Source organism: Flavobacterium collinsii, assembly GCF_902804485.1.
In the GTDB taxonomy this organism is placed as follows: Bacteria; Bacteroidota; Bacteroidia; order Flavobacteriales; family Flavobacteriaceae; genus Flavobacterium; species Flavobacterium collinsii.
In genome coordinates this window covers 1-57,671 of the sequence record NZ_CADCST010000061.1, presented here as the reverse complement: position 1 = coordinate 57,671, position 57,671 = coordinate 1, and the positions used below count along the sequence as shown (strand labels likewise).

General features: G+C 36.0%; 44 protein-coding genes and 1 tRNA gene (1 of these 45 running past the window's edge). 20 read left to right on the top strand and 25 right to left on the bottom strand.

Features of this window, described 5'->3' with window-relative positions; genetic code table 11:
* Positions 1-284 carry the beginning of a SusC/RagA family TonB-linked outer membrane protein gene (locus tag FLA105534_RS03650; RefSeq protein ID WP_173964692.1) on the bottom strand. Its footprint begins 2,821 nt before the window's first position, so 284 of the gene's 3,105 nt are visible here — the first part of the coding sequence; its start codon is at positions 282-284; its stop codon lies beyond the left edge, outside the window.
* 389 nt (positions 285-673) lie between these two features.
* On the opposite strand from FLA105534_RS03650, the gene FLA105534_RS03645 reads away from it, so the two are divergent.
* Both FLA105534_RS03645 and FLA105534_RS03640 read left to right on the top strand, forming a co-directional pair.
* The gene (locus tag FLA105534_RS03645; protein ID WP_173964691.1) at positions 674-1,330 is read left to right on the top strand and encodes a ribonuclease HII; all 657 of its coding nucleotides are present in this window, start codon (positions 674-676) and stop codon (positions 1,328-1,330) included.
* A 202-nt stretch (positions 1,331-1,532) separates the two neighbouring features.
* Complete coding sequence (locus FLA105534_RS03640; protein ID WP_173964690.1) at positions 1,533-2,543, top strand: OmpA family protein; 1,011 nt, start codon at positions 1,533-1,535, stop codon at positions 2,541-2,543.
* 87 nt (positions 2,544-2,630) lie between these two features.
* On the opposite strand, the gene FLA105534_RS03635 is transcribed toward FLA105534_RS03640, so the two are convergent.
* The 6 genes from FLA105534_RS03635 to FLA105534_RS03610 all read right to left on the bottom strand — a co-directional run bounded on the left by FLA105534_RS03635 (position 2,631) and on the right by FLA105534_RS03610 (position 8,723).
* Positions 2,631-5,006 (bottom strand): TonB-dependent receptor, encoded by a 2,376-nt coding sequence (locus FLA105534_RS03635; protein ID WP_173964689.1) that lies wholly within the window; start codon positions 5,004-5,006, stop codon positions 2,631-2,633.
* A 67-nt stretch (positions 5,007-5,073) separates the two neighbouring features.
* A complete protein-coding gene (locus FLA105534_RS03630) occupies positions 5,074-5,655 on the bottom strand; it encodes a Crp/Fnr family transcriptional regulator (RefSeq protein WP_173964688.1) in 582 nt (193 codons plus the stop codon).
* A 92-nt stretch (positions 5,656-5,747) separates the two neighbouring features.
* Positions 5,748-6,338 (bottom strand): NAD(P)H-dependent oxidoreductase, encoded by a 591-nt coding sequence (locus tag FLA105534_RS03625; RefSeq protein WP_173964687.1) that lies wholly within the window; start codon positions 6,336-6,338, stop codon positions 5,748-5,750.
* 78 nt (positions 6,339-6,416) lie between these two features.
* A complete protein-coding gene (locus FLA105534_RS03620; RefSeq protein WP_173964686.1) occupies positions 6,417-7,238 on the bottom strand; it encodes a helix-turn-helix domain-containing protein in 822 nt (273 codons plus the stop codon).
* 25 nt (positions 7,239-7,263) lie between these two features.
* Positions 7,264-7,962 (bottom strand): lipoyl(octanoyl) transferase LipB, encoded by a 699-nt coding sequence (gene lipB / locus FLA105534_RS03615; protein WP_173964685.1) that lies wholly within the window; start codon positions 7,960-7,962, stop codon positions 7,264-7,266.
* A gap of 5 nt (positions 7,963-7,967) precedes the next feature.
* Positions 7,968-8,723, bottom strand: coding sequence for a hypothetical protein (locus FLA105534_RS03610; RefSeq protein ID WP_173964684.1), 756 nt, complete (start codon positions 8,721-8,723; stop codon positions 7,968-7,970).
* Between the two features lie 412 nt (positions 8,724-9,135).
* Here FLA105534_RS03610 and lysS point away from each other — a divergent pair, with 412 nt between their 5' ends.
* On the top strand, positions 9,136-10,836 hold the full coding sequence (lysS, locus tag FLA105534_RS03605; protein ID WP_173964683.1) for a lysine--tRNA ligase: 1,701 nt from the start codon (positions 9,136-9,138) through the stop codon (positions 10,834-10,836).
* A gap of 113 nt (positions 10,837-10,949) precedes the next feature.
* On the opposite strand, the gene FLA105534_RS03600 is transcribed toward lysS, so the two are convergent.
* The 3 genes from FLA105534_RS03600 to FLA105534_RS03590 all read right to left on the bottom strand — a co-directional run bounded on the left by FLA105534_RS03600 (position 10,950) and on the right by FLA105534_RS03590 (position 13,677).
* Positions 10,950-11,552, bottom strand: coding sequence for a hypothetical protein (locus FLA105534_RS03600; RefSeq protein ID WP_173964682.1), 603 nt, complete (start codon positions 11,550-11,552; stop codon positions 10,950-10,952).
* Positions 11,553-11,631: 79 nt separating this feature from the next.
* Positions 11,632-12,657, bottom strand: coding sequence for a 2-hydroxyacid dehydrogenase (locus FLA105534_RS03595; protein ID WP_173964681.1), 1,026 nt, complete (start codon positions 12,655-12,657; stop codon positions 11,632-11,634).
* Between the two features lie 96 nt (positions 12,658-12,753).
* The gene (locus FLA105534_RS03590) at positions 12,754-13,677 is read right to left on the bottom strand and encodes a DUF4274 domain-containing protein (RefSeq protein WP_173964680.1); all 924 of its coding nucleotides are present in this window, start codon (positions 13,675-13,677) and stop codon (positions 12,754-12,756) included.
* A 245-nt stretch (positions 13,678-13,922) separates the two neighbouring features.
* Here FLA105534_RS03590 and FLA105534_RS03585 point away from each other — a divergent pair, with 245 nt between their 5' ends.
* On the top strand, positions 13,923-14,366 hold the full coding sequence (locus FLA105534_RS03585) for a hypothetical protein (RefSeq protein ID WP_173964679.1): 444 nt from the start codon (positions 13,923-13,925) through the stop codon (positions 14,364-14,366).
* A 53-nt stretch (positions 14,367-14,419) separates the two neighbouring features.
* Here the strand turns inward: FLA105534_RS03585 and FLA105534_RS03580 are convergent, their stop codons facing one another.
* The 5 genes from FLA105534_RS03580 to FLA105534_RS03560 all read right to left on the bottom strand — a co-directional run bounded on the left by FLA105534_RS03580 (position 14,420) and on the right by FLA105534_RS03560 (position 20,717).
* Complete coding sequence (locus tag FLA105534_RS03580) at positions 14,420-16,894, bottom strand: zinc-dependent metalloprotease (RefSeq protein WP_173964678.1); 2,475 nt, start codon at positions 16,892-16,894, stop codon at positions 14,420-14,422.
* A gap of 327 nt (positions 16,895-17,221) precedes the next feature.
* A complete protein-coding gene (gene hemL, locus FLA105534_RS03575) occupies positions 17,222-18,508 on the bottom strand; it encodes a glutamate-1-semialdehyde 2,1-aminomutase (RefSeq protein ID WP_173964677.1) in 1,287 nt (428 codons plus the stop codon).
* A gap of 81 nt (positions 18,509-18,589) precedes the next feature.
* On the bottom strand, positions 18,590-19,483 hold the full coding sequence (locus FLA105534_RS03570; RefSeq protein WP_173964676.1) for a glucosaminidase domain-containing protein: 894 nt from the start codon (positions 19,481-19,483) through the stop codon (positions 18,590-18,592).
* Positions 19,476-20,372: a 1-aminocyclopropane-1-carboxylate deaminase/D-cysteine desulfhydrase gene (locus FLA105534_RS03565; RefSeq protein WP_173964675.1), complete on the bottom strand. Its 897-nt coding sequence runs from the start codon at positions 20,370-20,372 to the stop codon at positions 19,476-19,478. Before FLA105534_RS03565 ends, FLA105534_RS03570 begins: the two co-directional genes overlap by 8 nt.
* Before the next feature lie 3 nt (positions 20,373-20,375).
* A complete protein-coding gene (locus FLA105534_RS03560; protein ID WP_173964674.1) occupies positions 20,376-20,717 on the bottom strand; it encodes a hypothetical protein in 342 nt (113 codons plus the stop codon).
* A 113-nt stretch (positions 20,718-20,830) separates the two neighbouring features.
* On the opposite strand from FLA105534_RS03560, the gene FLA105534_RS03555 reads away from it, so the two are divergent.
* The 7 genes from FLA105534_RS03555 to FLA105534_RS03525 all read left to right on the top strand — a co-directional run bounded on the left by FLA105534_RS03555 (position 20,831) and on the right by FLA105534_RS03525 (position 28,482).
* Entirely contained in the window at positions 20,831-21,016 is a 186-nt protein-coding gene (locus FLA105534_RS03555; protein ID WP_071636586.1) for a DUF5522 domain-containing protein, read from the top strand.
* A gap of 317 nt (positions 21,017-21,333) precedes the next feature.
* On the top strand, positions 21,334-23,310 hold the full coding sequence (locus FLA105534_RS03550) for a urocanate hydratase (RefSeq protein WP_173964673.1): 1,977 nt from the start codon (positions 21,334-21,336) through the stop codon (positions 23,308-23,310).
* An 85-nt stretch (positions 23,311-23,395) separates the two neighbouring features.
* Positions 23,396-23,935, top strand: a complete 540-nt coding sequence (locus FLA105534_RS03545; RefSeq protein ID WP_173964672.1) for a DUF4136 domain-containing protein — start codon at positions 23,396-23,398, stop codon at positions 23,933-23,935.
* Positions 23,936-24,198: 263 nt separating this feature from the next.
* A complete protein-coding gene (gene ilvA, locus FLA105534_RS03540) occupies positions 24,199-25,443 on the top strand; it encodes a threonine ammonia-lyase IlvA (protein ID WP_173964671.1) in 1,245 nt (414 codons plus the stop codon).
* A gap of 225 nt (positions 25,444-25,668) precedes the next feature.
* Positions 25,669-26,055, top strand: coding sequence for a group III truncated hemoglobin (locus FLA105534_RS03535; protein ID WP_173964670.1), 387 nt, complete (start codon positions 25,669-25,671; stop codon positions 26,053-26,055).
* An 86-nt stretch (positions 26,056-26,141) separates the two neighbouring features.
* Positions 26,142-26,582 (top strand): hypothetical protein, encoded by a 441-nt coding sequence (locus FLA105534_RS03530; RefSeq protein WP_173964669.1) that lies wholly within the window; start codon positions 26,142-26,144, stop codon positions 26,580-26,582.
* A 142-nt stretch (positions 26,583-26,724) separates the two neighbouring features.
* Positions 26,725-28,482: an aromatic amino acid hydroxylase gene (locus tag FLA105534_RS03525; protein ID WP_173964668.1), complete on the top strand. Its 1,758-nt coding sequence runs from the start codon at positions 26,725-26,727 to the stop codon at positions 28,480-28,482.
* A 152-nt stretch (positions 28,483-28,634) separates the two neighbouring features.
* On the opposite strand, the gene FLA105534_RS03520 is transcribed toward FLA105534_RS03525, so the two are convergent.
* The 6 genes from FLA105534_RS03520 to FLA105534_RS03500 form a co-directional block, all read right to left on the bottom strand.
* On the bottom strand, positions 28,635-29,264 hold the full coding sequence (locus tag FLA105534_RS03520) for a DUF4230 domain-containing protein (protein ID WP_173964667.1): 630 nt from the start codon (positions 29,262-29,264) through the stop codon (positions 28,635-28,637).
* 115 nt (positions 29,265-29,379) lie between these two features.
* Positions 29,380-31,698: a translocation and assembly module lipoprotein TamL gene (gene tamL, locus FLA105534_RS03515; RefSeq protein ID WP_173964666.1), complete on the bottom strand. Its 2,319-nt coding sequence runs from the start codon at positions 31,696-31,698 to the stop codon at positions 29,380-29,382.
* Positions 31,682-36,772 (bottom strand): translocation/assembly module TamB domain-containing protein, encoded by a 5,091-nt coding sequence (locus FLA105534_RS03510; RefSeq protein WP_173964665.1) that lies wholly within the window; start codon positions 36,770-36,772, stop codon positions 31,682-31,684. Before FLA105534_RS03510 ends, tamL begins: the two co-directional genes overlap by 17 nt.
* Positions 36,773-37,002: 230 nt before the next feature.
* Positions 37,003-37,959: a GSCFA domain-containing protein gene (locus FLA105534_RS03505; RefSeq protein WP_173964664.1), complete on the bottom strand. Its 957-nt coding sequence runs from the start codon at positions 37,957-37,959 to the stop codon at positions 37,003-37,005.
* A 122-nt stretch (positions 37,960-38,081) separates the two neighbouring features.
* Entirely contained in the window at positions 38,082-38,213 is a 132-nt protein-coding gene (locus FLA105534_RS23905; RefSeq protein ID WP_262888432.1) for a hypothetical protein, read from the bottom strand.
* A gap of 370 nt (positions 38,214-38,583) precedes the next feature.
* Positions 38,584-39,342 carry a hypothetical protein gene (locus FLA105534_RS03500; RefSeq protein ID WP_173964663.1) on the bottom strand — a complete coding sequence of 253 codons (759 nt, stop codon included), beginning with the start codon at positions 39,340-39,342 and terminating at the stop codon, positions 38,584-38,586.
* A gap of 379 nt (positions 39,343-39,721) precedes the next feature.
* On the opposite strand from FLA105534_RS03500, the gene FLA105534_RS03495 reads away from it, so the two are divergent.
* A complete protein-coding gene (locus FLA105534_RS03495; RefSeq protein ID WP_173964662.1) occupies positions 39,722-41,467 on the top strand; it encodes an ABC transporter ATP-binding protein in 1,746 nt (581 codons plus the stop codon).
* A gap of 357 nt (positions 41,468-41,824) precedes the next feature.
* Here the strand turns inward: FLA105534_RS03495 and alaS are convergent, their stop codons facing one another.
* Positions 41,825-44,455, bottom strand: coding sequence for an alanine--tRNA ligase (alaS, locus tag FLA105534_RS03490; protein ID WP_173964661.1), 2,631 nt, complete (start codon positions 44,453-44,455; stop codon positions 41,825-41,827).
* 266 nt (positions 44,456-44,721) lie between these two features.
* Between alaS and FLA105534_RS03485 the strand changes: the two genes are divergently transcribed.
* The 7 genes from FLA105534_RS03485 to FLA105534_RS03455 all read left to right on the top strand — a co-directional run bounded on the left by FLA105534_RS03485 (position 44,722) and on the right by FLA105534_RS03455 (position 51,401).
* On the top strand, positions 44,722-45,699 hold the full coding sequence (locus tag FLA105534_RS03485; protein WP_173964660.1) for a M23 family metallopeptidase: 978 nt from the start codon (positions 44,722-44,724) through the stop codon (positions 45,697-45,699).
* A 47-nt stretch (positions 45,700-45,746) separates the two neighbouring features.
* Positions 45,747-46,079: a MerR family transcriptional regulator gene (locus tag FLA105534_RS03480; protein ID WP_173964659.1), complete on the top strand. Its 333-nt coding sequence runs from the start codon at positions 45,747-45,749 to the stop codon at positions 46,077-46,079.
* Between the two features lie 41 nt (positions 46,080-46,120).
* Complete coding sequence (locus FLA105534_RS03475) at positions 46,121-46,705, top strand: LemA family protein (RefSeq protein WP_173964658.1); 585 nt, start codon at positions 46,121-46,123, stop codon at positions 46,703-46,705.
* A 91-nt stretch (positions 46,706-46,796) separates the two neighbouring features.
* Positions 46,797-47,234 carry a TPM domain-containing protein gene (locus tag FLA105534_RS03470; protein WP_173964657.1) on the top strand — a complete coding sequence of 146 codons (438 nt, stop codon included), beginning with the start codon at positions 46,797-46,799 and terminating at the stop codon, positions 47,232-47,234.
* A 3-nt stretch (positions 47,235-47,237) separates the two neighbouring features.
* Positions 47,238-48,062 (top strand): TPM domain-containing protein, encoded by an 825-nt coding sequence (locus tag FLA105534_RS03465; protein ID WP_173964656.1) that lies wholly within the window; start codon positions 47,238-47,240, stop codon positions 48,060-48,062.
* A gap of 128 nt (positions 48,063-48,190) precedes the next feature.
* Entirely contained in the window at positions 48,191-48,604 is a 414-nt protein-coding gene (locus tag FLA105534_RS03460) for an RrF2 family transcriptional regulator (RefSeq protein ID WP_173964655.1), read from the top strand.
* A 250-nt stretch (positions 48,605-48,854) separates the two neighbouring features.
* Positions 48,855-51,401: a TonB-dependent receptor gene (locus FLA105534_RS03455; RefSeq protein ID WP_173964654.1), complete on the top strand. Its 2,547-nt coding sequence runs from the start codon at positions 48,855-48,857 to the stop codon at positions 51,399-51,401.
* A gap of 477 nt (positions 51,402-51,878) precedes the next feature.
* On the opposite strand, the gene FLA105534_RS03450 is transcribed toward FLA105534_RS03455, so the two are convergent.
* From FLA105534_RS03450 to era, 3 genes are all read right to left on the bottom strand, one after another.
* Positions 51,879-54,620 carry an outer membrane beta-barrel protein gene (locus FLA105534_RS03450; protein ID WP_173964653.1) on the bottom strand — a complete coding sequence of 914 codons (2,742 nt, stop codon included), beginning with the start codon at positions 54,618-54,620 and terminating at the stop codon, positions 51,879-51,881.
* A 357-nt stretch (positions 54,621-54,977) separates the two neighbouring features.
* Positions 54,978-56,285, bottom strand: a complete 1,308-nt coding sequence (der, locus tag FLA105534_RS03445; protein ID WP_017498805.1) for a ribosome biogenesis GTPase Der — start codon at positions 56,283-56,285, stop codon at positions 54,978-54,980.
* 310 nt (positions 56,286-56,595) lie between these two features.
* Positions 56,596-57,477, bottom strand: a complete 882-nt coding sequence (gene era / locus FLA105534_RS03440; RefSeq protein WP_041517423.1) for a GTPase Era — start codon at positions 57,475-57,477, stop codon at positions 56,596-56,598.
* Positions 57,478-57,593: 116 nt separating this feature from the next.
* On the opposite strand from era, the gene FLA105534_RS03435 reads away from it, so the two are divergent.
* Positions 57,594-57,666: transfer RNA gene (locus FLA105534_RS03435), tRNA-Met, on the top strand.
* Positions 57,667-57,671: the final 5 nt, after the last annotated feature.

Here is a 57,671-nt window from a genome sequence, read left to right as displayed (position 1 = left end):
TCCAATACAACATTAACTGAATTTGAAGAACCAACAGTTGCTTGTTTGTTATTCATACCTACATATGAAAAAACTAACACATCACCTGTCTTTGCTTTTATGGAATAACTTCCGTCAAAATCAGTTTGAGTGCTTACTTTAGATCCTTTCACAAGAACATTTACTCCCGGAATAACCCCTGTTTTATCAGAGACCTTTCCAGTCACAGTTCTCTCCTGAGCAAAAGAAAACTGCATAGATAACGCCACAACCAGCGTAAAAATCCATTTAAATTTTAATTTCATTTTAATTTATTTTGAATTAGTATGGCGCAAACATCTTAATTATTTCTTAAAACTCCAAAATTTTTTAACTTAATTTTAGTCTAAATTCCTAAACATCTATCAACATCCATCATAATTCGTTTAGATTCCATTCTTTTTAGTAGCAATATTCCTTATTTTTTTACTAAAAACATAAATTTATGTAATTTTAACACTTAACACCCTTTTAACACTTAATCCTCATAAAAAGCAAACCTGTTAAAAAAATAAGATCTGCTTTTGCGAACATCTTTTAAATTACATCTTTTTTTCTTTTTTTTCGCAAATCCAGGCTATTATTAAAGAAGAGATTTTAAACGCTATTAAAAAAAATTACAATATTTTTGACTTTGAATATAAAAAAACAGAAAATGCTTCAAAAAAATTACTCAGGACATCTTTTAGAAACCGGAACTGACGAAGCTGGTCGGGGATGTTTGGCTGGACCCGTAACTGCAGCAGCCGTAATTTTACCTGCTGATTTTGAAAATCAAACTCTAAACGACAGTAAACAATTGTCTGAAAAAGCAAGATCTCTGCTAAAACCTATTATAGAAGAACATGCCATCTGTTTTGCCGTTACACATTTATTCCCTGATGAAATTGACGAAATAAATATCCTGAATGCTTCAATGAAAGGAATGCAGGAATGTGTTTTAAAATTAAATCCTGAACCTGAGTTTATTATTGTTGATGGAAACCGATCGCTAAATGCAAAGCTGGGTCTAAAGAATACTGTTGGGAAACAATTTACTACAACTGAAATCGAATTGCTAAAATCAATCCCGAATCAAAGTATTATAAAAGGTGATGCTAAGTTTTTAAGTATTGCTGCTGCTTCGGTTCTTGCCAAAACCTATCGTGACGAATATATGGATCAGATTCACGAAGAATTTCCAATGTACAATTGGAAAAAAAATAAAGGCTACCCAACAAAAGAACATCGTGAAGCCATTAAAAAGTACGGTACTACAAAATACCATAGAATGTCCTTTAAATTACTGCCTACTCAGTTGGAGTTATTTTAAAGAAAGTGAATTACTTCAGCTAAATGTCGTTTCGTATAAAGTAAATCTATACTAAATCTCACAAAAACGCAAAGATAAAATCAACACTAACAATCACTTTTTCAAAACATTACATTCAAAAAAAACTCCATTAAACTGATTCTTTTTTTTGTTAAAATCTCTTCGCTTTGCTATCTTTGATTTTCAACACAAAACTAACTACATGAAAATCAAATTTTTAACATTATTTCTAATTGCATGCATCACCCTGGCATGCAATTCCAACAAAAAGCAGAATGATGTGACAGATAACACAGATTCTCTTGTATCAACCCCAGCTACTGAAACTCCCCCAACAGAGACTTCAGTTAAAAAATTCGAGATTAATGCTATCCCCGTTTCGGACAAACCTCTTGGCGCTTTTCCTTACTTTAACCTACCCGAAAATTACGAAGGCACTCCAAAGAATAATACAGCTGATTATGACGTTGCTTATTTTTGGGTGAAAGACCATTTTGAAAAACCAGAAGGAAAAATATTCTATGCCAGGATTACTGCAAAAGAAGGAAAATCATATAGTGATCTTGAAGTAGCAAAAAATTTAGAGGAATTAATTAAAAGCATTGATGGTGTAAAAATATCTGAAATGAAAGTTCATTCAGATTCCTCTTATACGATTCCGGAGAACAACCGTATCAAATACATGAATGGTTATGGCTTTATGGGTAATGCCATTACAACAACCTATCTTATTCGCCGTCCGGATAGAAATATCTGGGTTCAACTTACTCCTGGTGACGATGCTGTTTCTGCAGGATGGATGATTCTGGAAACAAAACCTTTTAAAATGACAGCTTCGCTTACCAAAGCAGATGAAATGAAGAAAGAGCTCGATTCTAAAGGCCACATCGCACTGTACATTAATTTCGACACCAATAAAGCTACTATAAAAACAGAATCTTCGCCTATAATTGATGAAATTCAAAAATTACTAACTGCTAATAGCAGCCTTAAAATTACCATTGAAGGTCATACCGATAATACTGGTCTTGCGGCGCAGAATAAAAAACTTTCTGAAGAAAGAGCAAGTGCTGTAAAAACGGCCTTAATCTCCAAGGGGATAAATGCATCCAGATTACAAACAAAAGGTTGGGGCTCCGATAAACCTATTGCCGATAATACTAGTGAAGAGAACAAAGCAAAAAATCGCAGGGTAGAAATTGTAAAATTGTAATACCCATTCTCGAAGGCCTTAATACAACAAATGAAAACGGAAGATCCTTTTATTGTTTTCATTTGTTGTTTTCTTCTATGTAAAAAACTAAAATTGAAATTTATATCCAAAATCAGGTGAAAAACCAATTTGATCTTTCTGATTGACACTATTCGTTAATCGATTGTATTCCTTCGTAAAAATATTGGTATGGTTGGTCACATTTTGAAGGTCTATATAAAACTGATGAAACCTTTTCTTTCTTTTGCTATTAAATTTAATTCCGAATTTAACATCCAACCTTAAATAAGGATCATACTGTTTGCTAAAGGCATTTGCATCATCTCTAATTTCATAACCGGCATTGTTTGAAGCGACCAAATCTACCGGTGTATAATAACGCCCTCCAGCAGTTGTGAATTTGGTATCAATCGAAAAAACATTTTTCTTTGCCTTCCCTATTCTAAATTCTTTCCCTCCTAACAAATTAATAATGTATCCGTTATTAAAAGGTGAGTTTCGTTCTATACCATCACTTCCTTTATATTTACTTTCAAAAAGCGAGGTGGTAAACAAAGCATAATAGCCTTCACTAAAGAATTTTTCGACGGTAAATTCAATACCCTGATTGTATCCGCTTCCCTTACTTACCAAAGACGTTTTATCAATAGAATAACTAAAATCGGCTCCTTCTGTTAAGGTCGAATAACTGCTTGGAAAAGGCTGCACTCCTGCCTTGCTGATATCCTGATAATAAAGCTCTACTTTTCCCCTCCATTTTCTGGCCAACCGCACATCATAGCCCAAAACATAATGCTGACTTTGAACTAAATCCAGATTCTTGTTGGTCTGAACCTGAGTTCCATTTACAAATTCATTCAGAAATAGTATCGGAGCCGGAACACCTTGATGGTGCAGACCATAACCAAAACTAATCGTGTTCCTTTGATTTACTGCATAGGCCAGAGCAGCCCTAGGTTCAAAAGCAAACTCCTTATTTATAGAAAAATACTGCCCATGAATACCGGCATTAAAAGTTAGCTTCTCCGTCAGACGAAATTGCCCCTGAGCAAACGGCTGAATAACATTGTAATTCCCACTGTTGTTTATCAGCTGAACAAAATCCGGGTAACCATCACCATCGTTGTCCTGCTGTCGGTCACGCGAAGACATTTTAGCATCAAGTGTATAATTCTCAAAAAGCAAACCCGCCCTGAAAGTTGTCTTTTTATTGATTTTAGAATTGAATAAAGTCGAGAATGTCACTCTGTTTTCATTGTTATTAATATCTGTAAAAGACAAACGGTTTTCTGCGGCAGTGTTGAAGTTATAATAACGGAAATTCTCGTAGGAGTTATTTGAATTTGAAAAACCGACAATGGTTTTCAAATACGATTTTGTTCCAATGTCCAGATTGTGCTTCAAACCAAACGAAGCAAATCCCGATTTTACGTAAGCATCCTCATCCTGGGCTGCAAAAGGGTCTTCTTTATCTATTTTATCTCCCAGAAAATCAATATCCGACGTTCCGTAGATTCCAAAAAGAGAGAAATTGCCTGCTTTACTTTTTCCTAAATCAATATTAAAACTGATATCTCTATAATTGGGCTGTGCATCTGTACCCGCTATTCCCAGAACCCCGACAAAGCCATATCTTGCCGCCGCTACAAACGAACCTCCTTTTTTACCAAGCGGTCCTTCTGCCATAAATTCGACTCCCGGATAAGCACCGGCACTCAGCATGTATTCGTAATCATCGGGATTTCCTTTTCGGAAACTCAGATCAAAAACACCTCCAATTGCATTTCCATACTCCGCTGGAAAGGCTGAAGTTAAAAAATCAGAATTGGCCAAAAGATTTGGATTCAAAGCCGAAATTGGCCCTCCTGTAGTTCCCAATGTCGAAAAGTGATTGGGACTCGGAACTGGCATTCCTTCTATTCTCCACAACATTCCAGACGGCGAATTCCCTCTTACAACAATATCGTTGCGGCTGTCATCTCCGGTAGAAACTCCGGCAAAATTAGAAACCAAACGAGCCACATCACTCCTTCCTCCTGCATATCGACTGACTTCTTCTGTAGTAAATTGTTTGGTTGATACTAATGCCATTTTGTTAAGCGGTTTGGCTTTATTAGAACCTGAGGACACAATAATTTCGTCAAGTGTATTGAACTTTTCGATCATCGAAACCGTTAACAAATTATCTTTTCCTGTGGTAATATCAAGATCAGAAACCGATGTGTTTTCATAGCCCTGAAAACTAAAACTAAGACTCTGTCGACCCAGCGGTACATTGGCCAGTTTAAAATTACCATCAGCATCTGAAATGGCGTTTTTCTTCTCATCACCTATCAATAAAATAACAACTCCAATAAGTGGTTTCTCGGATTGTTTATCAATGATTTTTCCCTTTACAGTTCCCGTTTGAGCATAGGTTATCAGCCCAAAAAAACCTATAATAATCAAGAATATTCTTTTCATTTTTATTTTGCTTTACAGTTATAAAAGCAAAAGTAAAGAGCTGAATTTTCTTAAAAATTGACTTGAGTTAAGATTTACTGTTCAATGTAATCCTGGTTCTGATCCGACTTAAACTTTCCGGCTGAATTCCTAAATAACTGGCGATGTGTTTTAACGAAACTCTTTCGACTACTTTCGGGCAATATTTTACAAACCGCAAATAACGTTCTTCATGAGACAATAAAGACATTGCCATATTTCTACCCGTCAATCCTTTGATGGTTCTTTCCATCATAATGCGCAGGAAAGAGTTAAATACCGGATATTCAGAAACCAGTTTTTCAAAATCGTGTTTATAGGCCAAATACAGCACACAGTCTTCCAGAGCTTCGATATTCAGCAATGACGGTTTGTTGTATAAAAAACTCTCAAAATCAGAGTACCAGTCATTTTCAAAAAAGAAATTTCCGGTAGATTCGACACCATCAAGTGAATAATAGTAACGAATGCATCCTTCTGCAATAAAAACTCCAAAATTACAAACATCGCCTTCTACTAAAAGATGTTCGTTTTTTTTGACTTTCTTTAGTTTAAGTATGTTTTTAAAGGCCATACTTTCCGTTTCATTAAATTCCATAAATCGGGACAGGTCAGTAATTACATTTTGCATGGTATCAGGTTTTTAGAAAAAATGGTTTAATAGATAACTAAAACTATTCGAAAAAATTGCTCTAAACTGCTCTGAAGCAGAAATATAACAAATTAGTCGCATACAACCTTTTCCTGAAACATTTCCTGAAGCTGACTGGTCCATTCCGAAATATTCTCGTCAGAAGCTCTGTCTGCCTTATCAAAATAAAAATGTTTTTGAACTTCCAATCCGCAATACTTAAAAATTCCGAAGTCTGAAGTTAAGATCAAAGCTTTATCCATTCCGATGGACTCGTATTCTGTATTTGATTTCCCGTGCGAATTGATTATGATGGTTTGTTTCCCGGTCAACAGCCCTTTTTGAATCCCCTTATCGTAACGATAAGCAAATCCATAACTAAAAACCCGATCGACATACCCTTTCATGATCGCCGGCATTCCGGTCCACCAAATTGGATAAATAAAAACAATACGATCAGCCCAGCTAATAAAATCCTGTTCTCTTTTTACCTCGTCAGCAATTTCTCCCACTCTTTGCCCATTCATATCCTCCAGAGACAAAACCGGATTAAAATGGAGGGCGTTTAAATCGCGTATGATAACTTCCTGCCCTGATTTCTCAAGGTTCTCCATAACAATTTGTTTGAAGTAATGGTTTAAACTAGTTGAATTGGGATGTGCGTAAACAATTAAATTTTTCATGTTTTCTGTTTTTTAAGATTGAACATGACAAATGTAAAACTGCTGATCCGATCACAATTGTAAGAAAACGAAAAGGGGCTATTCTGTCTTTGAGTTACAGATATCGTTTTGAAATTTCAGAAATTTAGTCGGAGAAATATTCATATAATGTTTAAAATCATGTATCAACTGACTCTGATCGTAATAACCGCATTGCTCAACAATGGCAAGCCAATCTGTTTTAGCGTTTTTTAGAATATCCTTTTGAATTGCTTCTACTGCTTTCAAAAAACGCTCGTAACGATTAATTTCTTTAATGGTATAACCAAAAAACTTCTTTTGATTCAATTGAACATTTCGTTCTGATTGATTTGTTTTAGAGGCAGTCGCTTTTATCGGATTGATATTTTTTTCTCTAAAATCGGCCAAAAGAGAGGTAATGGAATGCTGTTCCCGCAAATAAGGTTTACAGAATTCTAAAATATGATCCACCCGTTTTTTGGGATCAGCCAATTCTTTTAGCTCCTCCCACAAAGCGGCAAAACAATTTTCAACCATCAAAGTGTCGGGATGAACAGGCAAAGAATGCGTCAGAAGCGCGCTTCCAAAGAATCGGTAGAAAGCATCTTCTTTAAAGTTGGCTACCAGAATCTCTGAATCAGGATTTAAGGTGTACTCAAAGGCTTGTTTTATTGGTCCTAAAACGAGACATCGCTCTGCTTCCAGAATCATATTTTGATTTGATCTTAAAGAGGCTCCTTTTCCAAAAACAAAGACTAAGATCGTCTGAAAACTAGGTAATAATGTTTTCGTTACAGGAATATCGGTTTTATTCTGCGCAAAGTAAAAATGCGAAAAAACGGTATCAAATGCTGAAGGAACAGCAATTTTATAATTGTTATTTTCTTCAGCATCTGCCATATCTTTTTATATCTAGAAAGCCTATTTAAACAAACTCGGCTTCAAACAAATGGGTTAAATGTTTGATTATTTTTGCTTTTACTTCAGCCTCATCTACTCTTTCAACACCAAGCTCTACCTGCAACGAAGTCACTCCTTTACCGCGGATTCCACATGGAATAATGTTATCGAAGTATCCCAAATCGACATTTACATTTAAAGCAAATCCATGCATGGTTACCCAGCGCGACGCGCGAACACCAAGTGCACAAATTTTTCTGGCAAACGGAGTCCCTACATCTAACCACACTCCTGTTTCTCCATCACTTCGTCCGCACTTTAAACCGTATTCTTCTAAAGTAAGGATGATCGATTCTTCCAGAAAACGTAAATACTTATGAATATCGGTAAAGAAATTCTCCAAGTCCAAGATTGGGTAACCCACAATCTGTCCTGGTCCATGATAGGTAATATCGCCACCACGGTTGATTTTATAAAAGGTAGCACCTTTGGCCTCCAGCTGTTTTTCGTTTAGGAGCAAATTCTCAAAATCACCGCTTTTTCCCAGTGTATAAACGTGCGGATGTTCTACAAACAATAAGTAGTTGGGTGTTTCTAAATCAAGCTCTTCTCTTCGGTTTCTTATTTTTAGGTCGACTATGTCTTTAAAAAGTTCTTCCTGATATTCCCAGGTCGCTTTATAATCTTTACTTCCTAAATCCTGAAGTTGAATTTTTTTATTCATTTTAATTATTTTTCAAACTCAACGTCAAAGTTGAGCTTGTCAGGATTCTCCATATAATCCGTAAAAGGGTATTGAATTGTAATTGTTTTTCGGTCTTCACTAAACAAAGCCGTCGGATTTGAGACTTTTTTAATGCGTTTTGGGAAGTGGTATTTTATCACGTAAGTAGATGATGCAAAAACCATTTTTGACATTTCTGCGGTTGAATCCTGTACTTTTGCAGCCAGTTTTTGTTTATCGACTATCGCCTTACGGGTAAATTTCTTTCCGTCATAATTGTAGTTTACTGTACTATTATTATCCCCCAAACCTCCTACAAAAGGTGTTGATGCATCCGCTCCTCCTACTAGTTTTTGAAGAGTGTTGATTGACTGTAATATATCGTGTAATTCATTCACATTTTTAAAATCTTCTGAAAATGCCATCAGAAATTCTTTTTTTTCCTCATTCGTTTTAATATTAACCACAAGGTCTTCCAGTTTTTTAATCTCGCTTTGAACTTCAGGAGATAATTTTGAAATACTTTCGCTTTTATCAGCCAGTAATTGTTTGAAGGTAAAGGTAGAATCTACATTTTTTTTGGCATCAGCTCCCAATTGATCTCCTATCTGATTCCCAGCCATTGCCATTAAAGAAGAACCGTCCATGTTTAAAGAAAACTTTCCGGTTCCGTTATCATTCACGTAAATGCTCTCGGTAAAAGTACAACTTGTGAGTGTTACAAATAAAAAAGAAAAACTAAGTAGTTTGTATAATTTCATCGTGGTTAATTTTTTCTCAAAGATACGAAGTTTGGTGAATTGTTTAATCGTTTTGTTAGGTTCTTAGGTTCTTAGGTTCTTAGGTTCTTAGGTTCTTAGGTTCTTAGGTTCTTAGGTTCTTAGGTTCTTAGGTTCTTAGGTTCTTAGGTTCTTAGAAAATCATCTTCGATGATTTTCTAAGAACAGCTCGATCAGCTTTTCAACTCAAACGTTTTTTGAAAACAAAAACGTCTACTCTAGCCCCGATAGCAGCGGTATCCTTTTTTTGCTTTTTCTGCAAAAAAGATACAAGTGGATAGCGGGACAAAACCACCCTGAAAACCCGAAAATTACTGCTTCAAAAAATCTAAAATCAGCATTCTGAAATCTACATTCTTTTCTTTATCTTTGCACACTTAAAAAAGAGCACAAAATGGCACTATCAGAACAAGAAATCATCCGAAGAGAAAAACTTCAAAACTTACGCAACCTAGGAATCAATCCTTATCCCGCTAATCTTTTTCCTGTAAATCATACTTCAAAGCAAATAAAGGAGTCATTTGAAGAAGGTAAGAAGGTGATCGTTGCCGGACGTTTGATGAGTGTTCGTGATCAGGGGAAAGCTTGTTTCGCTGAATTGCAGGATAGTGAAGGACGTATTCAATTGTACGTGAATCGCGACGTTTTGTGTGAAGGCGACGATAAAACTTTATACAACACAGTATTTAAAAAACTAACCGATTTAGGAGACTTTATTGGTATCGAAGGAGAATTGTTCACGACTCAGGTTGGAGCGAAATGTATTCGTGTGAGCGGGTTTACTTTTTTGAGTAAAACATTACGTCCGTTGCCTTTACCTAAAGTAGACGAAGACGGAAATGTACATGATGCATTTAATGATGCTGAATTACGCTACAGAATGCGTTATGTAGATTTAACGGTGAATCAACAGGTTAAAGAAACGTTTATTAAACGTACCAAGTTATTTACCGCTATGCGCGGTTACTTTAACGATGCAGGATATCTTGAGGTTGATACTCCGGTTTTACAATCGATTCCCGGTGGTGCTTCGGCAAGACCTTTTATTACGCACCATAATTCGCTTGACATTCCGCTTTACATGCGTATTGCAAACGAATTGTATTTAAAAAGATTAATTGTTGGTGGATTTGAAGGTGTTTATGAGTTTTCCAGAAACTTCCGTAATGAAGGAATGGACAGAACCCATAACCCTGAGTTTACAGCAATGGAAATATATGTAGCCTACAAAGACTACAACTGGATGATGGAATTTGCAGAAGGCCTGCTTGAGCATTGTGCTATTGCCGTAAACGGAACTAGTGAAGTTACTTTTGGAGAACACCAAATCAACTTTAAAGCGCCTTACGCCCGTGTTACTATGACGGATTCGATCAAACATTTTACTGGTTTTGACATCTCAGGAAAAACAGAAGAAGAGCTGTTTGAAGCTGCAAAAGGAATGGGAATCGAAGTTGACAAAACAATGGGGAAAGGAAAATTGATTGATGAGATTTTTGGTGCAAAATGTGAAGGAAATTACATTCAGCCTACTTTCATTACCGATTATCCGAAAGAAATGTCTCCTCTATGTAAAGAACACCGCGATAATCCAGACTTAACAGAACGTTTTGAACTAATGGTTTGTGGTAAGGAAATTGCAAATGCTTATTCTGAATTAAACGACCCTATTGATCAGCGCGAACGTTTTGAAGATCAAATGCGTCTGGCTGCAAAAGGTGATGATGAAGCAAACGGTATTATCGACGAGGATTTCTTAAGAGCCTTAGAATACGGTATGCCTCCAACATCCGGAATGGGAATTGGAATGGACCGTTTGATTATGTATTTAACGAATAACGCATCGATTCAGGAAGTTTTATTGTTTCCACAAATGCGTCCGGAGAAAAAACAGACTGTCGAATTATCTGACGAAGAGAAATTTATCGTTGATTTATTGAAAGGAAATGAAAATAAAATGGATCTTCAGCAACTAAAAATTACTGCAAATTTAAGCGGCAAAAAATGGGATGCGTCTATGAAAAACTTATCAAAACACGGTTTGACTAAAGTAGCAGTTGAAGGTGAGTTTAAATTTGTGGAATTGGTGGGATAGTTTTTTTTAAAAATTCAAATTTTGGAAAATCCAAATTCCAAAACTGATTTATAATAATTCAAACGCGACAGGTTTTTAAAACCCTGTCGCGTTTATTATTTAATACAATTTGATTAAAACGAGTACTTCTCCAATTTCTTCCCATCGATATCCAAAACTGTTGTACTTTCTCTTGTAGCTTCCTCTTTAACAACTTCCTGAACAGATGGATTTGAAGGATATTTTCCATTTTTCAGTTTTAGAAGATGAAATTTTCCTCCACTTACAGCTATTAGATCATAAAATTTTTCAGTTACTGAAGTGGTTACATAAATCGGAAAATCAGTTACGGTAAAAGAATTGATCAAACTTCCGTCATTATTCAAAATGTATCCTGAGCAGCCTCCGCTTCCACAAAAATAAGGATTTGAAAAACCTACAAAATACTCTTCCTTTTTATCATTATTTAAATCAAAAGCACTGTAATAAAAGAATCTGTTGTCGGCTGTCAAGGCTGGCAGATCTTTTTTCAACAATACTAAAAGCTGTTTTCTGATGGTCTCGACTGCTTTATCGTCTTTGTGCGGAGCATCGCTTACGTCCGCTGTTCCGGTTGCTGTTTTTGTTATGGTGTCAGCTGCAATGGCTTCCACAACATTCTCTTCTCCTGTTTTTTCTTTATTCTGGCAAGAAATCATTCCTAAAACTAGAAATGCCATTAAAATTTTTCTTTTCATGTTTTCTCTTTTTTTAATTTTTACTATTCCGTTTCTAAACGCTACATGTTTTGAAAAACTGTAGCGTTTGTGATTCAATTTAAACCAACAAAGCGGTTTTATTTTCAATATCATTGTCAGTCAGTAAAGACTTTATATTGTTAAAGGTAACCAAAGCGATCTGCGTTAAGGCTTCATTGGTAAAAAAAGCCTGATGCGCCGTCACCAAGACATTTGGGAAACTCATTAAGCGCTGAATAGCATCGTCCTGAATAATATCAGCAGAAAGATCCCTAAAAAACAGTTTTTCTTCCTGTTCGTAAACATCAATTCCTAAATACCCAATTTTACCTTCTTTCAAACCTTCAATAACAGCGGCTGTTTCAATCAATCCTCCACGGCTTGTATTGATAAGCATTACACTTTCCTTCATTAAAGCGATAGATTCTTTATTAATGACATGTTTCGTCTGATCGTTTAGAGGACAATGCAATGAGATTATATCGCTGGTTTTGAAAATCTCTTCCAACGAAACAAACTGTACTCCATCTTTTTCCATTTCAGTATTTGTTACAATATCATATGCCAGAACTTTACAACCAAACCCCAGAGCGATCTTAGCGAAAGCTTTCCCGATATTCCCTGTTCCGATAATCCCGATAGTCTTCCCAAACAGGTCAAAACCTAATAATCCGTTTAGCGAAAAATTTTGTTCCCGAACTCTATTGTAGGCTTTATGTGTTTTTCTGTTCAGTGTTAGAATCATTGCCATCGCATGCTCTGCGACAGCCTGAGGCGAATATGCAGGAACCCTGCATACTTTCAGATTGTACTTTTTGGCCGCATCCAAATCAACATTATTAAAACCTGCACACCGCAGAGCAATAATCTTCACTCCTTTTTCAGCCAATTGTTTCAATACTGATTCATTGATAATATCATTTACAAACACACAAACAATCGAAGCATTTTCAATCAAAATAACGGTTTGAGGATTTAATTGCGTTTCAAAGAAATCCAATTCAAAACCAAATACGTCATTGTATTTATTGAAAAACGTTTTATCGTAAGGCTGTGTTGAAAAAAAAGCTATTTTATTTGTATTTACTGTATCCTTTAAACTCATCTTGATTCTTTTTTCTTGAAGTATTAATCCTTTGTTTTCACTAAAATTACATAATTATTTAGAAGTAAATTTCCTATACCTAAAAAACAACGCTTGTTAATCTCTGAATTTCATGTGATCGGTACTAAACAGTAATCCGATTCCACTGTAAGGATCTCTTTTTAAATCATAAAAATTATTCACTCCCTCCAGTTCTTTGTACAAATCAAAGATGATCGAAGTAGGTTGAAATCCGTCTATGGTATGAGCGATAATAGTATCAGCCAGACAGGTTAATTCTTTTGTGGTGTTGGTCACTCCTAGATTATTCCCGGTTTCCCAATCCCAGACAATCCAATCCCAACTATGTTTTTTATGCATACAATCCATCCATAAATAAGACAGGTAATTGATTTTTACCTTCCCTAATTCTTTGGTTTTCCAGTATTCAACACTTTCAACAATCGCATTTACTGCCGCATCAGTAGCATCATAAACAAAGTCCGGATTTGAAATCTGAATGATCTTTACAGCATCTGCTATCTTACTCGCGATTGTTTTCAGCTCCTTTTCATTCGGATTTCTTAAAAAAGCAAATTCAATATCCAATCGTTCGAAAACTACACCTACCGTTTTAAGCAACATTTCACTCGGAATACATGCTACATTGGAATTTTCATCCAAAAACTCCTTATTCGGATCGAAAGAAAAATTCTCATCCTGATAAAAACTATTAACATATCTTAGCTCAATTTCTTTCAACAATTTATACTGTTCAAAATACAAATCGTCCTTGACTTCGGCTTCACTTTTAAACCTGCAAAAATAATCGGGTTGCAGCATCCAATACAAACAAAGAGCCGTTCCTTTATCAAGCGTTTTTTGTTTAACGATCCATTCAAAAGGCACTATTCCATCATCATAATTCCAGTTTTGAACAAACTGATGCCATTCTGCTGCAGTTAACTTCTGATAGGACAGCTCTCCGTTTACCGCTTTTAAAACCCGGTTTTTATTCTTTTTGCTAAATGATTCTTCCATTTTTTTGATTCTGACAATGACCGTTCCTGATTTCTAATATTTAAACAAATTTAAAAAACCATTTCTTATAAAAACATGATAAAAAGCATGGACTAACGAACAAAACCCATTAACCCATTAAAATCCAAACAGATAAACTGCTTTTATATTTAATTTTGTTAAATAATCTATAATTCTGGCTGTCAGATTAAACCTCTTTAATCCAGTAAAGTCTAAGTTATATAAACAATTAAAAAACGTACATCATGAAGAAATTACTTATCGCAGCTTTGTTATTCGTTGTAATAGCAAGTTTTGCACAAGAGGCAGCAGATCAAAAACCTTCACGCGAACCAAGAGAAAAACTAACTCCGGAACAACGTAATGAAAAGCAGCTGAAAAAACTCACTTCGGAACTCAATTTAGATGCCAATCAGCAAGCGCAGGTAAAACAGCTTTTAGCAGACAGAAGTGCCAAAGCCGAAAAGTTTAAAGAAGACCGCAAAAGCAAGAAAGAGAACGGTACACCCCTGACAACAGAAGACAAAGTTGCTTTTAGAAAACAAATGCTAGATGAAAAAGCTGCTAACGATGCAAAAATGAAATCAATTTTAAATGACGACCAGTATAAAAAATGGACGGCTGTAAAAGACGAAAACAGAGAAAAAGCAAAAGAAAAAATGAAAGAATACAAAAAGGCAAACAACTAATTTAATTCATAAAAAAAGAGGCTCAAAAGCTTTTTATTTTTTATTATAAAATCTTATTTCGGATTAAGAATTAAGTCTATTCTCTTAATACAATCCTCATAATGATATTTGGTTTCTGCATTTACAGGTCTCGCCTTTGCTGCCAAAAGTGTCGTTCTTAGCGCATTCAACTCACCACGTACCAAAGCTCTCACATCAGATTGGTTTACATTATAATATACCACTGATCGATCAGATGGCTTAATTTCTTCGGTCATTAATGCTCCCATTCGATCAATAAAACCACGTTGCAGATTTCTTCTGTAGATAGTCACATTTCCAGGTGCTGCTGCTTCTTTCCAGATTCCTTTTCGTGTATCTCTCAATAAATCCAGTGCTTTGTAAGTATCTCCTCCAACAATTTCATTATCTACTAATCTGCCAATACGACCAATACTAAGCAAACTATTCAACTGTCTCACCTGTAAGCTTCTGAATCTTTCCGCATAACCGGCAAAATCAGTATTCTTCAAAGTTGTAACATTTACAATCCATGTTGGTGAAGCAAAAGCGTTAGTCTGTAGCCAGTTCATTGCTTCAATCTGTTTTGCTTTCGGTACTACCTCGTAAACATTTCCTGCCTGATTTGGTTTTTTAGTATTTTCGTAAACTCCTCCAACATTAGTCACAACATGGCCTACATATCGACTCCAAACGTCAAGCATTTCTTTGTACAATTCATCCAGATCTTCATAGCTATTGGTTACATTACTCGTCCATTCGTTTAAATGAGCGGCAACATATTCTAAATTTTTAAGTCCGTAAGTACTTGCTTTCATAGAATTATTCCCAATATCTTCTGTTTGAGATGTAGGATCAAAAGCACTGCTTTGTTTTCCAAATTTGTACAGCGGATTTCCTGCTTTATCCAAAATCCATTTGTCTAAAGTAGCCGATTCATCCTCAGGAGATTTCACATTCGGAATCACTCTGTATCCCCAGTTTAAAGCATAGTGATCGTAAGCTCCCATTTTTCGAATAAAGCGAATGTTTTTATCACCAGGTTGTGCAATATAATTGTATCTCGCATAGTCCATTATACTAGCCGAAATTCCGTTTTGCTGCGTAAAATCACCATTTCGGTAACTTTCTACATCATACGCACAGCTTGCGCCCATATTATGCGGAAAACCTAAAGCGTGACCCACTTCGTGAGCAATTACCATACGCATCATTTCTCCCATTTCCTCATCGCTTGTCTGCAAAGTTCTCGCAGACGGATTTGCCGCTCCGGTTTCTAACAAATACCTGTTTCTGTACGAACGCAAATGATTATGGTACCAGATTACATCACTTTCGATAATCTCACCACTTCTGGGGTCTGAAACACTTGGACCAACTGCATTTCGAGTAGTACTTGCAACATAACGAACAACAGAATATCGAACATCTTCCGGGCTAAAATCAGGATCTTCGGCTTTTGTTGGAGCGTCTTTTGCAATAATCGCATTCTTAAATCCTGCTGTTTCAAAAGGTTTTTGCCATTCCTCTATCCCTTGTTTGATGTATTTTCTCAGTTTTTCAGGAGTAGCAGGGTCTAAATAGTAAACGATAGGTTTTACCGGTTCAACTAACTCTCCTCTTGCATACGCTTCAGGATCTTTTGGTTCCAATCTCCAACGACGAATATAAGTTTTAAGATCCGATTTCAATTCATTGCTTCCATAATCGTACTGGCTTACCGTAAACCAGCCTACCCTTGGATCAGCCAGCCTTGGTGTCATAGGTACTTCCGGCAGCAAAATCATCGATTGGTTCATTTGAATACTAATCGATTCTGTATCTTCCAGCATCGATGGTTTCGAAGCATTATAGGTCATATCCTGAATTACTTCGATATTCATTGGAAAGCTTTTGATCGTATTGATAAAACTTCTTGAATCGTCAAGCCCTTTTACTTTATACGTTTCGCGCATTTCTGACGAAATTCCACTGATCGCCTTAACATCTGTACTGTAAAATTTAGTAACATCAACCACCGTGTTTGCAGAATCTTTACTAAAAGCTACGATATCAAAAGCAAATAAAGTAGGCTCATAATTATTTGATTTTACCGAAATACTAATCGGCAAACTATCATTGGCAACCGCATTGTATGATTTTGATTTGATCAGAATTTTATCTTGAAAACGTTGCCAGACTATTAATTGCTCGTTGGTTTCTGATCCCGCGTTTACATACCCGCCACCCAAATTAGAAGGCAGTTTTGACAATCTGCTTACTAAAAGCATGTCTTTGTTCAGGTATTTATTCGGAATCTCGAAATAGTATTTTTTATCGACTTTATGCACTTTAAAAAGTCCGTCATCAGAGATAGCGTCTTTGGTGATTACCTTGCTGTAGTCTTTAATTGCTGACTCCGGTTTTTTCTCCGGTGGGGCAGCTGCCGATTCGTCTTTTTTAGATTTTTTCTTATTTGATTGTGCAAATTGAGAAGTAGGAAATAGCACAAATGCCGCTATTGTAGTTAAAATGAGAAATTTCTTCATTTACTGCAGGTTTAATGGTTATTTAATAAACAAAAATAATTTTTATCCTGAATATACGCTCTAAAACCTATTTATTAACTTTTCATTAACTACTTGGTTATTTTAGAATTTAAATTGTGGAAATGAGACGGAATAGTGTGAGATGTAAACTGTGAAATGTAAACTGTGAAATGTAAATTGTGAACTGAGACTGAACACTGAGACTGAATACTGAGACTGAATACTGAGACTGAATATTGAGACTGAAAACTAAAAAAAAGACCCAGCTTTACTAAAAAAACTGAGCCTCCAATTGAAAAAAAAATATATGTTTTTAACTTCTAAGATCTAAAAGGTCTTAGAAACTTTATCAATCGCATTAATGGTAAAATCCAGATCTTCATAGGTTAAGGCATCGGTAATAAACCAGGTTTCATAAGCCGATGGGGCAATATAAACACCTTCTTGCAACAAGCCGTGGAAGAATTTCTTAAACGTTTCATTATCACCTTTCGCAGCAGTTTGAAAATCAACAACCGGATTTGCATCAAAGTGAACAGAAATCATCGACCCTACTCTATTGATTGTAAAAACAACATTATTGGCTTTTAAAACCCTGTCGATTCCAGCTTCTAAATAAGCTGTTTTTTCTTCTAAACGAGTAAAGATTGCCGGATCATTATTTAGTGCCTGTAACATTGCCAAACCTGCAGCCATTGCCAGCGGATTACCTGATAATGTCCCTGCCTGATATACCGGACCAAGCGGTGCCAGATAATTCATGATTTCTTCACGGGCTGCAAAAGCACCTACAGGCAAACCTCCACCAATTACTTTTCCGAAAGTTACAATATCGGCATTGACATTATACAATTCCTGAACTCCTCCGCGAGCCAGACGGAAACCTGTCATGACCTCATCAAAAATCAGTAAAATTCCATTGGCCGTACACAATTCTCTTAAACCTTCCAGAAAACCTTTTTGAGGCGGAATACATCCCATATTTCCGGCAACCGCTTCTATGATAATGGCAGCGATTTCATTTTTATTGGCTTCGATTAAAGTCTTTACGTTTTCTAAATCATTGTACTTCGCTAACAAAGTATCTTTTGCAGTACCTTCTGTAACTCCCGGGCTGTTTGGCGATCCAAAAGTTACTGCTCCGCTTCCGGCCTGAATCAAAAATGAATCTGAATGTCCGTGATAGCAGCCTGCGAATTTGATAATTTTATCTCTTTTCGTAAATCCGCGAGCCAGACGAATTGCACTCATACAAGCTTCGGTACCTGAATTTACAAATCTAATTTTATCAATATTCGGCACCATAGAAACTGCCAAAGCAGCAATCTCCGTTTCTAATTCTGTTGGCATTCCAAATGAAGTACCCAATTTTGCTTTTTCAATTACAGCATCCACAACCGGTTGGTAGGCATGACCCAAAACCATTGGTCCCCATGAATTGATATAATCGATTAATTTATTTCCGTCCTCGTCATACAAATAGGCACCTTTGGCACTTTTTACAAAAATTGGAGTTCCACCAACTGCTTTAAACGCTCTTACCGGTGAATTTACCCCTCCAGGAATTACTTTTTCTGCTTCAGCAAAAAGCTGACTACTTCTTTTATATATCATTATGATTTTAGATTTTTGAATTCTGATTTTAGATTTTAAAGAACTTAAACTAAGACTTAAAACTGTGACTGAGACTGAACATTACTTCACTTTCAACTTCTGCCCGATAGAAAGTGCGTTGTCTGAAAGATTATTTTTCTGTTTTAAATCGTCAACCAAAAGGTTGAATTTTTTTGAAATCGAATATAAGGTGTCCCCTTTTTGAACTTCGTATAAATTAGGATCGTTCGAATTAGCATTAGAAGGAGAACCGGAAGGTGAAGAACTTCTTACCGGAGCTGATTTTTCAAAAGGTTTGTAGCTTTTTCCGGTAACCTGACAATCGTACTGGTGCAGATTGTATCGTTCGATATAACTAATTAATTTATCCGGGTAATTGGGATCTGTGGCATAACCTGCCGCTCTTAACCCTTTTGCCCAGGATTTATAATCGTCTTTTTCGTAAGTAAATAAAGTTGCATATCTATTTTTACCAACCAAAAACAAGGCATGATCTCTATAAGATTCTGCAGCTTCTGTATATTTTCTGAAACATTCCTGAGCCGAATCATCATCATGACGCACACTCTCTCCCAGCCAGTCCTTGTGGCATTTAATTCCAAAATGATTATTAGCTTCCAGCGCCAAATCTCCTTTTCCTGCACCGGATTCTAAAATTCCCTGTGCCAGAATGATACTTGCAGGAATGCCGTATTTCTGCATATTCCCTATTGCAATATCTTTGAATTGTAGAATATAATTGTTGATTAAATCGCTGGTTACAACTGTTTTTGAAGTAGACTGAATAACCTCAGTTGTATTATTTGTAGAAGGGTATTTTTTGCCAATTGGTTTGGTGTAAGTTGGCTTTTTGGTTGTTGCCACTCTGGGTCTCTGGACTGCCGCCGCTTTTTTGGTCGTCGCGATAGTAGGTTTACTAGAGGAGCAGCCTACTAAAGTTGCCAGCATTAAAAGTGCTATTATTTTTTTAACCATTGCTTTTGAGTATTGGTAATTTTTTCTGCTTCAATTTAACATTCATCCCTTTAATTCCCTGCAATCCGCCGGTATGGACCAATAAAATTTTTGAATGTGCAGGAAAATAGTTTTTATGTATTAAGTCTATAACGCCAAAAACCATCTTTCCCGTATAAATTGGATCCAAAGGCACTTTATTTTCTTCAAAAAAAGCATTGATAAATTCAATTAATTCCAAATTTACCTTCCCATAACCTCCAAAATGATAGTCAGAAATTAAATCCCAGTTATCTTTCTTTGCAAAAATACGAATTTCATCGGTTAAAAAGTCACCTTTTAACGCCGGAAACCCTAAAATTTTCTGATGCTGCAGCGAACCATTAATCAATCCCGAGATCGTTCCGCCCGTTCCTACCGCACAACAAACAAAATCAAAACGTGCATCTTCTTTTGTTAAAATCTCTTCACATCCTTTTACAGCCAATTCATTTGTTCCACCTTCAGGTACCAAATAAAAGTCTCCAAATTTACCTTTAAGCTTTTCTATAAAAGCACTTTCGTTTTTATGCCGATACTCCTCTCGCGTCACAAACTCAAACTGCATTCCGTTTTCCTGAGCAAATTTCAGCGTTGGATTCTCCTCTATTTTATCAAAAAGCTCATCGCCTCTAATAATTCCAATCGTTCTAAAACCCTGCTCTTTCCCGGCATAAGCGACTGCGGCAATGTGATTGGAAAAAGCGCCTCCAAAAGTCAGCAAAGTATTTTTATTTTCGGATTTTGCCTGAAGTAAATTGTATTTCAATTTCCTGAATTTATTTCCCGAAACAAACGGATGAATCAAATCTTCTCGTTTTATAGTCAACGAAATAGCATTGGGCAAGACGATATGAATTTCCTGATTCAAAATCTATTTGTGTTTTAAAGTTAAGTAATTTAAAAAGCCAAAAAAAGGTCGGTTTTTCAAATAATTCAAATGGCTTTCATTGGTGTAAGCTTCTCTCTCAAAGCTTATATTCCGATAGGCCAGTTCTTTGTTTTTATATTGAATGAGCCGAACTACGTATTCTAAAAGATAAAAAACATAAAACGGAAGAATCAATAATTCCAATTGCTGCCGAAGATGAATTTTTTCATGATTGACTAAAACAGCATTTTCTTTATCTGCACCATATTTCAAAATGACAAACGGAAACACAGCCATTCCCCGATACCCTTTTGGAATTAAATATTTAGCAACAATCAGAAACATTAGCTGTAAAATTTATAAATTTGTAGATGAAAATTGTTCAATTTCATTAAAGTCACAATCTATTAATTATTTTTGATTTTAATGAATGGAAAACACCAACGCAATGCAGATTTATGAAGGAGCAAAGTAATGAAAATAAATTAATCGAAGGGGAAGATTTTTACTATACCCCCGAAGGTTATAAATGCTTTACTGAAAAACACCATCTAAAACGTGGTTATTGCTGTAAAAGCGGCTGTCGTCATTGTCCGTATGGGTTTGACAAACGAACAGGCGAAATAAGAAAAAAAACGAATTAGAAAATGTGCCAATTTGATAATTTTTAAATCAGATCAACAATCTAAAATCAACAATCTAAAATATTTATATGGATATTCTGTTACGAAAATTTAGGATTACTATCCACAAATCCTATCACAGGTCGGATATCCGTTATCCTTAGTTATTTTTTAATTAGAGAATGTGCCAATTTGAGAATTAGACAATTATTTTATTTCTTTAATTGCCATGTCGCTCCGATGGAGCTTATAGCCTATTTAATAAATCGCAGATTATTGCTTGCTTAGATCAAAACCTTAGCAGCTTAGAATCTTAGCAACTTAGTACCTTTAAAAAAATGACTTTCAAAGAACAAATACAACAAGGAATTCCAACAATACTACCTCCAAAGGCAACATACGATCTGGCGATTAACCATGCGCCAAAACGAAAAGAAATTCTATCGACAGAAGAAAAAAAACTGGCTTTAAAAAATGCGTTACGTTATTTTGAAGCAAAACATCATGCCGAATTAATTCAGGAATTTTCAGAAGAGTTAGAAACTTACGGACGTATTTATATGTACCGCTTGCGTCCGGATTACAGAATGTATGCCCGACCAATTGACGAATATCCTGGAAAATCATTGCAGGCAAAAGCAATTATGCACATGATTCAGAACAATCTGGATTATGCTGTAGCGCAACACCCACACGAATTGATTACTTATGGTGGAAACGGGGCTGTTTTCCAAAACTGGGCACAATATTTATTAACGATGCAATATTTGTCTGAAATGACAGACGAGCAAACGCTGACAATGTATTCAGGTCATCCGATGGGATTGTTTCCTTCACACGCAGAAGCTCCAAGAGTTGTAGTAACAAACGGAATGGTTATCCCAAATTACTCTCAACCCGACGATTGGGAAAAAATGAATGCTTTAGGTGTTTCGCAATACGGACAAATGACAGCCGGAAGTTATATGTACATCGGGCCACAGGGAATTGTACACGGAACAACGATTACAGTTTTAAATGGTTTTAGAAAAATCAAACAAAATCCGGAAGGAAATCTGTTTGTAACTTCAGGACTTGGCGGAATGTCAGGCGCACAGCCAAAAGCCGGAAATATTGCAGGCTGTATCACCGTTTGTGCAGAAGTAAATCCAAAAATTACAAAAATTCGCCACGAACAGGGCTGGATAAATGAAATTGTTACCTCAACTGACGAATTGGTAAAAAGAGTTCATGCAGCAAAAGCCAATAAAGAAGTAGTTTCCATCGCTTATTTAGGAAATGTAGTAGACGTTTGGGAATGCTTCGACAAAGAAAACATCAAAATTGATTTGGGTTCAGACCAGACTTCACTTCACAACCCATGGGCCGGAGGTTATTATCCTGCCGGAATTTCATTTGAGGATGCCAATGAAATGATGGCCAGCAATCCGGAACTATTAAAAGAAAAAGTACAGGAATCATTACGCCGTCAAGCCAAAGCAATTAACAAACACACTGCAAAAGGAACTTACTTTTTTGATTACGGAAATGCCTTTTTATTAGAAGCTTCCCGCGCAGGTGCTGATGTGATGGCTGAAAATAATATTGATTTTAGATACCCAAGTTACGTTCAGGACATTATGGGGCCAATGTGTTTTGATTACGGTTTTGGTCCGTTTAGATGGGTTTGTACTTCTGGGAAACCAGAAGATTTACAAAAAACAGATACCATAGCAAGCCAGGTTTTAGAAGAAATGGCCAAAACAGCTCCGGATGAAATTCAGCAACAAATGCAGGACAATATCAAATGGATCAAAGGTGCGCAGGAAAACAAACTGGTTGTGGGCTCACAAGCCAGAATTTTATATGCCGATGCAGAAGGCCGAATTAAAATTGCCGAAGCTTTTAATCAGGCTATTGCCAAAGGTGAAATCGGAACGGTTGTTTTAGGACGCGATCATCATGACGTTTCCGGAACGGATTCTCCATACAGAGAAACCTCAAATATCTACGACGGATCCCGCTTTACAGCCGATATGGCGATTCAAAACGTGATTGGCGACAGCTTTAGAGGTGCAACTTGGGTTTCTATACATAATGGCGGCGGAGTTGGCTGGGGAGAGGTTATAAATGGTGGCTTTGGTATGGTTCTTGATGGTTCTAAGGAGGCTTCAAAACGTTTAGCATCAATGCTTTTTTGGGATGTTAACAACGGAATTTCAAGAAGAAGCTGGGCTAGAAATGACGAAGCTATTTTTGCTATAAAAAGAGCAATGGAAGTTCAGCCTTTATTAAAAGTAACTTTGCCTAATATCGTAGATGAAAATCTGTTTTAGAAAAAAGGTACTTCGACTTCACTTCGTATCGCAAAAACGAAGCATGTTATTATTACAGGAAGAAGAACATTAAATTTTTAAACATATGAAAACATTCAAATTAGTACCCGTTTTTTTGCTTTTAATACTAGCATCATGCAGCACGGTTAGTGTTTACTCCGATTACGACAAAAACGTAGATTTTGCCCCTTACAAAACGTATGCTTTCTTTAAGCCGGGAATTGATAAGGTCGAAATATCTGATTTGGATAAAAGACGTATTCTACGCGCCATCGATGATCAAATGCAAGCCAAAGGTTTTACCAAAAGCGAAAACCCTGATTTATTAATTAATATTTTTACTAAAGCAAGGGAACAAGTAAATGTGAATCAATTTAGCGCCGGCTGGGGTTACGGTTGGGGTTGGGGATGGAATCCATATATGATGTACGGAGGAAACCAGACTACCGTTTCAACTTCCACAGAAGGAACTTTATTCATTGACCTGATTGATGCTAAAAAGAAAGAAATGATCTGGCAGGGAGAAGGTGTTGGAACTTTAACCAAAAACGTTGCTAAAAAAGACGAAAAGGTTGCCGAGTTTGTAACTAAAATTTTAGCGCAATACCCTCCGGTTAAAAAATAATTAATACATTTGCGATTCAATTATCTTAAATGAAAAACTTAAATAACATTATTATCGCTATTACTATTATTGCAATTCAGCAATAATGGCGAGGTAATATATAAATAAGTAAACAAAATACATTTTATAAAACCTCCCAAAACGGGAGGTTTTTTTATTTAACGAATATCAAAGTTGCTACTAATTGCTCGAATTATTTTTTTATGTTAACAAAATAAAAATTAGTGTTAATCCGTGTAATTAGTGTCAAAAAAACAAAAATTATGAATTTATTTAACGAAGTACTTGCTGCTAAAAAGCAACTTGAAAATGTAGTTGCCGCTACTCCACTCACCCAAAATTTAAATCTTTCGGAAGAGTTTAAATCAACCATTTTATTAAAAAGAGAAGATTTACAAATTGTTCGGTCATACAAAATCAGAGGTGCTTACAACAAAATTTCTTCGTTAACCGAAACTGAAAAAGCAAGCGGAATTGTATGTGCAAGCGCAGGTAATCATGCGCAGGGAGTCGCTTATTCCTGTCATCTTTTGCAAATCAAAGGCAAAATCTACATGCCCAAAACCACTCCGAAACAAAAAGTAAAACAAGTACAGCTGTTTGGTAAAACGTTTGTTGAAATTGTACTTACCGGAGATACTTTTGATGATGCTTATGCTTCAGCCACAGCAGATGCAACTGAAAGCCAAAAAATCTTCATCCATCCTTTTGATGATGATAAGGTTATTGCCGGTCAGGGAACTGTAGGATTGGAAATTTTAGAGAGCTACAACGAACCTATCGATTATGTTTTTGTTCCCATTGGCGGTGGTGGACTGGCTTCAGGTTTGTCTGAAGTTTTTAAACAGCTGAGCCCAAATACAAAGATTATTGGTGTTGAGCCCAAAGGAGCTCCTTCGATGAAAACCTCTATGGAAGAAAATAAAAACACCGCTTTAAAAACAATTGACAAATTTGTGGATGGTGCCGCCGTAAAACAGGTTGGCGACAAAACTTTTGAAATCTGCCGACATAATTTAGACGACATCATTCTGGTTCCAGAAGGAAAGGTTTGTACTACAATTTTACGTTTGTACAATGAAGAAGCTATGGTAGTAGAACCAGCAGGAGCATTGACTATTGCAGCTTTGGACTTTTACAAAGATAAAATCAAAGGTAAAAAAGTAGTTTGCGTAGTGAGCGGAAGTAATAATGATATTGAAAGAACTGCCGAAATAAAAGAACGTTCTTTACTATATGAAGGTCTGATGCATTATTTCATGATTCAGTTTCCGCAGCGCCCGGGTGCTTTAAAAGAATTTGTAAACAACATCTTAGGTCCCGATGATGACATCACTTATTTTCAGTTTGCAAAGAAAAACAGCCGCGAAGTTGGTTCTGTAGTTGTTGGTTTGGAATTAAAAAATAAAAAAGATATTCTCGCTATTAAAGTGAATATGACTAAGAATGGTTTTGAATTTCAATACCTAAATGATAATCAGGATTTATTTACACAGCTGATTGGATAAACAAAATGGCTGTCTGATTTAAAATTCAGACAGCCATTTTGTTTAAATTCAAGATCTTACTCAACCCAATTCACCCTTAACAAAAAGAAGCTAATCCCTTCAAAATTGTCTTTAAGCGCTACATAACCTCTCCTATTGAACCAGACAAATAACCTGAAAATGATAAATATCAGTGATTACAGCTAAGTTAATCGTATTTTTGCTATTCATTTATAGTTAGAAAGCATGACAACTCTTAAAGACATATCAAACATAGAAGACATAAAATTAATGGTGGACACCTTTTATAATAAAGTAAGAAAGGACGATTTACTTGGTCCTATTTTTAATGATAAACTGCAGGATCGCTGGCCTGAACATTTAGAAAAAATGTACGGCTTTTGGCAAACTATTTTGTTTGATGTTCGTGCCTACTCGGGAAGCCCCTTTCCTCCACACAAACAACTACCGGTAGATAAAACTCATTTTGACCGCTGGGTACTACTTTTTAACAGTTCTATCGACGGACTTTTCTCAGGAACCATAACCGAGGAAGCAAAAATACGCGCAGCCAATATGGCGTACATGTTCAATCATAAGATTGAATATTTCAGAAACGTAGACAATCATTAATTCAAGAAAAACTCGGATATTTCTTTATATTATTTTGGATTGCACATTTTTAAATGGCTAAATTTGACCTCAACAATATTTGAAATATGATAAAAACATTACTATCTTTTCTTCTTTCTTTTTTCATTTTTAATGGTTCCCAAGCTCAGACGGTTAAATCTATTTTATATAAAGGTACTATCGACGGAAAAACTGCCGTAACTTTTTATATAAAAGCTGAAAACCATCCTTGCAATGCCAATCTGATGTATACCTCAATGTATCGTTATGACAAATCCGGCAATTGGATTCAATTAAATACGACTCAAAATAAAAAAAATAAGCGCGAGTTTGTATTTGTAGAACAAGGATTTACCGGAGTCATGATTTTAGAGAAAGACGACACCACTTTTAACGGTTTATGGATAAGTCCGGACGCCAAAAAGCAACTCAAAACAGAGTTGAAGAAAGTCCCCATGACTGCAAAAGATATTGAATTCTATGAAGATAAAATGGAAAAGGTAAATTATGAAAATAACGATTGCTAAGCATTAATCCCTTTTTACTGTTGTAAAAGAAATCCGCGAAAAACGCAATAAAAAATCACTTCGAACAAAAAAATTATAAGGAATAGCAAAATTTAGCATCTTTAATTTGTAATTTTACATTCTAATCTACAACGTTTTCGAAATGAATGCCAGTATTGAAACAAACCCTTTATTAGAGCGATTGCCTAAACATTTAAAGCAATTTATTAAACCTCAGGATTATGGTGATTACACGCCAATTAATCAAGCGGTTTGGCGCTATGTGATGCGTAAAAATGTAGATTATCTTTCAAGAGTTGCGCACCATTCTTATCTGGATGGTTTGAAGAAAACGGGTATCGAAATTGACTCCATTCCAAGCATGTACGGGATGAATCGAATTCTGACTGAAATTGGGTGGGCAGCTGTTGCAGTGGACGGATTTATTCCGCCAAATGCTTTTATGGAATTTCAGGCGTATAACGTTTTGGTTATCGCTTCAGACATTCGTCAATTAGAACATATCGAATATACACCAGCACCGGATATTATTCATGAAGGTGCAGGTCATGCTCCTATTATTGCCAATCCGGAATATGCAGAATATTTAAGACGCTTTGGAGAAATTGGCTGTAAAGCTATCTCTTCTCATAAAGATTATCAAATGTATGAAGCAATCCGACTACTTTCTATTTTAAAAGAAGCCGAGGATACGCCGCAGGAAAAAATAGACGAAGCCGAAAAAGCGGTTGCCGATTTACAAAACAATATGGGGGAATTGTCTGAAATGGCTCAAATTCGAAACTTGCATTGGTGGACAGTAGAATATGGTTTGATCGGAACAGTTGAAAATCCAAAAATATATGGTGCAGGGTTACTATCCTCTATAGGAGAAAGCGCCTGGTGTATGACGGATAATGTGAAGAAAATCCCTTATAATATCTCTGCTGCCAATCAAAATTTTGACATCACACAATTACAGCCTCAACTTTATGTAACGCCTAATTTTTCTTATTTGAGTTTGGTTTTAGAAGAATTTGCAAACAAAATGGCTTTAAGAACCGGAGGTTTATCAGGAATACAAAAATTAATTCATTCCAATGCTTTAGGAACGATTGAACTCAGTACAGGCTTACAAGTTTCAGGTGTATTTACCAACGTTCTGGAAGACGAAGGAAAACCAATATACATCCAGACTACCGGAAAAACTGCTTTATCGTACCGCGAAAAAGAATTGGTTGGTCACGGAACTCTAACACATCCACACGGATTCGGAAGTCCGATTGGGAAACTGAAAGGCTTTAATCTGGCGATTGAAGACATGAGTCCGAAAGATTTACAGGCTTATTCTATTGTAGAAAATGAAACCGTAAAACTAGAATTTGAAGGCAATATTATTGTTGAAGGTGAAATCATTACAGGCTCGAGAAACCTACATGGTGAAATCATCCTGATTAGTTTCAGAAATTGTACGGTGACGCATGGGGAAACGATCTTGTTTCAGCCTGAATGGGGGAACTATGATATGGCGATTGGTAAAAAAGTCGTTTCGGCTTTTTCCGGTCCTGCTGATGTAAATAGTTTCGACCTGATCAATACCGTACCCAAAACAACTACTATAAAAGCAAAACATTCAGACGAACGTGACGACTTAGAAGTATTGTATCAAACTGTTCGTCTAATTAGAGAGAACAAAGGTGCTACAACTGAATTAAAAGCTGTATTTCACAAACTAAAAGAAAGCCATCCTAATGATTGGTTATTGGCTGTTGAAATCACTGAGCTTCTGAAGAATTCAAATGAAGACCAACTTTTACAGGAGGTTTTAGTTCATTTAGATCAACTGAAGATTAAACGCCCTGAAGTTGCACATTTAATTGCCGGTGGATTGGATTTGATTTTTGATAAGGAAGCGGTTTAGTTTAGAAGTTATTCTAAGTTGCTAAGGTTCTGAGATACTAAGGTTCTAAGTTTTTATTTCTCACGCAAATTTTCATTTTTTGTCCTTACGAAGAACGAGAAATGAAAAAAAATCAGCACCTTAGTATCTTAGCCTCTTAGTACCTCAAACAATCAAAGCTTCAAATCCTGATTCAATTCTTTCTCAGATTCAATAGTTTTACCGTTGTATTGCAGTTTCCAGCCCATTGAATTGGTCAAGATTAGGATTTTAGACAACTCGCTGATTAATCGGTTCTGAGCATTTGTTTTCAACGTAGAGCCCTCTATTTTTTTAGCCAGATTCGCTTTTACCGATTTATTGATTTTGTTGTAATCGTCTCCCGTAAATGGATTCAGTTTGCTTTGTTCTACATCATAAAACTGTATATCCGGATTAATTGTAATTTCTTCTTTTGGAATGTTTAAAATCGTAATCGTTTTGTTCTTCTCGTCGATATCGTACTTCATTTTGTGCAAATCGTAAGCAACGGTAACATTTGCATTTACCACTACAAGTGCTTTCTTCTCAAAAGAAACCATGTCCATTAAATACTTCTGCTGATTTTTATACGTAATGACTTCAGAGAAATGGCCTTCGGTCACGACTAACTTTCCAACATTTAAGATTTGCTGTTGAATCAGATTGGTATTATAGTCGATAGTCGAATCGTCGTCTTTTTTGAATTCACAATACTTGAAAGCCAGTACTATTACAAGTACGACCGCAACCAAAACTATTATTCTCTTTATTAAATTTTGCATTCCATTAATTTATTAGACCAATTTACTTCTTTTTTTCAAGAGGTTAAACGTTTTCTGCTACGTTTTTTTTCACGACCGAACGTTAGCGAAATGAAAATTATATTCGTAAAAAAAATTAAAAAGGATATCCAATTGCAATGTTTAAAATCAAATTATCTTTTCTCCAGGGACCGCTTCCAAAATTAATATCGTCGATTACCCATCTCTGGCCTTGTGGCAAATAGGGTTTTCTTAACGGAAATGCCAAATCGGTTCTTAAAACCAGAAAAGACAAATCAAAACGCAGTCCGGCGCCAGCTCCTACGGCAATATCTTTCATAAAATCTTTGGTAATTTCTCCGCCCTTCTTGTTTGGATCTGAATTGAGCAGCCACACATTTCCTGCATCTACAAATACGGCACCTCGAACAATACTAAAAAGTTTTGCCCTGTATTCGGTACTAAATTCCAATTTCAAATCGCCTGACTGATCCGGAAGAAAATTATTAGTCGTTTGTGTATTGAGATAACTTCCCGGTCCGAGGGATCTGGCTCTGAAAGCCCGAATGCTATTGGTTCCTCCTACCACAAATTGTTTAGCCGTTGGCAAAGCTCGCGAATTTCCGTACGGAAGTCCTATTCCCAAAATAATCCTGCTAGCCAATTCACTTTCTTTCCCCAGCTTTAAATAATGCCTGAAATCACCTCTCATTTTTACGAACTGACTAAACGGAACGTCAAATATCTTTATGGTATCATTCTTCTTAATATTAGCACCTGTCACCAAACCTGTAACGTTTCCGGCCAAATCTAGATCACCACTAAAATAAAACGTATTTTTTCTACGCTTTTGCATGGTATTGGTGTAGGTATAGGTATAAGTTGGTCCAAAAATCAGCTGCTTTTCAATTACTTTTTCCAAAGATGGATCTTGTTTAATATCTGCTAAATATTGAGCCGTCACATGATTGGGACTCACATAAGTCACATCAATTATATTCAGTTGATGTTCTTTCCGAATATTCTCTTTCCATTGATATCCAAAAGATGTTTTAAAAGAATTTAAAGCATACAATTGTGTTCGGTTTTGATATTCATAGCGCACTGTTGCTTTTGTTCGCGGCACATATTCGCTGGAACCTTCAATATGAAAAAACGGAACGATAAATCTTGGCCAGGTCAAACTGGTTTCTGTTCCAAGTTTGTAAATGTTTCTCCCGTTATTCGCTCCTGAAAGCTGAAAATCGGCACCGCCAAAAATAGAAACTGTCAGCAATTCTGCTCCACGAAATAAGTTTCTATTGTTCCAGTTTAGATTTACTTCTGTTCCGGTATAACTGGCTGAATTTGTTTTCCCCAAAACTTCTACCCGAATAAATTTCTTTGGTAAAAGTGTTAGATAATAATACGCATCCAGTGCATTTGGTAAACTGTCAGAAGGCTTAAATTCATTCTTAACAAAACTGAATGTTCCTAGATTCACAAAGCGATTTAGGGTCAGATTGTGGTCTTTACGGTTGTAAAGATCGCCTTTTTTGAAGTAGATAGCGCGGTCAAAAACTCTTGGTTTAAAAGTGTTTGCCGTATCAATAATAGTGAAATCTTTGTACTGAACCACATCTTTCGGCTGGTATTTCACACTGTCTTTTGAAATGGTAAAATTCGGATAAACTACAACTTTATTGATCTTATAAGCTGTAAGCGCTTTTGGAGGCGTATCTGCTTTAATGACCAATCTAATTTTTACTTCATGATCTCCTTTACTACTGTCGACCTGAGCCAAAAGATAGTCGGGGTTAAAATAATAATAGCCTTTCTCCTTCAGTCTGGCGTCTATACGTTCGCGCTCTGCTTTTATAACATCCAAATCATACGGCTGCCCCACTTTCAGCAAACTTCTTCGGCTTGATCTTCCGATTATTCTGGACATTGCCAATGAATCATCAGGAAAAATTACGCTTTTAATCCTGTATTGCTTTTTGGGCACTACTGTATATTCTGCTGTAACTCTTTTATCACTAACGGTTGAATCGGCACTTACGCGAGTTTTAAAATAGCCTCTGTTTTCGGTAAAATTCCGAAGAACAGCAGCATTATAGTCTAAGTCGACTTTACTAAAAAGTACCGGAGGTTCGCCTACTTTAGTGCGCAGCCAATATCGGATTCCCTTTTGCTTTTTAGGCTCTCCAGCCATATTGTAAAACCATAGTTTAGGACGCAATCCCAGAAACTGTTTGTTCGGTTTCGGGCGCAGCAAATCATTCAGTTCGTTTTCCAGTTCTTTGCGTTCTTTCTTTCTAAGAACAGAATCTTTTACGGTTACTGAACCTCCTGTGTATAATAAATCGCCTTCCGGCAAATACTTTGTATTACTGCATCCAAAAACAAAAAATAAGGATAGCGCAGCAAAACAGCTGATGTATTTCATGCTCCTGTTGCTATGTTTTTTGCTCATTTCCTTCTATTTGATTTTCCTTTTTTTGCTTCTCCTCTTTCTCTTTGAGTTTATTCTTTTCCTTGCGCAGTTTCTCTTCTTTTATCATTTCTTTTTCGGCTGCACTGCGATGAAAAAGTTCGCGGAATTTATTATAACTCATGGTGATGATAAAGGCAACCCCCGTTTCTACTACCTGTCCTTCAACTGCAACCTGATATTCATTTTTTCGATACGCACGAACCATATAACGACCATCTTTTGTTAATTGATAGTCCAACGCCACATCTCCCGCAATATTGGTACTTTGCTCGTTGGCACGTTCCTGACCTTCAACGGCAAAACTGCTTCCTACTGTAACTTTTAATCGATCGTTTAACAGCTTTTTAGAAACCCCAACGTTCAGATCGGTTCTGTTTTCTCTGCTTCCCGACGTATAATCGTCTGTTGACTCGAGATCAAATTCTAACTGAACTCCGGTGATTAATTCCCCGGCAAGATCATTTAGTTGTTGTGACAAAATTTTACTCACACTTTGTCGTGCGAGCGATTCTGCACTGGTTCCGCCGCTTTCGCTCGAAAATGGGTTTTCGCCAATAAATCGGTTCAATAGTAAAAGAGCAAAGACCTGTTTGTTCAATTCCGCCGGTTCTTGTCTTAACTGCTGGAGTTTTGCTTTGGTAAGTGATACCACATTTGCAGAAACATCATTATTACCCTCCGGAAGTACAATATCAAAAGTGATTTCAGGTTTTAAAAGCTCCCCGTTCATTTTCAACAAAGTCTGAAACGGAATTTTCTGCTTATAGGTGTTTCGCTCCGTAGGGTTATCCGTTGGCAATTGATTGCCCAATAAGTCTATTGGTGCGGTGTTTACTTTATAAATCGCCGTAATATTAAGATTGGCCATAGTAGGCTCACCATTCCAAATGATATAACTTCCTTTCTGAATATCAAATTTTCGTCGGATCATGTTGAAATTCATCTCATATGCCCCATCCGAAAACTCGTATTTACCCGTTAAAGTTGTTTTTCCTGACGGATCGATTCCTCCGGTAAGTTCGGCTTCTCCTTTTAAGTTCAGATAATCACCGTTTCCTTTATCGATAACCAATGTTAGTTCTGCTTCCTTGTCGATCGAAATAGCCACGCTTACATCCATACCAACTAACCTTGATTGATTGAGTTTTTGCTCCATGGCAGCAGTTTGTTTCAGATACTGATTGTCTTCGTCTACAAACTCTACTATTCCTTCGCGATCTGCTATGGAAGGATCTGATTGCGGCATTACCACAGTAAACTTAGTCGCTTTGTTTATTTTGATATTCCCACCAACTACAGGATTTTCAAGTGTTCCTTTGATGTTTAGTTTGGTATCTAACAGCAGATCTCCATAAAACAAATCATTGTCTTTTTCTTTTGAATGTATGGCTCTGAAATTATCTGCAACAACGGTTAAACCAAAGTCAAAACGAGTGTAATCTGTCGATTTGATGGTTCCGTTTACAATCAGTTCATTGTCATTTTCATCATGCAATGTGAAGGTATCAAAGGTGATCACATCGTTTTGAAGTGTTATTTTTTCATCGACTGTTTTAAAATAGGAGTTGAACTTCGTTACTCTGAACCCTGTTTCTTTAAAGTTAAGTTCTCCATTTACCTTTGGAGCAGTTTCATTTCCTGTAATTTTAAAATTCCCTGTTAAATATCCCGTTCCCTCGGTTAGATTGCCCATACTAAAGCCTTGAATGCTTTTGATGTTCAGTTTGTTCAGATTTAAATCAAAGTCCAGATTTCCATCGTCTATTTTGTAATTTCCGGTCAGATTCACCTCATTTCCTTCTCCGTCAAGCGTTACGTTGGCTGCCAGTAAATTTGCTGTTTTATTGTCGACTTTTACCGCTATATTTCCAACCGGTTCTCCTTTAAAAGCAAATTGATCTATTTTGATATCCGAAGTAAAAGTAGGTTTCGTCATCACATTTTCAACCAGAGCATTTCCATTGATTAGCCCTTGCATTAACAATTGATCTTTTTTGACGATGTTCATAATCGTCTCTATTTTAAAATTCACAAAATCAACCTGTAACGGAGCATTATCCTGATCTCCCTGCGATTGAATCCTTAATTCGTTACCTGAATTTTCTAAATTAAATTTATTGACATACAATCTTTTACCTCCAAACTCCACCACATTTTCCGGATCTACATTCCATTTATCATAGTTCAAAATAAAATTCTGAGCATCAATCCTGAGGCTATTTTTTGAACCGTCATGCTTTAAATCTCCAGCAATAAAATATTGCTGTTTTTCTTTGACATCTTTTACTTCCAATGCATAATCGAGAATATTGTTTTCAATTTTTCCGGACAAACTTGTAAACGGAATTTTTAAAGATCCGCTTTCAATCGTACCAAACGAAACCTTGTATTCTAAAGCATTCTCTTTGGCTTCAATATTAATTTTCCCATCGGCAATGGTATTGTCTGCATATACAATTCTCGGAATACTTCCATTGATTTCGAGAGAATCGGTTACATTGTTGTATTTTCCTGTTAGAGTAATCGGCTCTAAACCTTTTAATTCTGGAAGTAGTTTCAGTAAAATAGGATCGTTATCCACCTTTATTATAAAAGCCAAACGTTGCTCATCGGATTCTCCCTTTTCTTTTGGATTTTTTAAATCAATGTATTTTGATGCTGTTTTTTTCAGTGCTGCTGTTAAGGTTGTCAGTTTGTATTTACCATCGATTTCGGCGTTTAAAAACTGAGAAGATACTTTGATGTTGTTTCGATTTTGATCGGCAAAGGCAATTACCCGAATTGAATCGAGAATGATAGGTTCTGCCTCCTGTGCAATCTGAATGTTCGAAAGAAATACTTTTCCGTTTAAAAAATCAGGATTACTATTGGCAATATCGGCGTCGACATTTCCGCGCAGTTTCATTGGGCCGGCGTGCAGGTTTAATTTTTCGAGATCTGCAATATCCAGGTTTAATTTTAACTGAATGGTAGGGTATTTGTCTTTAGTATCTCCGCTGGCCGTCAGATCAAAATTCAGATTCGGGTCTTTCATTCCTGAATTTACAGCAAAAGAACCATTGGCAATATGCCCTTTTAAAGCCAAATCTTTATAGGTATATTTATTAAAAATTGCTTTCTGAACCAATCCGTCAAATTCTGCCTGAGCCGTTTTGGGGTCCAAACCTTTGCCTTTTACTTTTGCCTTAAGCGTAATTCTTCCTATTGAATCGTTTTTAATCAATCTTCCCAAATCAAAATCCAGTAAATAAACGGTCGCATCATATTTTTCTTTTTTCTTCAACCGCTGATCGAACAAAGCATCTACTTTTGCCTTACCGAAACTGCTGCTCAAAACCAGATTGGTTTTAAAATTCTGAACTGAACCTTTGAACTTTCCTTGTAAATTTAACTGAGCGGGCAACTGAATGTTTTTCGGAATCGTCCCGGCTGGCACAAACGAATAAATGTCTTTGGAGGTACTGGAAAACTTTTTAATATCTAAATCATAATCCGCCTTTTGCGCATCAGGCAGGCCTTTTATCTTTCCAGAAATAGAGACTTTTGTAGTTCCAATCCCGCTCATTTCGAACTGTGGAATAGCCAAATCTTTTATTTTTCCGCTCAAACGGGTGTTGAGATACAAAACAGCATTTGGATTGCTTTTAAACGGATTTGTCTTTTGCAAATCTGGAGCAAAAAGCAAAATGTCCTTAAATCCGATTTTAGACTGGTTTAAAACGGCATCCAAAGTAAGATTGCCCAAGTCTTTAGAAATGGAAGCTATTGAAGGATAAGCAACTTTAATACTATTTTGAAAGAGTGTTTGCGGGGTTTTTAAATACAAATCGTTCAGGTACGCATGCTTTGGACCGTAAAAGAAATTGGTTTTAAAAGCCTGAAGCTGCAAACCGCTTTTGTCGTTTGCCGTCAGCGTTTTTATATTTCCTGAAATCGTATCATTCCCATAATACAATTTTTCTGCTTTAAAATTAAGCTGATCCAAATCCATGTGACTGTAATCGATTCCTTTAGCAATTGGTTTTGATTGCATATCATCAAATTTGAAGGCTATATTTTGTATATCGATAAGGTTTAGTTTTACTTTCCAGCCCGCTTGTTTAATAGCTGTGGTATCTAAATCAGGTGTCTGAACTTTTTTGTCTTTTGCGCCCAGTCGTAAATTCCCTTTTAGATTTTTTAGTTCGAAAGCATCAAAATCCAATAACTGGCGGTTCAGATCAATTTTGTTTACCGATAAATTCAACTCATCCAGTTTGATTCCCGAATCTAATTTGGAGTCTTTGTTGTCATACGCAATATCAATTTTTGCGAATCTGATCATTCCTAATTTCAAATTGAAATCTGTTCTTTTCGAAATGGTATCAACGGTTTGTACCGATGCTTCTGCAATCTTCTCCACCACATCCTGATTCAAAACCACTTTTAATCCGTTTAAATCAATATTCGGAATATTGAAACTCATTTTATCCAGATCGAATTCTTTGAATTTGGTATCAAAATGTGTGAGTTTTACGCGGATATTGTTTTTCGAAAAACCATCTTTAAAATCAAACCTGACATTGTCAAGATTTACTTTTACAACCGAAATTTTAAAAGGTTTGGCATTTGGATCTTCCGCTTTTGGATCTTTAGATTCGAATGCTTTGATAATATAATCAAAATTAAAAACGCCCTTTCTATCTCTCGAAATGCGGGCCGTTGTGTTTTGCAGCGAAACGGAATTAATTTCCAGTTCGCTGTTGATCAGTTTAAACAAATCAACATCCAGCTCTAAACGTTTCCCGCTTAACAGTGTATCCTTTTTTTGATCTTCAAAGTAAAAACCTTCCAAAACAATATCTTTTGGAAATTCTATCGAAATGTGTTCAAGGGATACTTTTGTTTTTATCTTTTTATGCAGATAGGTAATCGCCTTATCTTTTACAAAATTCTGTACCGACGGAACCTGAATTAAGATAATAAGAAGCAATAAAAGCGTAATTACAGAAGCCATGCACCAAAGCAGTACACGAAGTGTTTTTTTTAGAAAATGAATGGATTTTTTATTCATACGTCAATAAAACACATTTAAATTAAGTTTAATTCAGACAAAACTGTAGTTACAAATTTGAAAATTTTAAACTTTAACAATTTACACAATTACCAGCAATTATTCTAAAATTTAGGGGCAAATAATCATTTTCTTACTTTTATATTGTCATGAAAACGCAAAAGTGCAAACAAAAAAGAAAATTTTAGAAATACTCACGCAATGACGCAGCGTCACACAAAGTATGGTATTTAAAAGTTAATATGCCTCCATTTATCTTCTATTGCCTTTATTTTTTGCTGTAGTTTGGCTAAGAATTTCCGATGTTGTTCAGACTCCGGATTGAAGCTTCGATGACGCAGACTCTTCTGAATTTCATCTACTTCCTTCAGAGTCGAAATACTATTTTCGGCGATATAATTTTCGCTGAATCGCTGCCAGATATAATCAATTGCTACAGCATTGGGGTGCAGCATATCTTCGGTATAAAAACGATAATCCCTAAGTTCGTCCATCATAATTTCATAAGACGGGAAATATCCTAATTGTTGATTGTTGCTTTTAGATTGCAGATTATGATGAAGTCCGGCAAATAAATGCGACTTACTCAATTGATTTTCGGCAAAACCATCTTTTATGTGTCGTACCGGAGAAACAGTAAAGATAAAATTGATATCCGGATTTAAAGTCTGAATCAAATTAATTGTGCTTTGAATGCTTTCCGAAATCAAATCAACTGATAACAGTTCTTTTGTAAATTGTTTTTGAGGTACTTTATGGCAATTGGCCACGATTTCATCACTTTCTAAATTTCGGTAAATCCAGGAAGTTCCGTAAGTAATGATAGTATGTGTAGCTTCTTTTAATTTTTTATTGGTTTCTGAAATTGCTTTATTCAAAGTCTCGAGTAATTCCTGTCGATCTGAATTGCTCAAATCAGAGTGTACTTCATAACTGTGCCAACGTTCGTTATGAAAAAAAACATCTTTTTCGGTGTACGCTTCCTGCTTTACTATTCGCTCGATTATCTTCTCAATTGAAACCGGATTAAAGATAATCCCAAACGGATTTGTAGCGTTTTGAAACTTGAAGTAATCAAATTTCTCTGCCATATTCTCTGCAAAGCAAGAACCTATTGCCAATACTTTCGAATTATAATCTATTGGATTATTGGTTTTAGAAATCGGTATTTGGGTTCTGAATTGCATGAAGTTGTTTTGTGTAAATTTCGGTTTTTTTTCACAAACAAAAAAGCCGAAAACAAAATGCCTCCGACTTTTCGCCCCCAAATTTTAAACTTTCTATTAATAGAAACATTCAGATGTATATTTTAATCCTTCAACATTATCGATGCTTTTTCAGGATATCCGGCTGCATTATACGCGTAACTATTAGGTAGTCCATACAGTCTTTCCTGAATTATCTGAAATTTCATTGTGAAAAACTCCGGTTCCTTCTCCATCCACAAAAGAAATTTTATCAAATCCTAAAATATTTTCAGCATTACAAACGTAATACTCCTAAAAATCAAAACCTTACGGGATTCCACATCTAAAACACAGAACTCAACTCAAAACAAACATAAACAACTGACAACAAACAACATACACTAAAAAAAGCACTTTAAAAAAAAGTAATTAAAAAACAAAAAACAGTATAAATACTTAGCCATTTTCTTGTATTTACTTATTGCTCGCATATTTAAAAAAAAATGAAATCTGGGTTCTGAATTACATGGCGTTTAATTTGAACACGAATTTTACCCATTTCGGGCGATAAAAAAAGCCAAATACAAGAGTATTTGGCTTTTCATATAAAATGCAATTTTGCTTTTAGTATGTCAATTGAGTTGTCTCAGTTAACTTACCATCGTTTCCAAAATGTTTTTTCTCTGTTGGAAAATTACTATCGTTGTAAACATAAGAGAAAGTACTTACATAAGATGAAGTAGCTGAAGTTCCTGTTATTTTAACAACATTGTTAACAGAAGTACCTTCTTCCGCATCTAGTAAAAGTTTAATCCCTGCAACATTAGCATTAGAGGTCTTTTTTGAATCATACTCGTAAGTGTAGGTAGTATTTGCCTTGCCATAATAAGAACTTTCGGATTTAACTAAGTTACCGTCTTTAAAAGTATACTTTCCAACCTTTCCACCTTCTTCTTCAGCTCCTGTTGCGGCGTTTACATAAAACCCTTCAAAAGAAACAGTACCGTCTCCATTTTGAGTGTATTTCGTTTTGTAATATTTAGTTGCACCTGCATCTTTCACAGTTACAGAAGCCACCTTTCCTGCAGAATAGATATACTCAGTAGTCGTTACAAGTACGTTATCTGATTTGAATTCTTCTATTTTTGAAATTAAATCACCTACATATGAAAACTTAAGAATAGTACCATCATTATCTGTTTCACTTACCAATTTGTTACCATTGTACTTCACCTCCGAAAAATAATTCTCTTTTGGATCGGCGTACGAATAAGCTATTTTCGATGGTTTTAATGAAGAGGATGCATCTGCAACATCATCACTAGAACAAGAAGAAACCAGTACCATAGCTAAAGCACTAAAAAGGCATAAAATTTTTTTCATTTTGATTTGATTATTTTTGTTATTTGGCGCGAAAATAATATAACCAAAATTTAAAGCCTTACGGGATTCCACATTAAAAAGCATAGTATTCTTAAGCACTTCTATCAATTTACTAATAACAAGCAACCTATATAAAAACTATTAGTAATATAATTTAATAAAAAAGTAAAACACACTATAAACACCTAGCTTTTTTCTTAGTTTTTCATATTTTCCCCGTGTTAAAAAAGAGGTTTCCTGAAAAATTAAAACATTCAGGATTAAAAAAACACTCGTCATTTCAGCTGTAAAAAAAATTTACATTTTTAATAACAAAAAGCAACTTAACAGCGTTAAACAATTCATTACTTTTGCATCTTCCACAAATTCAAATTCACCTATGAAATTATTATATTCTTATATAATCAAACACAAAATGCTTTTGCTTTTTGCTTTGATTATGGCTTCTATTAACATCTGTTTCAGCTTATCAGACTCTATCATTACCGGTAAATTAATGCAGGATTGTGGTGTTGGACTTCACAAATACGCAGGCAATGAAATAGGTTTTATAAAATCACTGTCGTTCTGGCTTGGTCTTTCTCTTGGTGCTGCGATGGTCTCCAGAATTACCAAAAACTTTCAGGACTATTTTACGAATGTCGTGATTCAGCGCACCGGAGCGCAAATGTACACGGATGGAATCAAAAAATCGCTCGATCTGCCGTTTGCAGAATTTGAAGATCAGCGAAGCGGTGAAACGTTGAGCAAACTAACCAAAGTACGTTCTGATTCTGAGAAGTTAATTACACTATCAATCTCTTTAATCTTTCAGACTGTTATTGGTTTTGTATTCGTGATTGTTTATGTGGCCCGAATCGATTATCGTATTTCGATCATCTTTTTGGTTACGGCTCCAATTATTGCGTTGGTAAGTTCGTACCTAGGCAAAAAGATAAAAATTGTTTCTAAAAAAATCGTAAATCAAACTAATGCTTTGGCTGGTTCTACAACCGAAAGTTTAAGAAACATTGAATTGGTAAAAAGTCTTGGACTAACATACCAGGAAGAAAAACGTCTAAACCTGAACACCTTTAAAATCCTGCAACTCGAACTTGAAAAAATCCGTTTTATCAGAAGTTTGAGTTTTATACAGGGTACAACGGTTCATTTTTTAAGAACCTGCGTTGTTTTTACATTGTATTATTTCTTATTTGGAAATAAAATTATTGTAGGAGATTTATTGACAATGGTATTTTTTACCTTCTTTATTTTTGGGCCTTTACAAGAATTAGGGAATTTTATTATTGCACTTAATGAAACAAAGGTTTCAATGGAAAATTTCAAAACTTTACTCAGTGCTCCAAAAGAATTTCGTCCAAAGAACCCTAAACATGTTGGAGCAATTCAATCATTGCTTTTCTCTAATGTGAGTTTCCAGCACAAAACAGCCAAATTTAAAGCAGTAGAAAATATTAATTTCGATATCAAACAAGGTGAGACCGTTGCTTTTGTGGGGCCTTCGGGGTCAGGAAAAACTACTTTAGTAAAGTTATTAGTTGGTTTGTACACGCCCGCTGAAGGTCATGTATTTTATAATAATATTGATTCGGCAGAAATTGATTTGCTGGATTTAAGAAAACAATTAGGATTCGTTACTCAGGATGCACAACTGTTCTCCGGAACAATTCGGGAGAATTTATTATTCGTAAGACCCAACGCAACCGATGAAGATTTATACGATGCTTTAAAAAGAGCAAGCTGTGAGAAACTTCTACAGCGTGCCGAAGACGGTTTAAACACCACAATCGGTGAAGGTGGAATCAAAGTTTCCGGTGGGGAAAAACAACGTTTATCGATTGCCCGTGCTATTTTAAGAAATCCGAATTTATTGATTTTTGATGAAGCCACTTCTGCTTTAGATTCTATTACCGAAGAAGAAATCAACACTACTATTCGTAATATATCAGACAAAAACAGAATCACGGTTTTAATTGCGCACCGTTTATCAACTGTAATGCATGCGGATAAAATTTTTGTATTGGAACAAGGAAAAATCATCGAACAGGGAAAACATGAGGATCTAATTTTCGAAAAAGGATTGTATTACGCTATGTGGCGCCAGCAAATTGGGGAAAGAAAATAGTTAAGGGGCTAAGGTACTAAGATTCTGAGTTTTTTTTAACATTCCCGAAACGTACTATTTGTTATTTCTGCGAAATTGAAATCTCTACAACGAGGATCTAATCTATTTTTTTCAATAGCATCCTGCTTCAGCTGGATGCTATTGAAAAAAATAGATTAAAACAAAGGGCTTTAGCCAAACTGTTACGCTTGGCTAAAGCCCTTTTCTTTTTAACTTCAAGAAACATCCAGCTAAAGCTGGACGCTATTGAATTTGCATTAAATACAAAATCCGACAGGCTTTAATCTGTCGGATTTGTTATAATATTTCAAAAGCTTAGAAACTTAGATTCTTAGTCCCTTAGCTCCTTAAAAAAAACTACTTCACGAAATCAATCGCTTTAGCCAGCGCCTCGCCAATTCCGTCAACATTTTTACCTCCTGCAGTAGCGAAGAAAGGCTGTCCTCCTCCTCCTCCCTGGATGTATTTTCCTAATTCACGAACTACTTGTCCTGCGTTTAGGTTTTTCTCTGCTACAATTTCTTTAGAAATGTAGCAAGTTAACATTGGTTTTCCTTCCTGTGCAGTTGCGAAAACTACAAACAGATTATTATAAGAATTACCCAATTCATAAGCCAAATCTTTTGCTCCTTCCGGATTTAAATCTACTTGTTTTGCTAAGAATTGAACGCCATTGATTTCTTGCAATTCTTTAGCCAAATCACCTTTCATGTTTTTGGCTTTATCTTTCAATAGTACTTCCAGTTGTTTTTTCAACTGAATGTTTTCTTCCTGTAAAGACTGGATCGCTTTTACAGGATCCTGAGCATTTTTCAAAGTCTCTTTAATTTCATCATAAGAAAGCAATTGAGACTCAAAATAGTCTTTTGCAGCTTCGCTGGTGATTGCTTCAATTCTTCTGATTCCTGCTGCTACAGCTCCTTCCGAAATAATTTTAAAATGCCAGATATCTGAAGTATTTGCTACGTGAGTTCCACCACATAATTCGACAGAATCTCCAAACTTAATCATACGAACCAGATCTCCATATTTCTCTCCAAACAAAGCAATTGCTCCTTCTTCAAGAGCCTGATCTTTCGAAATTGCTCTTTTTTCAATTAAAGGCAAACTCTCACGAATTCTTGCATTCACAAAATTCTCTACTTCTTTCAATTCCTCATCAGATACTTTTGAGAAGTGAGAAAAGTCAAAACGCAAAGAAGCATTTCGAACCATAGATCCTTTTTGCTCAATATGTGTTCCTAATATTTTGCGCAATCCCTGGTGCAATAAATGCGTAGCCGAGTGATTTGACGATGTTTTTGCTCTTTGATTAGCATCAACAACAGCATTAAAAGTTCCTGTTAAATTTTCAGGTAACGATTTTGCCAAATGTATGGTTTGGTTGTTCTCTTTTTTAGTATCGATAATGTAAACGATATCGCCATTTTGAGACTCCAAATATCCTTTATCTCCGGTTTGTCCTCCGCTTTCTCCATAAAACGGAGTTGCATTGAAAACCAACTGATAAATTTCACCATCTTTTACACTATCTACTCTGCGGTACTTTGTGATTTTCACCTGATGCGATAATCTGTCATACCCTACAAATTCCTGAATATCATCTTCTACAAGAACATTCCAGTCACCGGCAGTTACTTTTGAAGCTGCACGGGAACGTTCTTTTTGCAATTGCAGTTGTTCCTGAAATCCTTTTTCATCTAATTTCAACCCCTTTTCAGAAAGAATTAAAGCAGTTAAATCAATAGGAAAACCATAAGTATCATACAACTCAAAAGCTTTTTTACCATCAATAGTGTCTCCTGAATTGTTTAAAATCACAGCATCTAAAAGTACTAATCCCTGATCAAGCGTACGTAAAAAAGAGTTTTCTTCTTCACGAATCACATTCGAACAAAGTGCTTTTTGAGTTCTGATTTCCGGGAAAGAATCTCCCATTTGTTCACTCAAAGTTTCTACCAATTTATAGATAAAAGCTTCTTTTATATTTAGGAAAGTAAATCCGTAACGAATGGCACGACGCAAAATTCGACGAATCACATAACCAGCACCCGTGTTAGACGGTAACTGTCCATCAGCAATAGCAAAGGCTACCGCACGAACGTGGTCTGCAATTACACGAATCGCAATATTTACTTTTTCCTCTGCTTCATTTGATGCTTTAACAGTATAATTTGCTCCGGTGATCGTTTCAATTTCTCTAATTAAAGGCATGAAAACATCGGTATCATAATTCGATGTTTTTCCTTGTAACGCCATACACAAACGCTCAAATCCCATTCCGGTATCAACGTGTTGTGCCGGAAGTTTCTCTAACGAACCATCAGCCTTACGGTTGAATTCCATGAATACATTATTCCAGATTTCAACTACTTGTGGATGATCGTTGTTTACTAAACTTTTACCAGAAACTGCTGCTTTCTCTTCCGGAGTACGCAAATCAACGTGAATTTCAGAACAAGGTCCACATGGTCCCTGATCTCCCATTTCCCAGAAATTGTCTTTTTTATTTCCAAGAATAATTCGATCTTCATCGATTAATTCTTTCCAGATATCCCAAGCTTCCTGATCAAACGGAACATTATCCTCTTTACTTCCTTCAAAAACCGAAACATAAAGGTTCTCTTTTGGAATTTTATATACTTCTGTCAGTAATTCCCAAGCCCAGTTGATTGCTTCTTTTTTGAAATAATCTCCAAAAGACCAGTTTCCTAACATCTCAAACATGGTGTGGTGATAGGTATCGATACCTACTTCTTCAAGATCGTTATGTTTTCCGGAAACACGAAGACATTTTTGCGTATCGGCAATTCTCGGACTTTTTGGAGTTCCGTTTCCTAAGAAATATTCTTTAAACTGGGCCATTCCCGAGTTGTTGAACATTAAGGTTGGGTCGTCTTTAAGTACAATAGGAGCTGATGGCACGATAGTGTGTCCTTTACTCTCAAAAAAATCTAAAAATTGTTTACGTACGTCTTGTGATTTCATATTAAAATTAGAAAATGTGTCAATTTGAAAATGTGATAATTAATTAAAAAATATGTTAATCTGAAAATGTGATACTTACCTCTTTTTAGCACAAAAATTAAAGTTCAAAACAATAAATTTCGCATTTAAGGCATTATCTAATTATCAAATTGACACATTATCTAATTGTTCTATTCTTGAAAAAAAGCTTCGAACATCATGAAACATTTATTAAATTTGTTCGACTAACTTATTTTACAAGCTGCAAAAATAGGGTATTTTAAAATATGGCGAAAGTAAAATATTATTACGACTCAGAAAATCTGGCTTATACGAAAATAAAGACCCGAAAAAGGGCTAAAATTGGCTATGCTTTACTATTTTTATTGGCTTCGGCATTGTTTGGCTTTTTAGTTTTTATCCTTTTAATCAATACTCCTTATTTCGAAACACCAAAAGATCGTTTACAGGCACGCGAAATTGAAAACCTGAAATTACAATATGCCATTTTGAACAGAAAAATGGATGAGATCGATGCTGTAGCGGAAGCATTAGAAAATAGAGACAATAACATATACAGAGTTTATTTCAATAAAGCCGAAATTCCGGATTCTCTTCGAAAAGCAGGTTTTAGAGATTATCGAAAATACAAAGACTTAGAAGGTTACAATAATTCTCAGTTGGTTTTAAACACCACAAAACGAATCGACCGTCTCTCTAAAGAGTTGGCCATTCAGTCCAAGTCTTTAGATGAAATTCTAAAGCTGGCAAGTACAAAAGGCAACTTATTACTCGCGATTCCGGCAATTCAGCCTGTACGAAACGAGAATTTAATACGTATGGCTTCGGGTTTTGGATACAGAACCGATCCTTTTACAAAAGTTCGAAAAATGCATAACGGAATGGATTTCACCGCTAAAACAGGTTCTCCAGTTTATGCCACAGGGGATGGTGTTGTAGATCGGGCCGATAATTCGGCTTCAGGATTTGGAAATCATGTGGTCATCAGGCATGGTTTTGGCTACGAAAGTCTGTATGCGCATTTAAGCAAATACAATTGCAGACCAGGCCAACGCGTAAAACGAGGCGACGTTATTGGATATGTGGGAAGCACAGGAAGATCTGAAGGACCACATTGCCACTATGAAGTACACAAAGACGGGAAAGTCGTAAATCCGCTAAACTTCTATTACGGTAATATTTCGGCAGTAGAATATGTAGCCATTTCACAAATGGCGAACCAGGAAAATCAGTCATTAGATTAATACTGCAAAAAGTAGTATTTTTGGAATAAAATAGAAAATTAAGAAACATGCATATTGAGCTTTCAAAAGATAAACGATATTTTAGTATTGGCGAAGTAGCCAAGGCTTTTAATGTCAATGCATCATTGATTCGGTTTTGGGATAGCGAATTTGATATTTTGAAACCTAAAAAAAATGCCAAAGGTAACAGAATGTTTACGCCCGAAGACATCACCAACCTACAATTAATCTATCATTTGGTTAAGGAAAGAGGTTTTACGCTCGAAGGCGCCAAAACACATTTGAAAGAAGGTCAGAAGAAAACATTAGATAAATTCGAAATAATACGTAAATTAGAGACCATAAAAACTCAATTAATCGATATTAAGAACGAATTATAACATATTAAATAAATCAGAAACAAACTTAAATCAAAACAGATATGAAAAAATGGTTAATCCCCGTAGGAATTATTGTAGCGCTAATTGTAATTATTGCAGTTTGGTCAATTGGAATTAAAAATAGTGCTTTACAACATAGTCAGGCTGTTAATAAAGAGTGGGGAAATGTGAGTACCACTTACCAAAGACGTAATGACCTTATCGGAAATTTAGTTAACACTGTAAAAGGGGCTGCCGATTTTGAAAAATCAACTCTAACAGCTGTTATTGAAGCCAGAGCAAAAGCAACTTCCGTAACAATTGATCCAAGTAATGTAACTCCTGAGCAATTAGCACAGTTCAATCAGGCGCAAAGCGGTGTATCTTCTTCTTTGTCAAGATTGTTAGTTTCTGTTGAGCAATACCCAACATTAAAAGCAAACGAAAACTTCCTGAAATTACAAGATGAACTGGCCAGTACTGAAAATCAAATTTTAACAGCCAGAACACGTTTCAATGAAGCTGTACAGACTTACAATGGGTATGTCCTTTCTATTCCAAACAAATGGTTCTTAAGTGAATATAAAGAAAAACCATACTTTGAAGCGGTTGCCGGAGCGGAAAAACCAGTTGAAGTAAAATTCTAAAAATTAGATTTAATATTTTGATTGACGATTTTAGACTGCAGATTAATTCTGAGAGCTAAAATCGTTAATCTTTAACTCAAAAATAATTTCAATGTCAAAAGTAGAAGATTTTTTATCCAAAGAAGAAGAACAAGATATTGTTGAAGCTATTCGTGTGGCCGAAAATAATACTTCTGGCGAAATTAGAGTACATATAGAACAAACAACTTCTAAAGCTCCCTTTGACAGGGCTTTGGAAGTTTTTCATGAATTAAAAATGCACGAAACCTCACTTAAAAATGGGGTTCTGTTTTACTTTGCCGTAGCTGATAAAACTTTTGCTATTTGCGGAGACAAAGGCATAAACGATGTGGTTACTGTCGATTTTTGGGATTGCACCAAAGATGCCATGATTCTACAATTTAAATCGGGAAAATTTAAACAAGGTATTGTCGACGGTATATTAAATGCCGGCGAACAATTGAAAAAGTACTTTCCATGGTCTGAAGGGGACACCAACGAATTATCAAACGAAATATCAAAAGGATAGACAATGAAAATTTTCAACAATACAATCTCAAATTCCAAAAGATTTTTTCAGCTTACCTTTTTGTTTCTAGCATTTTTTACCTGCAACGGTATTTTTGCACAATTTACAATTCCGGAAAAACCAACTTTACAAACTTCAGTCTACGATTATGCCAACATTCTAAGCGCAACTGAAAAAGCACAGCTTGAAGAAAAACTAATTCGTTATTCTGATTCGACTACTACTCAAATTGTTGTGATTACAATCGAGAGTTTAAAAGGTGAAGATGTAAGTCAGCTAGCGACCAAATGGGGACAAACCTGGGGAATTGGAGGAACCGCGAAAGATGATAATGGTGTTATTATTCTGCTGGCAAAGAACGAGAAAAAAATTGCTATAAATCCCGGTTACGGTCTCGAAGACCGACTGACTGCAGGAATTGGAGGAACAATAATCCGAAATATAATTATTCCGGAGTTCAAAGCCGGAAGTTTTTATAATGGTCTTGACAAAGGAACAGATGCTATCATTGACGTTTTTAAAGGGAAATTCAAAGGCGAACGCAAGCAAACCAAAGGAAAAGATTTTCCTATACTGCCTTTTATTGTAATTGTTGTAATTGTATTAATTTTACTGTCCCGAAATAAAAGAGGTGGTGGAGGTAATTCAGGCAATAATGGCGGAGGCGGCCCTAGTCTTATGGATGTAATTCTACTAAGTAGTCTTGGCAGAAGCGGAGGCGGCGGATTTGGAGGCTTTGGCGGTGGATCATCCGGTGGCGGAGGTGGTTTTGGCGGCGGTTTTGGCGGCGGAGGCTTCTCTGGGGGAGGTTCAAGCGGGGGCTGGTAGAGGAAGTTGACAGTCGCAGTCGCAGTTTTTTAGTGATAATTTACAGCTTACGGCTTACATTTCACAACTCACATTTTACAGCTCATAACTCACAGCTTACATTTTACAAATTTATAATTCAAAAATAGATGTTATCACATAAAGCAAAATATGCCCTTAAGGCCTTACTTTATTTAGCAGAACAGGAAGAAAATCACATTTCAAGAACTATTGAAATTGCTGATGGAGCCAATATTCCTAAAAAGTTTCTCGAACAGATTTTATTAGATCTGAAACGAGGACGTTTTGTGAGCAGTAAGCAGGGAAAATTTGGTGGATATTATCTGATTCGCTCCAAAAACGATATTACTCTGGCAGAAATTCACCGTTTATTTGACGGTGCAATTGCGCTATTACCTTGTGCCTCTTTAAACTTTTACGAACCTTGTTCAGATTGCAAAACCGAGGAAGAATGCAGTCTTAGACACGGTTTAATGATCATCCGTGACGAAACTCTTAAAGCAATGCAAGGCATCACAATCGCCTCATTGGTAAAGAAATAAAAAAATATTTTTTAATTCCTAGTAAATCGATAGAATTTATATATATATTTGCAAAAAATAATTCACAAACCATTTCCAAAATTTTAACTATGAAAATACATTTACAACCAATCGATGTATCAAAAAATCTTTTGCAAAGAAATTATAATATTCAATTCACTACGGTGAAAAACAATTCTTCTACAATGTGTATGTGTTGGTAAAAAAATTTTATTTTAAATTCTACTAATCACATATACTTAATATAAAAATGAAAAATTCGATAAAAAATATACTTACAGTTCTCTCTATTTTTACTTTCTCCATATCATTTGCACAAAACATAGAAGGTGTTGTTAAAACAAGTGAAAATATTCCATTAGAAGCAGCAAATATTGTTATAAAAGGAACAACCTCAAATACTACTTCAGATCAAAACGGAAAATTCAGTATTGACAGTAGAGGAAAACTTCCTATAACTCTATTGATTCAATATGTAGGATACAAAACTACTGAAATACAACTTGACGATTTACCGACAGCTCCTTTACAGGTAACTATTAAAGAAGAAAACGAACTTATCGAAGTAGTGGTTTCTTCAAGACGAAGAATCGAGAAAGTACAGGATGTGCCAATCGCCATATCAGTAATTACAGGTAAACAAGCAGAACAAACCGGAGCTTTTAACGTGAACCGTATTAAAGAATTAGTTCCCTCTGTACAATTATATTCTTCAAACCCAAGAAATACAGGAATCAACATTCGTAGTCTTGGTTCTCCTTTCGGACTTACTAATGACGGAATCGATCCAGGGGTTGGCTTTTATGTAGATGGTGTTTATTATGCCCGTCCAGCCGCAACTACTCTTGACTTTATTGATGTAGATCAAATCGAGGTTTTACGAGGACCGCAAGGATCTTTATTTGGTAAAAATACTACTTCAGGAGCTTTCAACATTACAACCCGCAAACCAAGTTTTACAAGTGGTGCTGACTTTGAAGTTAGTTACGGAAATTATGCTTTTCTTCAGGCCAAAGCATCCGTTACAGGAGCATTAGGTAAAAAAGTAGCTGGTCGTATCTCCTTTTCAGGTACACAACGCGATGGTTTGATCGACAATGTGGCAACCGGAAGACCTACAAACAGTTTAAACAATCAGGGAATTAGAGGTCAATTGCTTTTTACTCCATCTGAAAACACAAATATTATTCTTGCCGCCGATATCACAACTCAGCGTCCGGACGGATACGCACAGGTTGTTGCAGGTGTTGCACCAACACAAAGAGCTGCTTACAGACAATTTAATGCAATTATTAAAGATTTAAATTATCAGCTTCCAAGTCAAAATGCTTTTGACCGAAAAATTGATCACGACACTCCGTGGCGTTCAGGACAAGATATGGGTGGTGTCTCTCTTAATGTCGATACCAAAATCGGGGCAGGAACACTTACATCAACTACTGCATGGCGTTTTTGGAACTGGGATCCATCAAATGACAGAGATTTTACAGGATTACAAGTTTTGGCCAAATCTCAAAACCCAACCAGACAAACACAATTTACTCAGGAGGTACGTTATGCAGGTCAGCTGACTTCTAAAATTAGTGGTGTTGTGGGCGCTTTCTTTATTGACCAGACTTCTCAAACAAACGGAACAGAAGAATCCGGTAATGCACAATGGAGATTCTCTCAAAGCAGTACTAGTCCGTTATGGAAAACTCCGGGACTGTTTGAAGGTTACGGAATTAAAACAGATGCCAGAATCAGAGCTTCTAGTGCTGCCGTTTTTGGCCAAATTGATTGGGCTATTACAGAAAGATTACACGTATTACCAGGTTTAAGATATAACTTTGACAAAAAAGATGCTAATTACAGCCGTACAACCTACGGTGGTCTTCAAACTACCGATCCAGCTTTACTAGCTCTTAAAAAATCGGTTTACTCTGATCAGTCTTTTGCTTCTAATACAGACAATACCGATTTTTCGGGAAACATAACGGTATCCTACAAAGCTTCAGACAAAATCAATGCTTATGCTACATACGCTAAAAGCTACAAACCGGTGGGTGTGAATGTTGCCGGACTTCCAACAGACTCAAAAGGATTGCCATTATTGGATCTTGCCGTGATTAAACCTGAAAAAGTGAATCATTATGAGGTTGGAGTAAAAACTTCTCCGTTTAAGAATTCAGTATTCAACCTGACTTTCTTTAATACGGAAATCAAAGACTTTCAAACGAATGTTCAGGCTGCTGAACTTGGTGTAAACCGTGGCTACCTTGCCAATGCCGATAAAGTACGTGTAAGGGGTGCTGAGCTTGATGCAAGCTTTGTTTTTAGCCAACACCTGACTGTAAATGCAGCTGCTACTTATACAGATGGAAAATACATTAAATTTACGAATGCACCACTTCCACTAGAAGAAACCGGAGCGCCTGTAGCCTTTAAAGATGTTTCGGGAACAGAATTACCAGGTGCTTCAAAATGGGCAGGATCTTTAGGAGGTGAACTTTCTGACAATGCAAAATTCTTCGGAAACAAAGGAAAAATCTTCTTAGCAGTTGATTCTTACGCACGTTCTAAATTTTCATCAAGCCCTTCAGCTTCAAAATACTTAGTAGTACAGGGATACGCTATTTTCAACGCTCGTTTAGGATTCCGTGCATCAGAAGGATTATCTGTTCAATTCTGGGGAAGAAACCTTTTAAACAAAGATTACTACGAGCAATTGTTACCTGCGGGAGGAAATTCCGGGCAATATGCAGGAGTAATTGGTGATCAAAGAACTTACGGAGTAACTTTGAAATATTCATTGTAAGCAGTTAGTTAATTTTCAATACATCAAACGAGGCCGATTCTTAAATCTGTCTCGTTTTTTTATTTTAGATTGTTGATTTAAGGTTTTAGATTTTTTCTGAAAGTTGAAACTTCTATTCTTTATCAATTTGGTTAAAGTCTTTAATTCCGGACAAAGCACAATTTCATTATGTTAAACTTTTTTAAAATAAAATTAATCTACAAAACTAAACCTGTGGTTGCGGAGTTTCTTGCTGAGATTTCTAATCTCTCTAAAAATGAATTTCCTAGCCCCGATAGAAGTGGAAATCCTTTTGTGGCGGGGTTAGCCACAAAAGATTGGAACGGATAGCGGGATTAGCTCCTTAAAAAAAGATTTATTTTTACCACAAGTAATTAAAATGACAACCGTATGGGTGATTGAAATTAATAAAAAACATCTCTATGTAAAAAGATCTTTGTCCCTTTTGAATCCTTTAGACCTTTATTAATCCATTCTCTATCTTCTCTTCCCTCCTTTTTCAGCACCTGCAAAATTTCCTATTTTGTAGCTTAATGAAAACATTATGTAACGTTTCAAAACCGTATTTTCTTCATCTCGAATTGAGGTCGCCGAAATCGTTCTGGTGGCACTTTGATTCTGATTTAAGACATCATAAACTTTTACCTTAGCATATACTTTCTTATCAAAAAAACCATACGACAAACTGGTATTCCAGAGATAAAAATCCTTTTTGAAATTGTCCGAAATACTTGAATTATAGGTGTAGCCAAAATCATTTCCAAAAATTAAGTTTGCCGGCCAGTAACTTGTCGTTTGCAAATTAACTCTGTGTACTACATTTGAACTGGCATCTCTTGAAGAGTTCTCGTATTTGGTTTCGTTATAAGACAAACTATAGGTAGGAGAAATAATAAGCAGCTCTCCGTATTCATAAGTAAAATTGACCTTTGGAGTAATCGCTGTTGATTTTGCATTGTACAATACTGCATTTGTAAACCCCTTATCGAAGGAATAACTTCCATTTAATCCGAAACCATATCTAAAAAGATGTGCCTCTTTTTTAACGGACCGATTCCAATTTCCGCCAATCGAAGTCGTATAAGTTCCTGAGATATTGGCATAAGTTGTGGTTCTTTTTCCGTTATCATCATAAATTGAAGTCGAAACCACATCGTTGTTGTAGTAATCCCCCTTTACATACAGGCTGTAACCGGAACGTGTTCGGAAATCATAGTCTCTGAAACTAAAATTAGCACTGCTTTTTTCTATAAGATTTAAATCAGGATTTCCTGTAATTGTATTCAACGGATTGGTTAAATTTAAGACCGGCAATAACTGAACCGCCGTAGGAAGTGCATTCGAATAATCATACTTGAATGACATATTTTTCGAACGACTAAATTTATAACGAATCTGAAAATCGCCATAAGGCAAAACGTATCGTTTGTTCAAATCGGTAGCATTGTTGAGATATAGAGCGTGGTTGTCAAATTCTACAATTGCTGTATGGGAATTTAAATTGACTGTAAACTTCCTCTTTTGCCAGGTTAGTCCAACTTTCGGGCTGAACGAATTTTGCTTTGAAGCAGTATAATTTGTCAAAGACGCATTGAGATCCGAATAAGACTGCGTTGCATCATCAAAATCAAATGTTTTTGCATCTTTAATTTCTTTCGTCCAGTTAAAATTAGATCCGAATCTTATTCGCAAAGAATCTGTTACCGGCTCTGTATATTCAAGTTCAAGCGAATACGTATCACTCTTATTATTGTTTAAACTCTTCTGATTCCTGTCGTCATTAGGTTTGCTGTCCTGATAAAAAATAGTTTGAGAAAGATTTTGCACCTCATTATCAGTACTGGTATTGTTGCTGTCAAAAGAAAGATTAAAATTGCGGTGTTCTTTCTTGAACCTCTTATTAAAATTTATAGTGTTCCCTAGACTGGTATTTGTACTTTCTGAATAGGATTTAGCATTACTTTCATTCAGCGAATTTCCATTCTCGTCTTCAGAAAAACTCGAGGAAGACGAATTACTGTTCGATCGCGACTGATTCACTTTTGGTATAATTACCAATCGGCTTGTCGGATCAATCGCATATTCTAATTCAAAATTTACATTGTTCCCAGTGTTTTCATTTCTTGTTTTGGAATCAGAAGATGTGGCAATATTTCCGGTGGGTAAAAAACTAACCTGATCTGCCTTGCTATCGTTATTAGTAATCGAATTCGAAAAATTATAACTTCCCGCAGCCATCAAACTTTTCGACCAATCATCAGAATAATTAAGCCCTGCAAGATTCGATTGCGTAATTCCTTTACTCCCTCCCGAATTTCCGCTGCTGCCCCTGCTATTTCGTCCGCCACCCATATTATCGAATACTTCATCCATTGCGAAACCGGTAGAATTAATATTGTTAGAAGAAGCCAGTACGCTTATTTTTTGTTTGTTATTAAAAAAGTTCAGAAGCAGACTGCTTTCGTATCGTTCATCAGAACCATAACCGCCCAGTATTTTTCCAAAATAACCTTTATTTTTCTTTTCGTCGATCGTAATATTGATACTCGAAAAATCTGAAGTCGACTCCTGTTTGGAAAGTTCTTCTTTCTTTGTTTTAAAATCAGACACTTGAATTTTTTTGATTATTTCGGCGGGAAGGTTCTTCAATGCTATGGCACCGTCTTTATTAAAAAACGTCTTCCCGTTTACCAGAACTTGATTGACTTCTCTCCCGTTCACTGTAACTTTACCATCAGTTGCGACATCAAAACCCGGCAATTGTTTCAATAAAGTTTCTACATTCGAGTCCGGACGCACCTTATACGATGCTGCATTAAACTCTAAAGTATCTTTTTTAATGGTAATAGGTGGAGCTTCGCTTTTGATCACGACATCCTTTAAAACATTTACATTTTCAAGCAAATACAATTTTCCAAAATCTTTACTTTCGGGAATACTTTTTTCCTCCTCAAAATAAGGCTGATACCCCATATAGTTTACCTTCAAAAAAACAGGCTTGTCGTACTTTTTGGTCTTAATGCTAAAGGCACCATTTTTATCCGTTGTTGCATATTCGATTACCGTAGAATCTTTAACGGTTGTAAAGTAAACGGTAGCCAGCTCAAGTGGCAATTGGGTGTTGATATCTACGATGGTTCCTTTAAGCACAATGTCATTCTGTGCACTTGCCGAATAGCAAAAAAGGAAAGCAATCAAATAGTACAAAAATTTGGTCATGAAAATGGTTTGTTAGAAACAGTAAGACTCCAAAAGAGTTAAAAGGTTTATTGTGAATGAAACATTCAGTCAAATATTATCCCAGTAAGCCTGGCAAAAATAATTTGAATTAACTCGTTGCGTGCAATTTTAAAAAAAAATATTCAACACATAGAAACATAGCTTTTTAAATCTGAAAAGAGAACAAAAAAGAAATACATTTCTCTCACATAAGAAATTATGTGTATTTCAATGAAGTGAAACGTCTATTTTTAAGAATACAGAACCTATGTCCCTATGTGTTAAAAATTACACCCAAAACAGGTTCGAATTAATAACAAGACATAAAAAAAGTCCTCTTTAGGAGGACTTTTACTTTTATTTTTCTCTGATATAAATATCGATTGGCACTCCTGCGAAATCCCAATTTTCTCTAATCTTATTTTCCAGATAACGTTTGTAAGGTTCTTTAACATATTGTGGCATGTTGGCAAAAAACACAAACTGAGGCGTTTGAGTTGGCAATTGCATACAATATTTAATTTTCACATACTTCCCTTTTGTTGCCGGTGGCGGATAAGCTTCAATTACTTTCAACATGTATTCGTTGAATTTTGAAGTCGCAATTCTTTGTTTTCTATTTTCAAAAACCTGAACAGTAGCTTCTAATGCTTTCAACAAACGTTGCTTGGTTAAAGCCGAAACGAATAGAATTGGCACATCGGTAAAAGGCATTAATTCTTTTTTGATTTTCTCTTCGTAATCGCGAGTCGACATGGTATCTTTTTCTACCAAATCCCATTTGTTTACTAAGATCACAACTCCTTTGCGGTTTTTCTCTGCCAGCCAGAAAATACTCTGATCCTGACCTTCAAAGCCACGGGTTGCATCGATAACCAAGATGCAAATATCAGCATGCTCAATCGCACGAACCGAACGCATTACCGAGTAAAACTCTAAATCTTCCTTCACCTTAGCTTTACGACGGATTCCCGCAGTATCAACTAAATTGAACTCAAAACCAAAACGGTCAAATTTTGTATCAATTGCATCACGGGTTGTTCCTGCAATATCGGTTACGATATAACGATCCTGACCAATCAAAGCGTTGATAAAACTAGATTTACCAGCATTTGGACGTCCTACAACAGCAAAACGAGGCAAATCTTCTTTAACTTCAACTTCCGGTTTCTCCGGGAATGCATCAATTAAAGCATCTAACAAATCTCCAGTTCCGCTTCCTGAGATACTTGCAAACGTAAAATAATCTCCTAAACCAAGATTATAAAACTCAATTGCATCTTTCTCACGCATTGCGTTATCTACTTTATTTACAGCCAATAAAACAGGTTTTGTTACTTTACGCAACAATTTCGCCACTGTTTCATCCATTGGTGTAATTCCTTCTTCTACATCAACCACAAAAATAATAACATCTGCTTCATCGATAGCAAGCTCTACCTGTTTGCGGATTTCACCCTCAAATACGTCGTCAGAACCGCGAACGTATCCACCGGTATCAATTACAGAAAACTCTTTTCCGTTCCACTCGCTTTTACCATAGTTTCTATCACGGGTCACCCCAGATACCGAATCTACAATAGCTTCTCTTCTTTGTATCAGCCTATTAAAAAGGGTTGATTTCCCTACATTAGGTCTTCCTACTATCGCAACAATGTTATTCATTTTTTTGAATTTTAGATTTTGGATCCTAAATTTTAGCTTTTTAGTTTCCTAAAATTCTATCACTTATAAATCCAAAATGCTTTATTTTAATTTTTTGCAAAGGTAGTCTTTTTTTGTTTGCAGTCACAGTTTTCAGTATTCAGTAAAAAAACTGACAAAATTGTGACTTCAAACTTAAAACTGACTCCTTTTTGCAGGAGCTATTCCTGCTATTCAGGACTAGGATTCAGTTGCCAGTATCAGTTTTCAGTTTTACACTAAACGATTTTCATATCAAAACTGAGACTGAAATCTGCGACTGAAAACTCTTTTATTGATTATACCCGAATCGTTTCAGCATATTGGCATTGCTTCTCCAGTTTTTGTTCACTTTTACAACTAGTTCAATGTGAATTTGTTTTCCAAAGAATTTCTCCAGATCGGCACGAGCTTCAGTACCTACTTTTTTCAAAGCGGCACCTTTATGCCCAATAATGATTCCTTTTTGAGTTTCGCGTTCTACCATAATAATCGAACGGATTCTGATAATATTTTCATCTTCGAAAAACTCCTCCGTCACGATTTCAACCGCATACGGAATCTCTTTGCTATAGTTCAATAAGATTTTCTCACGAATAGTCTCGTTTACAAAGAAACGTTCCGGTTTGTCTGTTAATTGATCTTTTGGATAATAGGCTGGAGATTCTGGCAACAATTCAATGATTCTACCAAAAACTTCCGGTACATTAAAATTCTGTAAAGCCGAGATTGGGAAAATTTCAGCATTTGGCACTTTTGCCGTCCAGAATGCTACTTGCTCCTCTAACTGTTCCTGATTTGAATTGTCGATTTTGTTCAACAATAATAAAACCGGAATTTTAGCGTGGATAATTTTATTAAAGAAAGCTTCATCTTTTAAGTCCTGCTCTCCTATCTCGACCATGTAAACTAAAATATCAGCATCTTCAAAAGCCGATTTTACAAAGTTCATCATCGACTCCTGCATTTCATAAGCGGGCTTGATGATTCCGGGAGTATCCGATAATATAAGTTGAAAATCTTCGCCATTCACGATTCCAAGAATACGATGACGGGTTGTTTGTGCTTTTGATGTAATAATCGATAATCTTTCTCCAACAAAGGCGTTCATCAATGTTGATTTTCCAACGTTTGGATTCCCGATGATGTTTACAAAACCTGCTTTATGTGACATTTGTGTTCTATTTATTTTGCAAAGGTAGTCATATCAACTCAATACAGAAAATAAAACATTTTTTAATGTTTTCGTTGGATTTCTCAAAAATCGGCGTATCTTTGCACCCGAAACATCGCGGGATAGAGCAGTAGGCAGCTCGTCGGGCTCATAACCCGAAGGTCACAGGTTCGAGTCCTGTTCCCGCTACTAAG

Bases quoted from the DNA above. Each gene is read 5' to 3' on its own strand.
- lysS (WP_173964683.1), top strand. From the start codon at position 9,136: ATGGCACTATCAGAACAAGAAATCATCCGAAGAGAAAAACTTCAAAAC.
- FLA105534_RS03560 (WP_173964674.1), bottom strand. From the start codon at position 20,717: ATGTTTCTGATTGTTGCTAAATATTTAATTCCAAAAGGGTATCGGGGA.
- FLA105534_RS03485 (WP_173964660.1), top strand. From the start codon at position 44,722: ATGGCGAAAGTAAAATATTATTACGACTCAGAAAATCTGGCTTATACG.
- FLA105534_RS03555 (WP_071636586.1), top strand. From the start codon at position 20,831: ATGAAGGAGCAAAGTAATGAAAATAAATTAATCGAAGGGGAAGATTTT.
- FLA105534_RS03465 (WP_173964656.1), top strand. From the start codon at position 47,238: ATGAAAATTTTCAACAATACAATCTCAAATTCCAAAAGATTTTTTCAG.
- era (WP_041517423.1), bottom strand. From the start codon at position 57,477: ATGTCACATAAAGCAGGTTTTGTAAACATCATCGGGAATCCAAACGTT.
- FLA105534_RS23905 (WP_262888432.1), bottom strand. From the start codon at position 38,213: ATGGAGAAGGAACCGGAGTTTTTCACAATGAAATTTCAGATAATTCAG.
- FLA105534_RS03640 (WP_173964690.1), top strand. From the start codon at position 1,533: ATGAAAATCAAATTTTTAACATTATTTCTAATTGCATGCATCACCCTG.
- FLA105534_RS03450 (WP_173964653.1), bottom strand. From the start codon at position 54,620: ATGACCAAATTTTTGTACTATTTGATTGCTTTCCTTTTTTGCTATTCG.
- FLA105534_RS03620 (WP_173964686.1), bottom strand. From the start codon at position 7,238: ATGGCAGATGCTGAAGAAAATAACAATTATAAAATTGCTGTTCCTTCA.
- FLA105534_RS03510 (WP_173964665.1), bottom strand. From the start codon at position 36,772: ATGAATAAAAAATCCATTCATTTTCTAAAAAAAACACTTCGTGTACTG.
- FLA105534_RS03525 (WP_173964668.1), top strand. From the start codon at position 26,725: ATGAATGCCAGTATTGAAACAAACCCTTTATTAGAGCGATTGCCTAAA.
- hemL (WP_173964677.1), bottom strand. From the start codon at position 18,508: ATGATATATAAAAGAAGTAGTCAGCTTTTTGCTGAAGCAGAAAAAGTA.
- FLA105534_RS03535 (WP_173964670.1), top strand. From the start codon at position 25,669: ATGACAACTCTTAAAGACATATCAAACATAGAAGACATAAAATTAATG.
- FLA105534_RS03475 (WP_173964658.1), top strand. From the start codon at position 46,121: ATGAAAAAATGGTTAATCCCCGTAGGAATTATTGTAGCGCTAATTGTA.
- FLA105534_RS03570 (WP_173964676.1), bottom strand. From the start codon at position 19,483: ATGGTTAAAAAAATAATAGCACTTTTAATGCTGGCAACTTTAGTAGGC.
- FLA105534_RS03585 (WP_173964679.1), top strand. From the start codon at position 13,923: ATGAAGAAATTACTTATCGCAGCTTTGTTATTCGTTGTAATAGCAAGT.
- FLA105534_RS03530 (WP_173964669.1), top strand. From the start codon at position 26,142: ATGATAAAAACATTACTATCTTTTCTTCTTTCTTTTTTCATTTTTAAT.
- FLA105534_RS03635 (WP_173964689.1), bottom strand. From the start codon at position 5,006: ATGAAAAGAATATTCTTGATTATTATAGGTTTTTTTGGGCTGATAACC.
- FLA105534_RS03645 (WP_173964691.1), top strand. From the start codon at position 674: ATGCTTCAAAAAAATTACTCAGGACATCTTTTAGAAACCGGAACTGAC.
- FLA105534_RS03455 (WP_173964654.1), top strand. From the start codon at position 48,855: ATGAAAAATTCGATAAAAAATATACTTACAGTTCTCTCTATTTTTACT.
- FLA105534_RS03590 (WP_173964680.1), bottom strand. From the start codon at position 13,677: ATGGAAGAATCATTTAGCAAAAAGAATAAAAACCGGGTTTTAAAAGCG.
- tamL (WP_173964666.1), bottom strand. From the start codon at position 31,698: ATGAGCAAAAAACATAGCAACAGGAGCATGAAATACATCAGCTGTTTT.
- der (WP_017498805.1), bottom strand. From the start codon at position 56,285: ATGAATAACATTGTTGCGATAGTAGGAAGACCTAATGTAGGGAAATCA.
- FLA105534_RS03630 (WP_173964688.1), bottom strand. From the start codon at position 5,655: ATGCAAAATGTAATTACTGACCTGTCCCGATTTATGGAATTTAATGAA.
- FLA105534_RS03505 (WP_173964664.1), bottom strand. From the start codon at position 37,959: ATGCAATTCAGAACCCAAATACCGATTTCTAAAACCAATAATCCAATA.
- FLA105534_RS03520 (WP_173964667.1), bottom strand. From the start codon at position 29,264: ATGCAAAATTTAATAAAGAGAATAATAGTTTTGGTTGCGGTCGTACTT.
- lipB (WP_173964685.1), bottom strand. From the start codon at position 7,962: ATGAATAAAAAAATTCAACTTCAGGATTTAGGAAGTAAAGATTATAAA.
- FLA105534_RS03550 (WP_173964673.1), top strand. From the start codon at position 21,334: ATGACTTTCAAAGAACAAATACAACAAGGAATTCCAACAATACTACCT.
- FLA105534_RS03580 (WP_173964678.1), bottom strand. From the start codon at position 16,894: ATGAAGAAATTTCTCATTTTAACTACAATAGCGGCATTTGTGCTATTT.
- FLA105534_RS03495 (WP_173964662.1), top strand. From the start codon at position 39,722: ATGAAATTATTATATTCTTATATAATCAAACACAAAATGCTTTTGCTT.
- FLA105534_RS03610 (WP_173964684.1), bottom strand. From the start codon at position 8,723: ATGAAATTATACAAACTACTTAGTTTTTCTTTTTTATTTGTAACACTC.
- alaS (WP_173964661.1), bottom strand. From the start codon at position 44,455: ATGAAATCACAAGACGTACGTAAACAATTTTTAGATTTTTTTGAGAGT.
- FLA105534_RS03600 (WP_173964682.1), bottom strand. From the start codon at position 11,552: ATGAAAAGAAAAATTTTAATGGCATTTCTAGTTTTAGGAATGATTTCT.
- FLA105534_RS03500 (WP_173964663.1), bottom strand. From the start codon at position 39,342: ATGAAAAAAATTTTATGCCTTTTTAGTGCTTTAGCTATGGTACTGGTT.
- FLA105534_RS03470 (WP_173964657.1), top strand. From the start codon at position 46,797: ATGTCAAAAGTAGAAGATTTTTTATCCAAAGAAGAAGAACAAGATATT.
- FLA105534_RS03595 (WP_173964681.1), bottom strand. From the start codon at position 12,657: ATGAGTTTAAAGGATACAGTAAATACAAATAAAATAGCTTTTTTTTCA.
- ilvA (WP_173964671.1), top strand. From the start codon at position 24,199: ATGAATTTATTTAACGAAGTACTTGCTGCTAAAAAGCAACTTGAAAAT.
- FLA105534_RS03460 (WP_173964655.1), top strand. From the start codon at position 48,191: ATGTTATCACATAAAGCAAAATATGCCCTTAAGGCCTTACTTTATTTA.
- FLA105534_RS03625 (WP_173964687.1), bottom strand. From the start codon at position 6,338: ATGAAAAATTTAATTGTTTACGCACATCCCAATTCAACTAGTTTAAAC.
- FLA105534_RS03545 (WP_173964672.1), top strand. From the start codon at position 23,396: ATGAAAACATTCAAATTAGTACCCGTTTTTTTGCTTTTAATACTAGCA.
- FLA105534_RS03480 (WP_173964659.1), top strand. From the start codon at position 45,747: ATGCATATTGAGCTTTCAAAAGATAAACGATATTTTAGTATTGGCGAA.